Source organism: Pseudoalteromonas sp. TAE56 (assembly GCF_000497955.1).
In the GTDB taxonomy this organism is placed as follows: Bacteria; Pseudomonadota; Gammaproteobacteria; order Enterobacterales; family Alteromonadaceae; genus Pseudoalteromonas.
Map to the genome: position 1 here is coordinate 8,066 of NZ_AUTN01000119.1, position 57,671 is coordinate 65,736.

General features: G+C 38.6%; 50 protein-coding genes, 2 tRNA genes, 1 pseudogene and 1 riboswitch (2 of these 54 running past the window's edge). Of the genes and pseudogenes, 23 read left to right on the forward strand and 30 right to left on the reverse strand.

All coding sequences use genetic code 11. From position 1 onward, the window contains the following. Positions 1–156, reverse strand: a pseudogene (locus L656_RS01000000122310) (Lrp/AsnC family transcriptional regulator); it reaches 311 nt to the left of the window's first position. Between the two features lie 136 nt (positions 157–292). Here L656_RS01000000122310 and L656_RS0114080 point away from each other — a divergent pair. Both L656_RS0114080 and L656_RS0114085 read left to right on the forward strand, forming a co-directional pair. Further along, positions 293–1,462, forward strand: a complete 1,170-nt coding sequence (locus L656_RS0114080; RefSeq protein WP_024599680.1) for a PrnB family protein — start codon at positions 293–295, stop codon at positions 1,460–1,462. Position 1,463: 1 nt separating this feature from the next. Then, on the forward strand, positions 1,464–2,588 hold the full coding sequence (locus L656_RS0114085) for an aminotransferase class V-fold PLP-dependent enzyme (protein WP_024599681.1): 1,125 nt from the start codon (positions 1,464–1,466) through the stop codon (positions 2,586–2,588). Here the strand turns inward: L656_RS0114085 and L656_RS0114090 are convergent. The 4 genes from L656_RS0114090 to L656_RS1000000123295 all read right to left on the reverse strand — a co-directional run bounded on the left by L656_RS0114090 (position 2,572) and on the right by L656_RS1000000123295 (position 3,961). Then, positions 2,572–3,060 (reverse strand): RNA-binding protein, encoded by a 489-nt coding sequence (locus L656_RS0114090; protein WP_024599682.1) that lies wholly within the window; start codon positions 3,058–3,060, stop codon positions 2,572–2,574. The genes L656_RS0114085 and L656_RS0114090 overlap by 17 nt on opposite strands. A 306-nt stretch (positions 3,061–3,366) precedes the next feature. Further along, positions 3,367–3,459, reverse strand: a tRNA-Ser gene (locus L656_RS0114095). A 51-nt stretch (positions 3,460–3,510) separates the two neighbouring features. Beyond that, a tRNA-Ser gene (locus L656_RS0114100) sits at positions 3,511–3,601 on the reverse strand. A gap of 219 nt (positions 3,602–3,820) precedes the next feature. Next, positions 3,821–3,961 (reverse strand): hypothetical protein, encoded by a 141-nt coding sequence (locus tag L656_RS1000000123295; protein WP_004335040.1) that lies wholly within the window; start codon positions 3,959–3,961, stop codon positions 3,821–3,823. A gap of 327 nt (positions 3,962–4,288) precedes the next feature. Between L656_RS1000000123295 and L656_RS0114110 the strand changes: the two genes are divergently transcribed. Next, the gene (locus L656_RS0114110) at positions 4,289–5,158 is read left to right on the forward strand and encodes a diacylglycerol/lipid kinase family protein (RefSeq protein WP_024599683.1); all 870 of its coding nucleotides are present in this window, start codon (positions 4,289–4,291) and stop codon (positions 5,156–5,158) included. Positions 5,159–5,195: 37 nt separating this feature from the next. Here L656_RS0114110 and L656_RS0114115 read toward each other — a convergent pair whose 3' ends face one another. Further along, positions 5,196–6,125, reverse strand: coding sequence for a DMT family transporter (locus L656_RS0114115; protein WP_024599684.1), 930 nt, complete (start codon positions 6,123–6,125; stop codon positions 5,196–5,198). 102 nt (positions 6,126–6,227) lie between these two features. On the opposite strand from L656_RS0114115, the gene L656_RS0114120 reads away from it, so the two are divergent. Continuing rightward, entirely contained in the window at positions 6,228–7,670 is a 1,443-nt protein-coding gene (locus tag L656_RS0114120) for an aminotransferase-like domain-containing protein (RefSeq protein WP_024599685.1), read from the forward strand. Between the two features lie 238 nt (positions 7,671–7,908). Here the strand turns inward: L656_RS0114120 and L656_RS0114125 are convergent, their stop codons facing one another. Further along, on the reverse strand, positions 7,909–8,703 hold the full coding sequence (locus L656_RS0114125; protein ID WP_024599686.1) for a YggN family protein: 795 nt from the start codon (positions 8,701–8,703) through the stop codon (positions 7,909–7,911). Between the two features lie 388 nt (positions 8,704–9,091). Between L656_RS0114125 and L656_RS0114130 the strand changes: the two genes are divergently transcribed. Further along, positions 9,092–9,277, forward strand: a complete 186-nt coding sequence (locus tag L656_RS0114130) for a PA3496 family putative envelope integrity protein (RefSeq protein ID WP_007579801.1) — start codon at positions 9,092–9,094, stop codon at positions 9,275–9,277. Between the two features lie 118 nt (positions 9,278–9,395). On the opposite strand, the gene L656_RS0114135 is transcribed toward L656_RS0114130, so the two are convergent. The 3 genes from L656_RS0114135 to L656_RS0114145 all read right to left on the reverse strand — a co-directional run bounded on the left by L656_RS0114135 (position 9,396) and on the right by L656_RS0114145 (position 10,966). After that, a complete protein-coding gene (locus L656_RS0114135) occupies positions 9,396–9,893 on the reverse strand; it encodes a glutathione peroxidase (protein ID WP_024599687.1) in 498 nt (165 codons plus the stop codon). A gap of 72 nt (positions 9,894–9,965) precedes the next feature. Continuing rightward, entirely contained in the window at positions 9,966–10,265 is a 300-nt protein-coding gene (locus L656_RS0114140) for an AzlD domain-containing protein (protein WP_004335020.1), read from the reverse strand. After that, positions 10,262–10,966, reverse strand: a complete 705-nt coding sequence (locus L656_RS0114145; RefSeq protein ID WP_024599688.1) for an AzlC family ABC transporter permease — start codon at positions 10,964–10,966, stop codon at positions 10,262–10,264. Before L656_RS0114145 ends, L656_RS0114140 begins: the two co-directional genes overlap by 4 nt. A 107-nt stretch (positions 10,967–11,073) precedes the next feature. On the opposite strand from L656_RS0114145, the gene L656_RS0114150 reads away from it, so the two are divergent. The 4 genes from L656_RS0114150 (at position 11,074) to L656_RS0114165 (ending at position 15,244) form a co-directional block, all read left to right on the forward strand. After that, a complete protein-coding gene (locus L656_RS0114150) occupies positions 11,074–11,730 on the forward strand; it encodes a cytochrome b/b6 domain-containing protein (RefSeq protein ID WP_024599689.1) in 657 nt (218 codons plus the stop codon). An 88-nt stretch (positions 11,731–11,818) separates the two neighbouring features. Beyond that, positions 11,819–11,907, forward strand: a riboswitch (cyclic di-GMP riboswitch). Positions 11,908–12,003: 96 nt separating this feature from the next. Continuing rightward, positions 12,004–12,567: a hypothetical protein gene (locus L656_RS0114155; RefSeq protein ID WP_024599690.1), complete on the forward strand. Its 564-nt coding sequence runs from the start codon at positions 12,004–12,006 to the stop codon at positions 12,565–12,567. Positions 12,568–12,709: 142 nt separating this feature from the next. Continuing rightward, positions 12,710–14,785 (forward strand): S9 family peptidase, encoded by a 2,076-nt coding sequence (locus tag L656_RS0114160; protein WP_024599691.1) that lies wholly within the window; start codon positions 12,710–12,712, stop codon positions 14,783–14,785. Positions 14,786–14,845: 60 nt separating this feature from the next. Next, complete coding sequence (locus L656_RS0114165) at positions 14,846–15,244, forward strand: hypothetical protein (protein WP_024599692.1); 399 nt, start codon at positions 14,846–14,848, stop codon at positions 15,242–15,244. A gap of 22 nt (positions 15,245–15,266) precedes the next feature. Here the strand turns inward: L656_RS0114165 and L656_RS0114170 are convergent, their stop codons facing one another. Then, positions 15,267–16,019 carry a LytR/AlgR family response regulator transcription factor gene (locus tag L656_RS0114170; protein ID WP_007579810.1) on the reverse strand — a complete coding sequence of 251 codons (753 nt, stop codon included), beginning with the start codon at positions 16,017–16,019 and terminating at the stop codon, positions 15,267–15,269. A 238-nt stretch (positions 16,020–16,257) separates the two neighbouring features. Here L656_RS0114170 and L656_RS0114175 point away from each other — a divergent pair, with 238 nt between their 5' ends. After that, the gene (locus L656_RS0114175; protein WP_024599693.1) at positions 16,258–19,200 is read left to right on the forward strand and encodes a TonB-dependent receptor domain-containing protein; all 2,943 of its coding nucleotides are present in this window, start codon (positions 16,258–16,260) and stop codon (positions 19,198–19,200) included. Positions 19,201–19,483: 283 nt separating this feature from the next. Here L656_RS0114175 and L656_RS0114180 read toward each other — a convergent pair whose 3' ends face one another. Continuing rightward, entirely contained in the window at positions 19,484–19,957 is a 474-nt protein-coding gene (locus L656_RS0114180) for a Dps family protein (protein ID WP_004334993.1), read from the reverse strand. Between the two features lie 334 nt (positions 19,958–20,291). On the opposite strand from L656_RS0114180, the gene L656_RS0114185 reads away from it, so the two are divergent. Further along, the gene (locus L656_RS0114185) at positions 20,292–20,501 is read left to right on the forward strand and encodes a hypothetical protein (protein ID WP_024599694.1); all 210 of its coding nucleotides are present in this window, start codon (positions 20,292–20,294) and stop codon (positions 20,499–20,501) included. On the opposite strand, the gene L656_RS0114190 is transcribed toward L656_RS0114185, so the two are convergent. Both L656_RS0114190 and L656_RS0114195 read right to left on the reverse strand, forming a co-directional pair. Then, positions 20,498–21,103: an alpha/beta fold hydrolase gene (locus L656_RS0114190; RefSeq protein WP_024599695.1), complete on the reverse strand. Its 606-nt coding sequence runs from the start codon at positions 21,101–21,103 to the stop codon at positions 20,498–20,500. The genes L656_RS0114185 and L656_RS0114190 overlap by 4 nt on opposite strands. Before the next feature lie 183 nt (positions 21,104–21,286). Further along, the gene (locus tag L656_RS0114195; RefSeq protein WP_024593828.1) at positions 21,287–21,823 is read right to left on the reverse strand and encodes a YaeQ family protein; all 537 of its coding nucleotides are present in this window, start codon (positions 21,821–21,823) and stop codon (positions 21,287–21,289) included. A 91-nt stretch (positions 21,824–21,914) separates the two neighbouring features. On the opposite strand from L656_RS0114195, the gene ylqF reads away from it, so the two are divergent. Further along, positions 21,915–22,859, forward strand: a complete 945-nt coding sequence (ylqF, locus tag L656_RS0114200) for a ribosome biogenesis GTPase YlqF (protein ID WP_024599696.1) — start codon at positions 21,915–21,917, stop codon at positions 22,857–22,859. Between the two features lie 253 nt (positions 22,860–23,112). Beyond that, the gene (locus tag L656_RS1000000123720) at positions 23,113–23,214 is read left to right on the forward strand and encodes a hypothetical protein (protein ID WP_446727582.1); all 102 of its coding nucleotides are present in this window, start codon (positions 23,113–23,115) and stop codon (positions 23,212–23,214) included. 272 nt (positions 23,215–23,486) lie between these two features. Here L656_RS1000000123720 and L656_RS0114210 read toward each other — a convergent pair whose 3' ends face one another. Beyond that, positions 23,487–26,465: a DUF3857 domain-containing transglutaminase family protein gene (locus L656_RS0114210; protein WP_024599697.1), complete on the reverse strand. Its 2,979-nt coding sequence runs from the start codon at positions 26,463–26,465 to the stop codon at positions 23,487–23,489. A 499-nt stretch (positions 26,466–26,964) separates the two neighbouring features. Between L656_RS0114210 and L656_RS0114215 the strand changes: the two genes are divergently transcribed. The 8 genes from L656_RS0114215 to L656_RS01000000122315 all read left to right on the forward strand — a co-directional run bounded on the left by L656_RS0114215 (position 26,965) and on the right by L656_RS01000000122315 (position 36,655). Further along, positions 26,965–28,206: an OprO/OprP family phosphate-selective porin gene (locus L656_RS0114215; protein ID WP_024599698.1), complete on the forward strand. Its 1,242-nt coding sequence runs from the start codon at positions 26,965–26,967 to the stop codon at positions 28,204–28,206. An 11-nt stretch (positions 28,207–28,217) separates the two neighbouring features. After that, positions 28,218–29,198 carry a Bug family tripartite tricarboxylate transporter substrate binding protein gene (locus L656_RS0114220; RefSeq protein WP_024599699.1) on the forward strand — a complete coding sequence of 327 codons (981 nt, stop codon included), beginning with the start codon at positions 28,218–28,220 and terminating at the stop codon, positions 29,196–29,198. A gap of 12 nt (positions 29,199–29,210) precedes the next feature. After that, entirely contained in the window at positions 29,211–29,678 is a 468-nt protein-coding gene (locus L656_RS0114225) for a tripartite tricarboxylate transporter TctB family protein (protein WP_024599700.1), read from the forward strand. A 3-nt stretch (positions 29,679–29,681) separates the two neighbouring features. After that, entirely contained in the window at positions 29,682–31,202 is a 1,521-nt protein-coding gene (locus tag L656_RS0114230; protein WP_024599701.1) for a tripartite tricarboxylate transporter permease, read from the forward strand. 11 nt (positions 31,203–31,213) lie between these two features. After that, positions 31,214–32,836 (forward strand): ATP-binding protein, encoded by a 1,623-nt coding sequence (locus L656_RS0114235; protein WP_024599702.1) that lies wholly within the window; start codon positions 31,214–31,216, stop codon positions 32,834–32,836. A 14-nt stretch (positions 32,837–32,850) separates the two neighbouring features. Continuing rightward, positions 32,851–33,576, forward strand: a complete 726-nt coding sequence (locus L656_RS0114240) for a response regulator (protein ID WP_024599703.1) — start codon at positions 32,851–32,853, stop codon at positions 33,574–33,576. A 206-nt stretch (positions 33,577–33,782) separates the two neighbouring features. Continuing rightward, complete coding sequence (gene fusA, locus L656_RS0114245; RefSeq protein WP_024599704.1) at positions 33,783–35,867, forward strand: elongation factor G; 2,085 nt, start codon at positions 33,783–33,785, stop codon at positions 35,865–35,867. A 356-nt stretch (positions 35,868–36,223) separates the two neighbouring features. Beyond that, positions 36,224–36,655, forward strand: coding sequence for a hypothetical protein (locus L656_RS01000000122315; RefSeq protein WP_033036928.1), 432 nt, complete (start codon positions 36,224–36,226; stop codon positions 36,653–36,655). Positions 36,656–36,722: 67 nt separating this feature from the next. On the opposite strand, the gene mdoH is transcribed toward L656_RS01000000122315, so the two are convergent. The 14 genes from mdoH to L656_RS0114320 all read right to left on the reverse strand — a co-directional run bounded on the left by mdoH (position 36,723) and on the right by L656_RS0114320 (position 53,227). Beyond that, a complete protein-coding gene (gene mdoH, locus L656_RS0114255; RefSeq protein WP_024599705.1) occupies positions 36,723–38,684 on the reverse strand; it encodes a glucans biosynthesis glucosyltransferase MdoH in 1,962 nt (653 codons plus the stop codon). Further along, entirely contained in the window at positions 38,656–40,275 is a 1,620-nt protein-coding gene (locus tag L656_RS0114260) for a glucan biosynthesis protein G (RefSeq protein ID WP_024599706.1), read from the reverse strand. The genes mdoH and L656_RS0114260 overlap by 29 nt, the downstream gene beginning before the upstream one ends. A 329-nt stretch (positions 40,276–40,604) precedes the next feature. Further along, positions 40,605–43,331: an ExeM/NucH family extracellular endonuclease gene (locus L656_RS0114265; protein ID WP_024599707.1), complete on the reverse strand. Its 2,727-nt coding sequence runs from the start codon at positions 43,329–43,331 to the stop codon at positions 40,605–40,607. Between the two features lie 128 nt (positions 43,332–43,459). Then, positions 43,460–44,470, reverse strand: coding sequence for a porphobilinogen synthase (hemB, locus tag L656_RS0114270; RefSeq protein WP_024599708.1), 1,011 nt, complete (start codon positions 44,468–44,470; stop codon positions 43,460–43,462). A 12-nt stretch (positions 44,471–44,482) separates the two neighbouring features. Next, entirely contained in the window at positions 44,483–46,336 is a 1,854-nt protein-coding gene (locus L656_RS0114275; RefSeq protein WP_024599709.1) for a sensor domain-containing diguanylate cyclase, read from the reverse strand. Further along, positions 46,336–47,121 carry a TatD family hydrolase gene (locus tag L656_RS0114280; RefSeq protein WP_024599710.1) on the reverse strand — a complete coding sequence of 262 codons (786 nt, stop codon included), beginning with the start codon at positions 47,119–47,121 and terminating at the stop codon, positions 46,336–46,338. Before L656_RS0114280 ends, L656_RS0114275 begins: the two co-directional genes overlap by 1 nt. Continuing rightward, positions 47,121–47,636: a hypothetical protein gene (locus L656_RS0114285; RefSeq protein WP_024599711.1), complete on the reverse strand. Its 516-nt coding sequence runs from the start codon at positions 47,634–47,636 to the stop codon at positions 47,121–47,123. Before L656_RS0114285 ends, L656_RS0114280 begins: the two co-directional genes overlap by 1 nt. Position 47,637: 1 nt before the next feature. Further along, complete coding sequence (gene tatC, locus L656_RS0114290) at positions 47,638–48,378, reverse strand: twin-arginine translocase subunit TatC (protein ID WP_024599712.1); 741 nt, start codon at positions 48,376–48,378, stop codon at positions 47,638–47,640. 48 nt (positions 48,379–48,426) lie between these two features. Next, a complete protein-coding gene (tatB, locus tag L656_RS0114295; RefSeq protein WP_024599713.1) occupies positions 48,427–48,759 on the reverse strand; it encodes a Sec-independent protein translocase protein TatB in 333 nt (110 codons plus the stop codon). 5 nt (positions 48,760–48,764) lie between these two features. After that, the gene (gene tatA / locus L656_RS0114300) at positions 48,765–49,013 is read right to left on the reverse strand and encodes a Sec-independent protein translocase subunit TatA (protein WP_024599714.1); all 249 of its coding nucleotides are present in this window, start codon (positions 49,011–49,013) and stop codon (positions 48,765–48,767) included. 79 nt (positions 49,014–49,092) lie between these two features. Continuing rightward, positions 49,093–50,697, reverse strand: coding sequence for a ubiquinone biosynthesis regulatory protein kinase UbiB (gene ubiB / locus L656_RS0114305; protein ID WP_024599715.1), 1,605 nt, complete (start codon positions 50,695–50,697; stop codon positions 49,093–49,095). A gap of 9 nt (positions 50,698–50,706) precedes the next feature. Continuing rightward, positions 50,707–51,390, reverse strand: coding sequence for a ubiquinone biosynthesis accessory factor UbiJ (locus tag L656_RS0114310; protein ID WP_024599716.1), 684 nt, complete (start codon positions 51,388–51,390; stop codon positions 50,707–50,709). An 11-nt stretch (positions 51,391–51,401) separates the two neighbouring features. Continuing rightward, positions 51,402–52,157, reverse strand: coding sequence for a bifunctional demethylmenaquinone methyltransferase/2-methoxy-6-polyprenyl-1,4-benzoquinol methylase UbiE (gene ubiE, locus L656_RS0114315; protein WP_024589468.1), 756 nt, complete (start codon positions 52,155–52,157; stop codon positions 51,402–51,404). 83 nt (positions 52,158–52,240) lie between these two features. Beyond that, a complete protein-coding gene (locus L656_RS0114320; protein WP_024599717.1) occupies positions 52,241–53,227 on the reverse strand; it encodes a GGDEF domain-containing protein in 987 nt (328 codons plus the stop codon). Between the two features lie 358 nt (positions 53,228–53,585). Here L656_RS0114320 and L656_RS0114325 point away from each other — a divergent pair, with 358 nt between their 5' ends. Next, positions 53,586–55,367 carry a DUF885 domain-containing protein gene (locus L656_RS0114325; protein WP_024599718.1) on the forward strand — a complete coding sequence of 594 codons (1,782 nt, stop codon included), beginning with the start codon at positions 53,586–53,588 and terminating at the stop codon, positions 55,365–55,367. 176 nt (positions 55,368–55,543) lie between these two features. Beyond that, positions 55,544–57,025, forward strand: coding sequence for an FMN-binding glutamate synthase family protein (locus L656_RS0114330; protein WP_024599719.1), 1,482 nt, complete (start codon positions 55,544–55,546; stop codon positions 57,023–57,025). A 36-nt stretch (positions 57,026–57,061) separates the two neighbouring features. Here L656_RS0114330 and mtnK read toward each other — a convergent pair whose 3' ends face one another. Further along, positions 57,062–57,671, reverse strand: the 3' portion of a protein-coding gene (gene mtnK, locus L656_RS0114335; RefSeq protein WP_024599720.1) for an S-methyl-5-thioribose kinase. 608 nt of this gene lie beyond the right edge of the window; the window shows 610 of its 1,218 coding nt (coding positions 609–1,218); the start codon falls outside the window, past its right edge; it ends in the stop codon at positions 57,062–57,064.

Genomic DNA, 57,671 nt, shown 5'->3' on the forward strand with positions numbered 1-57,671 from the left:
GTGGTAGCCGGTAATAATGTTTTCTTGCTCTAACTTTTTTATACGTCTTAGGCAAGGTGTATCCGATAGGTTAATACTACTGGCCAAGTCTGAAACCGACATACGAGCTTGGCTTTGCAGTGCAACGAGTAATTGCTGATCTTTTTTATCTAACATAGTTGTCGGCTTTTATTAATTATTTTTATATTTGTAGTGATTATTGCTAAGTATTGCAGTTTTTACTAATTTTTTTGGCGTTTTACCCTCATTGAACTCTGTTAGCATTTAACTATAAAAATAATAGAGCACAACAATGAACACACATACCGCTATTTTCGATCACTGGATACGAACAGAGTTTGTCACTTTAAATAGTGAATTAGAGCAGCTTTATTGGCAGCAAACCGATAAAGCAAATGTAGAAGGGGTAGGCGAGGCCTTAAAGCAACAATTAGAAAAAAAAGGCAACGCATTAATTAGCAATTTATTAGCCGAGGGCAACACAGATCAAGGCTTTGATAGCGCTTTTGACTTACTCGGTAACGTAGGATTGTTTATGGCAGCGTGTAGGCGCCATGAAATTACTGAGCCAAGCAGAGAAACAACCTCTCCACTAATAGAAGCCTCAGCGCTTGCTATGCATATTGGTGCATCAATTGGCGTAACCCCTCGTTTTGCTACCGCCCATTTAACTACTCATAACAAAGCACTTAACGGTATTTATAAACGATTTACTAATTTACCCGATGAAAAGCTATTTATTGATTACAACACCCAAGGTATTTTGGCCTATAAACGAGCAAGTGATGCTTTATTAAAAATACTGCCGTTAGGCATTTCACACCCCTTGTGTGGTGAGTTATTAAAAGTAGCTAAACAAGCGCTTATAGATGTTATTGAATCAAATAATGCACTTTATTCTGAGCTCGATACAGATCGCTTTTTTAACTGCGTTCGCCCTTATTATAAACCGTATCGTGTAGGTAAAGAGGTTTACAGAGGTGCAAATGCTGGTGACTTTGCAGGTATTAACGTGATTGATATGTTACTAGGCCTTTGTAGCGCAAACGAGCCTAGTTACTCGCAAATGCTGGTGGATAAGTTTTTATATATGATGCCAGAGGATCAGCAAATACTACGAGAAGCCATGCGTATGCAAAGCTTTATGGATGACTTTTTACAAGCAAAGCAATATAAAAATACAGGTTGGTTTAAAAACCACGCAAATTTATTTATCCAAGTGTGTAAATTACATGGTGACACCGCGGTCGGTCATCATAATCAACTGGTTGAAAAGTTTATTGCTCAGCCTTCAAAAAATATGCAACAGCAGTATATGAGTAAGGTAACAGCAAGTGGTCCGCCGCTTCATGTATTGCTTGATTCGCTCGAAAAACTAAGAGATAGACGAGCCAGCGCAAAACGCGACGATATAAAAACACGTTTTGACGATCTAAATACACTTAAAGAATGGATTAAATAGCATGCTTAAAAACGATTTTTGTATGGCCGATGGCTGTTATTTATTAAACCACTCGGTAGGGCGTCCTCTTAAAAATACACAGCAATATTTAGCACAGCACTATTTTTTACCATGGGAGAGCTCAAGTAAAGAACCTTGGCAGCAATGGCTTCCCGCAGTTGAGCAATTTACTAGCGCACTTAGTAAGTTATTTAATGCGCCTAGTTCGCAGTTTTGTCCTCAAGTTAATTTATCAAGTGGCTTAACAAAGTTGCTTATGTCGCACCCTCGATTACAGCAAAAAAATTGTAAAGTGCTTATGGCGCAAAGTGATTTTCCGAGCATGGGTTTTGCAATGCAAAAAGCATTACCAGAGTGCGCACAAATTATGTTTATACCAGAGCACGAAAACCTAACTGATATTAATGTTTGGCAGCGCTATATAACTTGCGATATCGACTTGGTTTTTATAAGCCATGTGTATTCAAATACAGGTGTACAGGCGCCTGTATACGATATTGTAGCTATAAGTAAATTAACCAATAGTTTATCAATAGTTGATGTTGCTCAGTCAGCGGGTATTATACCGCTTGATTTAAGCGTACTTGATGCTGACTTTATGATTGGCTCGAGCGTTAAATGGCTATGTGGTGGTCCAGGTGCAGCTTATTTATGGGTTAACAAAAACCAAATAGAGTATTGTAAGCCTAAAGATGTGGGTTGGTTTTCGCATCAAAATCCATTTGAGTTCGATATTAACCACTTTGAATATAGCGCCAGTGCGCTCAAGTTTTGGGGTGGCACCCCTTCTGTAGCGCCTTATATTATCGCCGCAAATAGTATTGCCTACTTTGCAGAGCTAACAGCTCACAAGGTAAGAGATCATAATTTAGCTATGCTTACGCTTATTCATGAGCAACTAGGCAAATATGTTGCATCACCTATGAGTAGTGATAAATGCAGCGGGACTGTTATTTTGTTTTTTAACAAGCAGCAAGACCATGTACTTACAGCGCTTAATAAAGCGAAAGTCAGTGTAGATGCCCGTAAATTTGGGATACGAGTATCGCCACATATTTATAATACTCAAGAAGACGTTGAGCAGTTTATTTCGATAGTAAAACGAGCGCTTAAGGGTTTTGGCTAAGCTGCTGCTTTCTTTGTTTTAATGACTCTATTTTTTGCTGCGTTTGATTAATTGATGCGTCGTAAGCTTGTTTTAACGAATTTGTTTTAGTTGCGATAGCATCAGCAATAGACGAAGCGCCTAAACGATTGGCTTTATCTTGAGTCATGTAATCTATCTGCTGTTTTTTAGCTGCGTATTCTTTTTGGCTTTGTGCAATAGATAGCTCAAGGCGCTTTATTTCACGCTCTATTTGTTGAACTTCCAAGAAGTCATCCACAGAGGTGTCGGTAATACCTTTACCGGGCGTAGAGCTTTTGTATGCTTCAATTACGTTTATATCTTTAAGAGTAATAACTTGTGCATCTTTAGCGCAAGGCGTTTGGCTAAAGGTAGGAACGCCCTTAATTACACACTTATACACTGTTGTACTTTGTGCCAAGGTAAAAAATGGTGCTGCCGCGCAAACTGATAGCAATATGAACCGGATCATAGCTAAACCTAAAGTGGCTAAAGTTGTGTTAATAATGCCCTAAGTTATTACTAGGCACAATTTGTTTAGTTTTTATAATTTTTAGGTACAAAAAACCACAACTAAGTGGTTTACATTAAGTATAGTCCAAAGGGAGGGATAGACTTGCTTACATTCATGTAATCAATCGCTGCGCGACGCTTGCAGCGGCCCAAAATGTTCCAGACATTTTGTCGAACCCTGTCGAGGGTTCTCACCCTCCCAATTTAGTATAGGTGTTAAATTTTAGGCACAAAAAAACCACAATTAAGTGGTTTAAATTAAGTATGGTGGAGAGGGAGGGATTCGAACCCTCGATAGAGCTACAAACTCTATACTCCCTTAGCAGGGGAGCTCCTTCGGCCACTCGGACACCTCTCCAACGCATAACCGTTTGTATTGATGGAAGTAAAAAAGCCACCAATTAAAATATGGTGGAGAGATAGGGATTTGAACCCTAGATGGGCTATAAACCCATGCCGGTTTTCAAGACCGGTGCATTCGACCACTCTGCCATCTCTCCGTGACGCAGAATAATACTTAGGTGATACCGCTGTGTAAATAGCAAAATGACTGTTTGCCTAAAAAACGTACGTAAATGAGGTTTTTTTTGTAAATAAGGGGAAATTAAGGCAATTTTTAATAAAATAAATAGGTTGCAGCAAACAAGGGGGAGCTAAATAAGTGACTTCATTTAGTGGTTGAGTGTTCGCTGCACCGAAAAATAATCATGGTTGGGTGATTATTTATATTGAGCTGCGCCGCTAAGTGCTAGTCTTTTACCAATAGTGTTAAGTTTAGCTAACATTCTTGCTTTACGGTTAGTTGGTTTAACTGCTACTTGAGCTGCTGCTGTTTGATTTAATGTGTTAATTGGTTTCATTATTTTGCTCCGGGTTGTATATGTTGAAATCGCGTGCATTTTGCACGTTGTTTGATTAAAAAGACAACGATAAAAATTGAGCCTGACGGATTAGTTAAACTAATCCTTGTTTGTTTTATTAACGTGCGGTTCAGTGTTTTTTATTATCTTTTTTGCATAAATAGTTACAATGAAATCGGCTTTGGTCGCATTAATACTGGTGTTTGTGAGTGTTTATATTTATTTATATGCATTTTACACAACCTTTTTTGACTAGTTATTCAGATTAAAAAAATTCAATTAAAGTCTTTTTATTCGTTCTTAAATACATTGTTGGAAACAAAAAGCTTGTCGCTACTAATAATTATTAAACCAAGTACAAAAAAACAGAATGAAAAATCACTAATGTGGCTTAAAAGCATCTGTAAAAAACGCAGTTTTCCTTATTGTATGTTTACTACAACGGGAAGCTTTAACGATGACTGCGCTCAAATAAGGTTGCTACTGAGTAAATTTACCAAAGTAGTTGTACTTGGCGGAGACGGTACATTGAGCTTGGCGGTTAATGCGTTAATAGGGAGTAGCTGTACGTTAGCATTATTGCCTTGCGGTACAGGTAATGATTTCTCGAGAGGGTTTAATTGCAAAGAAGATGATTGGCGAAAGGCATTATTTAATACACCGACAGCAATTGATGTAGGAAAAATTAATAGCCGCTATTTTATTAATATTGCAGGGGTAGGGTTTGATGCTCATGTAGTTAAAGCGATTAATGCTAAAGCTAGTTTTTCATCTTTTGATTACAGTTGGACGAGCATTAAAGAGCTATTTTATTATCAAGCTCAGCAGTTACAAGGTACGTTTAATAACGATGCTCAGCAGTATCAAAATTTAATTACCGTATTTGCTAATCATAAGTACTTTGGTGGTGGTCTAGAAATAGCGCCAAAAGCAGATTTAACTGATGGACTGCTTGAGTGTTATCAAATGCGAACGGGTGGGCTTTTTTATAATGTAATAAGCTTTATGAAGTTATTTTTTAAGCGCCATCAGCATATAAAAAATCTTAACTACAGTTGCTTAAATACAGCTTCTATAAAAACTGAAGGGTTATTGATTGAAGCAGATGGTGAACTGGTAGGTAAAACTCCAGCCGTTATTAGTGTGCATGGGCAGGCTTTACTTTTTCATATGCCAATAAAAAAGCGCCTACAGTAGGGTAGGCGCTTTTGTGTTAGTTGCGTTAATAACGCGTCTAACTGGGGACGGAGCCACTTTTAGCTACTGCTCTATTAGCTAAAAAGGCGTTAATTCGTTTTGTTGGGGTAAGCACAATGGCGTTACCTAATAGCACTAGGCTAAATCCTGCAAAGGTATTTGCGTGCCATTCAAAGCCTTCAAAAAAGCTACTCAGTGTTACTGCCACTAATGGGAATAAAACAATAACGTAGCTGGCTTTTTCAGGGCCTATATTTCTTAGTAGAGCAAAGTAGCAACCAAAAGCGATTACAGTGCCAAATATTGATAGATAAAGTAGTGATAACCAGTAACTTGGTGGAGCATTCAAACTAAATTGCACATCGTTCATTAATACATATAAAGCTAAACCTATAGCGCTGTATAGCATGCCCCATGCATTGCCTTGCAATACACCAATTTGTTTACGAGAATTACGAACGCTTACCATGTTTCCTAATGAAGCCACAAAGGTGCCACCAAGGGCAAGTAGTAACCCGACCAACGCACCATTACTCAAGTCGAACTGCTGTAACTGTGGCCAAAACAGACACGTAATACCTAATACAGCGAGAACAGCACCTGTATAAATTCGTTTTGAGATTGGCTTACCAAAAAATAACCGAGTATTGACTATGTTCATAACCAGCAGCATTGAAAAGGCAATAGAGGTCATGGCTGAGGTAAGGTGATTTTGTGCCCAGTAAAGCATTAAATAATTTAATCCAAAATTACAAATAGCTAATAAAACAAAAAAGCCATGATCCAGTAACTTAAATCGCATGTCGGGTTTTTTGTACGCTACATATAACCACATTAAAAGCGCTGCAATAGCAAAGCGATAAAATAACGATAACTCTACCGCAATATCACCTAACTGAAACTCTATGGCTAACCAAGTTGAGCCCCAAATTAAAACGGTTGTAATGTATAGCGCTGCACTTTTCATGGTTAGTCCCCAAAGCCCGATTGAATGGCTATTTTAAGACCTATCTGTATACTTACCATATACAGAAAAGTAAAAATGTAACCTATACAGATTTGGTGTGTGATGATAAGACAAAAAAATAGCCAAGGGCATGAGTTTTTATATCAGCAAGTTATTCAGTTGATTAGAGATATGAGCGCTCAACAAGTTTTACTCCCCGGCGAAAAACTTCCATCACTGCGAAAAATGGCAGATAACTTAAATATAAGTATCCCCACTGTAAAACAGGCTTACCAGTCACTTGAAGATCAAGGGTTGGTAGAGGCGCGTGAAAAATCAGGATATTTTTTAAAAGTCGTTAGCATGGCTCATAATTTACCTAAGCGAGTTAAATTAAGTCGTGAACCTGTTGTGGTAAATAAACAAGCCTTAATAGAGCAGGTGTATAGCGCGATTCATCAAGCTAACGTAGTCCCCTTTGGTATCGCCAACCCAATTGCAGCAGCACCTACCGATAAAGCACTCGCCAGAAACATGCGCCGTGTAATGACAATTGCGGGCAGTAAAGCCATAAATTATGGCCCAACTGATGGGTTCGTACCACTGAAAAAACAATTAGTGCATCGCTATTTAGATTTTGGCATTGGTATTGATATGGACGAGCTTGTGATCACCAATGGTGCGCAAGAGGCTATGGCTATTGCGCTTAAGTGCGTGACAAAGCCAGGCGATGTAGTGGCTATTGAGACTCCTTGTTATCACGGAATTATAGAGCTAATAGAAAGCTTGGGACTTAAAGCGCTCGAAATACCACTGTGTCCAGATAATGGCATTTGGTTAAGCGATTTGGAGCGAGCTTTAAATGAGCATGACATAAAAGCGTGTTTATTCTCGACAGCAATTAGCAACCCTGTAGGCAGCTTTATGCCAGATACAAACAGGCAGCAGCTGGTGGAGTTACTCGAAAGCCACGACGTAGTGCTTATTGAAGATGACGTATACGGCGATTTATATTTTACGGCGAAACGAGGCACACCTGCTTTAGCGTATTCTAAAAAAGGATTAGTGATCAGTTGCTCATCTTTTTCTAAAACGGCTGCGCCGAGCTATCGTGTAGGTTGGTTAGTTGCCGGTAAATTTGCAACGCAAGCGCGGCGATATAAACGAGCACTAAGTTGCTCCGCTTCGTTAATAAACCAATGGGCGTTATCAGAATTTATTGCCAGCGGCGAGTACGACCGTAACTTAAAGGTACTCAGGCAGCGCCTGCGCGATAACAAAGAGCGTATGCGATGGTGTTTACAACACGCTATGCCAAAAAATACACGTATAAGCGATCCAAAAGGAGGCTGTGTAATGTGGCTAGATTTAGGAAGCGAGTACGATAGTCAAAAATTATTTTTACTTGCTCTTGAGGTTGGTATTAGTATTACCCCTGGGCTTATTTTTTCAGCCTCTAATAAGTATAAAAGCTGCGTAAGGTTAAGTTATGGTGTGCCGTGGAGCGAGCAGATAGAGCAAGCAATAGTTACATTGGGTAAGCTCACTTTATTAGCTAAAAAGTAATACCAATCTGCTTATATATGGGGTCTATTTAACGTTAAGAAAATTACGCTAGAACTAGGCAAAAGTTTTTGTATCTAGTTGTTCTAAATAAAAAATTTTTAACGACGTTATAGTGCAATTTAATTCGTTAAATTGATCAAAGATTTATGCAGGTTGGTATAAGTTTGGGAAACACAAAAAAGCAGCATTTAAGTAAACTTAAGTGCTGCCAAAGGGATGTTAAATAACGTTTGCTGTACTAATTTTGTTTAAAGCTAAATAACTGGTAACCTTTAAGCTCTGGCACTTGCATTACTAATTGCTCTTCTTGTTTTGCAATATCAGCAAAGTTTTCACATAAAGAGTTAGCTCTCTCTTCAAGTGCGCTTGCATGTAGCTCTACTTTTTCTTCTATTTGTGCACCCATATTTTCCATGCGTTGTTCAAAGGCATCCATATCGCCGCCTGAACCAAGTAACTCAGAACCTAAAGCCACTAAAATACTGCCCATTGATTGCATTACTGCTGATTCAACCGCTGTTTCTATCTGCTGCTCAAATTGTTGTTCAAAGTTTTCGCCAAATTGATTAAAACTTTGTTGGCCCATTACAAATGTACCTTGCTGGTAAAATGTGTTTTCTACCTCAATTTTAATGTCGTCCATAAGCTCAGACATATTATCAAGGCCGTCAATATTAAATGCATTGCCTACTTCTTCTAATGCCACACCGGCAATTTTAACCCCCTCTAACGCTATATTAGCTACTTCAGGTAATTGAGTGCGTAAGCTATCAGAGTACTTATTCAGTGCTTCGCGTTGTGAGCTATTAAGCGCTACAAGCTCGCCATTAACGGTTAAGTCACCATGGGAATTAAATTGCATAGTTTTATTATTGGCAGTAAAAATTTCTAATTCGTTTGGTTTAATACGTACATCGTTTTTAAATTCGACGTTACATTCATCGTTACTAAATGAAATTGCAGAATCGTTGTCGTTATGAGCCATAGCGGCTGGCGTACAAATTAATGCGCTAACTAATAGTAATTTTTTCATATTTGTTCTCTACTTTTTGTTGATGACGATTAATTAATAACAAGTTTGATGCCAGTTTTATTTTTTCATAAAAAACAATTGATTAAGTGATTCTCTTTATTTTTTAGCAAGTCAAAATAATTAATAAATAACTATTTTTTAGTCAAATTGGCTAACTAATAAAAATTAATAAATTTTATTTATCGATACGATAAAAAACTCTCACTTTCCTCAATTCAAATTTAGCGCTATTTATTCACATTACTGACATGAAGACTATTTACAGTAGTCACGTGGCTTTATTTTGATGTTAATTTGCAGAGCACTTTGGCATTAAACATTTTTAATTTTACCGGCTATTGCGATAATAATATCCTTGGTTGGTCTCAAACACTTTATGGAGTGGGTTGTGGGTAAGACATTTAGTTACGATGCGCTAGATGACGATTTTGTTGAAGACGAGTACGAAATGCTCGGACGTAATCAACACGATAAGAACAAGCAAAAGGTTAAGAAGAAGTTGGAAGACTACCTTGAGCAAAAACGCTTGCGTAAAAATCTAGGCGAAGACGATTTAAGCGATTACACCGATTAAATTTCACTAGTATAAATAAAATACCAATTAATATTGAGAGTTTAAATGTGTAGTAATGTGTATGTTTAAGTTTCAATAGTATTGGCAATAAAGAGGCCTTGCGCCTCTTTATTACTTTTTAAAGGGTACTTTTAGCCTGTGCTAATGCTTTTTGAATTGTAAGCTCTAGCTTTTCGGGCTTAGTAAAAGGTGCATAGCGTTTAATTGGTGTACCATCTGCGGCAATTAAAAATTTAGTAAAATTCCATTTTATTTTACGTGTTAAAAAACCAGGTAAGGCTGATTTTAAGTGGCGAAATACCGGGTGTGCATGCTTACCATTTACATCTACTTTGGCCGCCATTAAAAAACTAACCCCGTAGTTAATTAAACATCCTTGCTCAATTTGTGTTGCGTTGCCGGGTTCTTGTTTACCAAATTGATTGCACGGAAATCCCAGAATAACTAAACCTTGGCTGGCATACTTATTGTGCAAAGCTTGCAGAGACTCGTATTGATAGGTAAATCCACATTTACTTGCGGTATTAACAATAAGCACAATCCTACCTTCAAAATCATTAAAGTTGATAGGTTGACCCTGCAAGCTTGTTGCGCTTAATTGATGGAATTTGTGCATATTGGTGTCTTTTTATTGTTGTTAGCCGCATTTTAACCTGAGTGCAGTATTTCATAAAGTATAAAGATCGCACTAATTTAAAATTAGAAATAGCCCCATACCTGCAAGCGTTGTGTAATAAATATTATGTGTCTTGTAGGCAACAATAATGGCAACTATCGCGGCGCTCAAGTAAGGATTTTGCCAGTTTAAGTTAATGCCATCTTCATTCAAAAACACGATAGGCACCCAAATTGCTGTAAGCACTGCCGGTGCACTAAAGCTTAAAAATTGCTGCATTTTAGGGCCTACTTTAAACGGTAAAGCACGGTGCAAAAATAAATAACGTGTAAAAAATGTAATGCACGCCATGAGTAAAATAGTCGTCATCATGGCGTTACTTCCTTTTTAGTGGTTAGTCTTGCTGTGCTGTAACCTGCTGCCATTGCCAGCAGCGCTGAGCAAACAAGCCATAACTCAAATCCTGTGCTTTTTAAAAGCGTTGCACTAATGCCTGCTACAATTACCGTAACGAGTGAGGCCAAATTTTTAATGCCCGGAATAACCAACGCTATAAACGTGGCAGCAATGGCAAAGTCGAGCCCTAAATTAGTTAAGTCGGGCAGCATTGTGCCTGCTACAATGCCAATTAACGTCCAAATATTCCATGCAATATAAAAGCTAAAACCAGCGCTCAATGCGTATATTAAACGTGTTTTTGTTCTATACGCTTTTCGATGATGAGAAAATGCAAATAGCTCGTCGGTTAATACAAAACTTACTGGTAAGCGCCAACGCATAGGCTGTTCAATGACCTTATGACGCACGGCTAAACCGTATAAAAAATGTCGAGAGCTAATAATAAATGTTGTGAATAAAATTGTAAGCAATGGTGTGTTGCCCGCTATAAGTTCAATTGCAACAAGCTGTGCAGAGCCTGCAAATACTAATAACGACATTGCTTGGGTTTCTAATGCACTAAAGCCATTTTGAATCGCTAAAGAGCCACATAAAATACCCCAAGGAATAACCGCTAAACACAGTGGTAGCATATCTAAAAAGCCTTTTAAAATAGCTTTTTTAACTGGTTGCATGATATTTACTCTCACGGCTTGTAGAATGGCTCATAAGGATACCTTAATATTATGATGTTAAAGTAGTTAACGAATTAGATAATACTGTTTTTTTAAGGATAGGCGCAATGACGACGTTAAAAGTGTGGGATGGGTTTATTAGATGCTTTCATTGGTTTTTGGTTGTAAGTATTGCGGTGCTTTATTTTAGTATTGAAGAGGGCATGATTGAGCTTCATTTTGTTGCTGGGTTCTTTACTTTAGCACTCATTGTAACGCGTTTAATATGGGGCATTATCGGAAGTAAAACCGCGAGATTAAGTGGGTTGCTGCACTCTCCTCGTGCTATTTTAAAGGCACTAAAGACACCAAGTGACTCGCTAGGCCATTCAGCACCTGGCAGCTGTATGGTAATGGTATTTTTTATAATTATAATTACGCAGCTTATTACCGGGTTAATGAGTAGTGATGGCATTTTAACTGACGGCCCGCTTGCTCAATATGTGTCTAGCGATACGATTGATTTTGCAAATTGGCTACATGAGCTGAATTTTGACATTTTACTTTATGCTATTGGTTTACATGTATTAGCTATTATTGTTTATAGAATAAAAGGTAAGCCGCTAGTTAAGGCGATGATCACAGGCTCAAAAGAGTTAAAAGCAGATGACTCTGAGGCTAAAGTAACAAAAGCGTCTTGGCCTGCATGGCTAATATTTATATCTTTATTGGTATTGCTGATATTTACGTGGGCGAAAGAACCTTTAGCTTATTTATTTAGTTAAAAACACATTAAACCAACCTTAAAGGATTGGTTTTTATTTTTGGTTACATTCTTTTGTTTGATTGTTATGCGGGGCCGAATTATAATCGCCGCATTGCTGGCAAACTAATCGAAAGATTAGGGCGCAAAGTTTCCGGTCTAAGGCTTTTTATAAAGCTATGGTAGCGGGACTACTGCATAACGTGTTGTTATGTATCACTTGCCCTCAGTGTATTTTTTGTGTATCCATAGTGTATGGATAAGATTTTGTAACTCTTAAGGTGTTGCCGTGTTTATGCATACGTCGTTGGCCTGTGGAAAGTGGTCAACAATAGGTTGCTTAAATCATCATACCCAATTGTTTATTGGCGATGTGGTGAGTGTAACCTTTTACGACATGCAAGGAGAGCTAGTTAGTTTATCATTTGATTACAAAATCACCTCGCTTGAGCAAGGTGAACCTCACGCATGGCCACGCTTAGTTGCCGAGCATATTAACGTGCATGTTCCTCTGGTTAGCGCAGGTAAAATGACCGAGCAAGGCTTAATTGTAGCCTATAGAAATAATGAAATTTTTGCATTGCAAAGCAGTGGTATATGTAAAGCGCATGTCGATTTTCATTGTATTGCAAAATGCGACGAGCGTGTTGTTAATAACCTTGATTCTTATGATTACGTGTACCCTGAAAATTGTGAAAACTATAATGCGGGTACAAAGGTATTGCAGCCAAAAACAGGGCATGTTTATCAATGTAGGCCTTGGCCATTTAATGAGTTTTGCCGCGCGAGTGACGATAAAAAGTTTATGTTCGAGCCCGGTGTTGGACAAAGTTGGGCTATGGCTTGGCAGCAAATATAAGGTTGTTAGTGAATTATCTTCCCAAAGGTATAGCGGTTTTAATAATGAAGCGTTTACCGTTTTAGCCCATCCAACTATTGGATGGGCTTTTTTATTTTTATGATAAACTGCAAATCACATTATTTTTTTAATTGGTTTTGTTGTGTCTCGTCCTGACTACTCTTTAAGTTTATTACCTAATTTCCCGATTGCTAAACAGCAAGCCCATACATTAAGTACTCATAATAAAATACGCACTGATAATTACTATTGGATGCGTGATGACGATCGTCAGGATGAGCAAGTACTTGCACATTTACATGCTGAAAATGCATATTGCGATGAACAGTTAGCTGCAATGAAGCCACTCCAAAATACACTTTTTGAAGAGTTAAAAGCACGCATTGTAAAAGACGATAACTCGGTACCCGTTAAAGACGGAAAATACTGGTATCACTCAGAAGTTCGTGGTGATGATGAGTACTCACGCCACTATAGAAGCACGAGTATAAAGGCTAATAATAAAGAGCTTTTACTCGATGTAAATATATTAGCTGAGGGATTTGAGTTTTTTGAGCTAGGAGAAGTCGCACTAAGCCCATGTGAGCAGCTTATGGCTTACTCCGAAGATACTGAAGGGCGTCGTATTTATAATGTTCGCTTTAAAAGCTTAGCGACCGGTGAAATGCTACCTGATGTACTTGAAAATACAGAAGGGCAAGTTGTTTGGGCTAACGACAATAAAACCGTTTTTTATGTAAAAAAAGATTTAAAAACGCTACTAGGATACCAAGTATTTAGGCATGAGCTTGGCAGCGAGCAAAGCCAAGACGTAATGGTTTATGAAGAGCAAGACAGCAGCTTTTTTATGGGACTTGGTAAAAGCCGCGACGAAGGCTTAATTATTATTGATTTAGCATCGACAGAGACCAACGATACATGGGTGCTGGATGCTAATAAGCCCACTGGCGAATTTAAAGCATTAATGCCGCGTGAAGATGGCCATGAGTTTGACGTAGATAAGCTGGGTGACACATTTTATATTGTGACTAACTGGCAAGCTAAAAACTTTAGACTAATGACGGCAACAAACGAAACGATTGCTGATAAAACACAATGGCTTGAGCATACAGTTCACAGAGAAAATGTACTGCTTGAAGGTGTAGAGTTATTTAATGACTTTTTAGTATTAAGTGAACGCGAGCAAGGGCAAGCTCGATTTGTAGTTGTTAATAAGCAAGGGGATCGTAAGGCACTTGAGTTTGCCGATCCTTGTTATTATGCAGCAATAGCAATGAACCCAGAGCCAGACACTCGCACTGCGCGTATTTATTACTCGAGCTTAACAACACCGGGCTCTTTATATGATGTTGATTTAGCAACGGGCGAAAAAACATTACTTAAACAGCAAAAAGTACTCGGTAGTTTTAATGCTGATGACTATCAGTCGGAGCGGTTAATGATAACTGCACGCGACGGAGTTGAAGTACCTGTATCTGTTGTTTATCGAAAAGACAGCTTTAAAAAAGAGGGTACAAATCCGTTATTTCAATACGGCTATGGCGCCTATGGTTATACGATTGATCCTAGTTTTTCAAGCTCATCACTGAGCTTGCTCGATCGTGGTTTTGTTTATGTAATAGCGCATGTCAGAGGCTCTGAAATGCTAGGCCGCGAATGGTATGAGCAAGGTAAAAAAGAGCATAAACAAAATAGCTTTAGTGACTTTATTGATGTGACAAAAGCGCTTGTTGATCGAGGTTATTGTGATAGCAATAAGGTGTTTGCCTCAGGCGGCAGTGCTGGTGGCTTATTAATGGGGGCGGTTGTAAACCAGGCACCAGAGTTATATTGCGGTGTTGGCTGTCATGTACCATTTTTAGACGTATTAACCACAATGCTTGATGAGAGTATTCCACTCACAACAAATGAATACGATGAATGGGGTAATCCAAATGAGCCTCAATTTTATGATGTGATAGAAGCTTACTCGCCTTATGACAATATTAGCGCACAAAACTATCCGAACATACTCGTTACTACCGGTCTTCATGACTCACAAGTACAGTATTGGGAGCCTATGAAGTGGGTTGCAAAAATGCGTGAACTTAAAACAGACAGTAACATTTTAGTCTTTAAAACGGATATGGATGCAGGTCATGGCGGTGCATCAGGTCGTTTTAAAAGCTTAGAAGAAAAAGCCCTCGAAATGGCCTTTTTTATTGCGCTGTTAAATTAACTGCAAAATCGGAAAATTGTATTACTCTATATATAGAAGTTGATATATAGAAGGTAATTTATGTTTGGAGCACATGGCGAATTTCAGATTTGTTCACAGCCCCCTCATATGTATTTGAAGTTGAAGGGGAGCTTTAACAATGAAGGTATAACATCTTTAACTAATGGTGTTATTCAAGAATTGAGCTTTCATCCTAAAAATACAATTAAGTTTGTGGTTGTTAACTTAAAAGAGTTTGAACTGTTAACTTTAGATAGTCTTGATTCGTTAGAGGCCTATTTTGCGGGTGTAAAAGAGCGTGGCTATCAACGTGTTGACTATATAAACATTAATATCATAGCTAAAGATATGTTTGAAAAGGTATGGAAAAATAGCGATGTAGAAGTTAATTTTTATAAAGATACCGAAAGCTATTTATTAGTGCATCCAAGTGATAGTTATATAAAACAGAACTGGTAATTAATATGAGTATTATAAACCGCTACTGAAGAGGGCTTATAATACTCTCTAAACACCCTTTATAGCGCCTTGAAAGGTTTAAGCACATGTCGTTTTTAAGTCTTACTTTATAATCGCCACTGTCGGTAGGCATCAGTTCGCAGATAGCTTGTTTTCTTACCAGCGTCGAGCGATGAATACGAATAAACCCTTCTGGCTCTAGCTGCTGTTCAATATTTTTCATGGTTTCGCGGTGTAATACCGGTGTACTACCTTGGGTAAAATGCAGCTCTACATAATTGCCCGCACCATTAATCCAAATAATATCTTTTATATCAATTAGCCTTACCTTACCTACATCTTTAACTACAATATGTGATGATGGTTTTTCGGTTTGTGTGCTCTGTTGATATTGGCGCTCAGCCGCGCTTGCAATCGGGCAAAGGTGAATTAGTTTATCAAAGCATTTATCAATACGCGGTGCTGTAGAATCTACTATTAAAAAATCAACAGCGCCAACTTCAAAAGCAAAACTCGCAAAATGACCCGACTGGGCAATAATGACTAGCTTAAGCTTTTTAGCGAGCTCTGTTAAATGCACTATTTGCATAGGATCAGCCAGATTGGTTAGTTCGTAAAAAAGTACGTTGTATTGATCTGTATCTATTTGATCTAATCTGTTTGCCTGAATAAAAGATTGAGATTCAAAGTGTCGGTGCTCTTGCACGCGCTTTGTTAAAAATGTTGCAAACTTAGTGTTACTAACAAAAGTTAATGCATGAAAAGAAGCGACCATTATTTTATATCTCTTGCTGTATATAGTAACAAAGACCGTGCTTAGCGGAAAAACTGTTATGAAAAGTACAATATATTTATAAAATAATTGTGACGTACTAATTAATCCCATCAAACTAGCTATTCATACCAAAGATTACGCCTCATAAATAATGCACGTAGAGTGTTTAAATAAATCCCCTTACTGTAATCCGCGAAGTAACTATTTAGTTACAAAAATAACAATTCAGGGGAATTATATGACATTAACTAACAAAGGTAGCGCGCGATTATTTAAAAAATCGTCGTTAACAGTTGCGCTAAGCAGCGCCATACTTGCAAGCATTTCATTTCAAGGTGTGGCTGCAGAAGATGACGAAATTACTAAAATAGAACGTGTACAAGTTACAGGTTCTCGTATTCGTTCAGCTGAGGCGATGTCATCAGCGCCTATCCAAGTTGTAGATAGTGCCGCTATTGATGCATCGGGATCATTAAATATTCAAGATTTACTGCTAGAGAACCCAGCATTTGGTTCGCCAGCTATTAGCCGTACTAATTCAAACTTTAATACAGCCAGTGCGGGGGTTGCTACAGTTGATTTACGTAATTTAGGCTCTAACCGTACATTGGTTTTAGTTAATGGTCGCCGTTATGTTTCTGGTGTACCTGGCAGCTCTGCTGTCGATTTAAATACTATTCCGAGCCAATTTATCGAACGTGTTGAAATTATGACCGGTGGTGCTTCATCAGTTTATGGCTCTGACGCTGTTGCTGGTGTAGTTAACTTTGTACTAAAAGATGACTTTGAAGGCGTTGAGTTTGAAGGTCAGTACGGTGAATCGAGTGAAGGTGATGATGAGTCACGCCAATTTAACTTTACCTCAGGCTTATCAAGCTCAGATGGTAAAGGGCACGCCATGTTTCACCTTGGTTACTCTGATCAAGGTGCTGTTTTCTCACGTGACCGTGATCGCTCAGCGGTAGACCAATTTTCAGGTGTTTTCTTCGAAGATGATCCAGTAGCAAACCCAGGCTCTGTATTTGATGCGGTAAGCCCGTTTTTATCTTCATTCCCACCACAAGGTCGTTTTAGCGCAGGGGATGAAACATTTACGTTTAATGATGCAAACAACCTACAAAACTCATTTAGTACTAATGGTGGCGATGGCGTAGATGCAAATGGTTTTAACCGAAGCGGCGTACGTACAATAGCAATACCTACAGAGCGCTACTTATTCGCATCAAATGGTAGCTATGAGTTAAGTGACAAGCATAGCTTTTTTTATGAAGGCACTTACGCTGCAACAACAACTGTTTCTGAATTAGAGCCGTTCCCTTTTGCTTCTGATGATATTTATGCAAATGGCCAAGTACCGATTGAATTTAATGTAAACGGTGAAATATTACGTAATGCATTTGTACCAGACGATATATATAACGCAGCAACCGACACCGATGGTGATGGTATGCGTGATATCTTTTTTGCAAAACGTTTGAGTGACATTGGTAACCGTGGAGCACGAGCAGAGCGTGATACATTCCGTTTAGCGCTTGGTTTTCAAGGTGAAATAGCAGATGGTTGGTTTTACGATACTTACTACGTATATGGTAAAACAAAAGAGCAGCAAGTTTCTGGTGGTTTAGTCAACGTGCAAAGCTTCCGTCAAGGTTTAGAAGCTGTTATTGATAGCCAAGATTTAGATGGTGATGGTATTACTGACGAGGCTATCTGTATCGATGCGACAGCTCGCGGCTTTAACTGTGCGCCTGTAGACATTTATGGTTTTAATTCGTTATCACAAGGAGCTATTGATTTTGTAAGTGCACCTAGCTCTCTTTCAACGTCAGTTGAGCAAGAGATCATTGGTGGTAATATCTCAGGTGATTTATTTGATTTACCAGCAGGTACGGTGGGTATTGCTGCTGGTTTTGAATACCGCGAAGAATTTTCACGCAGTGAATTTGATGCACTACAGCAAGCCGGTCTTAATGCAGGTAATGCAATCCCAGCAACAGAAGGCTCGTTTGACGTAACAGAGTACTATGTAGAAGCAAACATCCCAGTACTTGATACTGTAACGATGAATGCAGCAGTTCGTTTATCTGATTATTCAACAGTCGGTAACACCGAAAGTTGGAATGTGGGTGTTGATTGGGAAGTAATGGATAGCTTACGTTTACGTGCTACTCGTGCTCGTTCAACGCGTGCTCCAAATATCGATGAACTATTTTCTCCGCCTTCACAAACGTTCCCAAGTGGTTTAAACGATCCATGTTTAGGTGTTACTAATAGTGGCGGTGGTGCTGCTGGTGATGCTTGTCGTACAGATGGTGGTGTTACAACTAATATCGCTTCAAATGGTGAGTTCACGCTTAACCAGTCTGACTTACAAGGTATTAGTGGCTTTAACCGTGGCAACCAAGATTTAAAAGAAGAAGTTGGTGACTCTGTAACAGTAGGTTTAGTATTTACACCAGAAAACCTAATTTCAGGACTAGACATTACGCTTGATTACTTTGATATCGAAATTACAGATGCAATAGTATCAACCCCTCGTCAGTTTATTCTTGACCAATGTTATGGCGGCGGCGATACAAGCTTTTGTGACTTTGTAACTCGTCGTAGTGCGCCATCAGGTAATAATAGTGCTGGTTCACTAGAATTTATCGACAGTGGTGTATCTAACAGTGGTGGTTTAGGTACAGAAGGTGTTGATTTAACACTAACGTACTCTACTGATATTGGTCCAGGTGCGTTTAGAACTCGCCTTGCTTATACTTACCTAATCGATGGTTATAGCATTCCACTTCCAGGCGCTGATAAAGATGAGTTTGCTGGAGAAATTGGTGCATCAGAGCATAAAGCTAACTGGAACTTTGGTTATAAACTTAACGACTTTGATTTTAACTGGAGCTTAACTTACATTGGCGCTGCAGACTTTGATGATCAATTCTTAAGTGGTTTTGGTATTGCTCCAGGTGGAGTAGGGATTGGTTCAGTAACGTATCATGATGTTCAAGCAAGTTACCATATCAGCGATTCAACAGAGCTTTACGCTGGTGCAAGTAACTTATTTGATAAAGAGCCACCGCGCATTTTATCGGGTGTAAGTGGTTCAAGTACTGGTACTGAAACTGATGCAGGTACGTACGACCCAATTGGTCAATCATTCTACATCGGTTTTAGAAGTAAGTTCTAACCAGCAATAACGACACTAATATAGTTACTTAATTAGTTACGTTCACAAAGCCCCAGTATCGCTGGGGCTTTTTTATGGGAAAAAATAATGAGAGCAGTAATGCTCATATATTGTTTATCCCAATATATGAGCATTGTACCCACTTAAACCAAAAACAACGCCACTGGTAACAGGGGCGTTGTTTAGTATTGGGAGCAGGCTAATATAGTAACCGAATCGCTTGATTATTTAACGATTTATCCCTATTTGTGGCCCTCTTCATTGAGGGCTTTTTTTTGCTAGTTTAGTCTAAGTAAGCCTTTAGCATCCAAACCAGTTTTTCTTGCTCTGAGATGTAATCGCTCATTAGTGAGGCAGTACCTTCATCATCTGCATCACCAGCTTGGCTTAAAATATCACGCTGCATGTGAATTAATGTGCTGTAACCAGCAAGTAGGTTTTCTACGGCTGTAACGCCATCACTAATACCTTTAGCTTCTTTAATTTTACTTACTTCAAGGTAATCAGAAAATGCATGTAGAGGCGCACCATCTAACGTTAAAATACGTTCTGCAACTTCGTCTACTTTTAGAAGTAGTAAGTTATAAATTTCTTCAAATTTAACGTGTAGTTCAAAAAAGTTACGGCCTTTAATATTCCAGTGAAAGCCACGCGCGTTCATGTATTGAATCTGGTAGCTACTCAATAATGTATTGAGTGACTTTATGATGTCTTCGCTTTTTGCACTGTTTAGACCAATTGCGTTTACATGTGACATAACTTGCTCCTGAATAACCGTTTGTTTGTGAACTTGTGATAAGTATCGCGGATTTTTATTGTTTAGTAAAATCGTTTAAATATATCTAGTTAATAGCTTTAACCTATTAACTGCTTTTGATATCAATACGCACCTCTAACTATTAATAGAAATGGGTCTGATTAATAAAAATACCACCCCTTAAAAGTAAATAAACTCTAAATAAGTATAAATTATGATCTAAAACAAACTTTATTCAAGGCGATAATTTAGCTATTTTTTTATTGATGCAGGTCAAAAATCATCCACCCTAACGGCGCATAATAAGTGTGTCGAAATAATTAGGAGAGATAACATGCATGCAAAAACAGCAAAACAAAATAAAGCAGAGTTAATAGTGGTAGGTCTTGCAGTCATCGCATTTGTATTAGGGTTAGTAGCCCACTTAGCAGGTGCGAGTTTTGCGAATTCGGATGTTTTTGGCTACATTGCGGCGCCGATTCCGCTTATATTGGCAGTAGTATTTTTAATTAGTTATAAAATAGCAGCCAATGCTGAGGATTAATCGCTTTCGTTTAAGCACTTTAAAATGTAATCGAGTACTTGGCGCGAGTAAATCATACTGGTATGGCTTAAATGAAACACTTTATGTTCGGCCATACCTTTAAGTTTGGTTTCATCTAGTAATACAGTGCCATCTGACTGGCTACCTTTAACTATTAAGGGCATAAGCCCAATAGGTAAATCGCCTGCAATACTGTAAAGCTTAGCTTTAAAAGGCCAATTACCATTTTTAGTGAGTAAAAATTCAACACTATTTTTTAAAAATGATTCAAACCCTTTTTGTTTCATCTTTTGCGCAATATGGCTGCCTTTGTGTGGAGTACCAAGCGTAATTACCTTCGTAACATTCTGGCTAGCAGGGGAGTTTGCCTCTAGGTAAGCACGTGCAATCAGCCCTCCCATAGAGTGGCATACAAGCGCTGCAGGCTCGTTAGAAATACACTCATCAATTTGTGCAAATATGGTATCGCGGTGAGGGTCGAGCGTATTATAGGTAATGTTTAATACTGTCATCCCCGATTCTTCAAGCCGTGAACAAAGTGGGCGCATAACAAAGCCAGACATATACAAGCCATGTAAAACAATAACGTGTTTAACTTTCATATGCTCCCTAATACCAATTTTATTAAAAACATGATCATTCTAGCGTATTAAATAATCCGCTACCTGCGTTAAAAATTATTTATATAGAACAACTATATGTCATAATTTTCGCCTTGTTATCGACTTATTTATTTGTCGCTATAATAGATAACTAATTTAATGCAATTGGTATAACTACCGTAATTACATTAACTGTAGCGGTTTTATTTCAATATTGGTTGTATCGGTATTTACCCATACTTCACCATCTTGAATGGTAATGGCGAGCTTAATTCCACGATCAACTAAAGCAGCAAGTGCTTGTGTTGCTGCATAATCAAGGCTAAAAATACTTAGATTTTTAAATTCATACAATTTAGGTTGATGTTTTTGCCACCAAATTGCTTGATTGTTTTCACCATAAGTATATAGCACTACTTTTTTAGATTTATTACAGGCTTTTTTAAGGCGTTTTTCATCTGGTAAGCCAAGCTCAACCCACAGCTCTATCTCTTCACTATAGCTAACATGCCAAAGTTCAGGCTCATCATCAGCGCTTAATCCTTTAGTAAATTCTAAACCATCACAGCTATTTAGAGCAAAAGCGAGTAAGCGAATCATCAAACGTTGATCGGTCTCTGATGGGTGTTGAGCCAAGGTTAAATTAAAATCTTGATAAACGTGGCGGTCCATATCGCTAAGCGATAACTGCACTTTCATAATGGTGGATTTAAGAGCCATAACAACTAATCTGAAAAAATTTGCGTCAGTATAGCGCAATTAAATGAATTGCCAGTTAAAATAGCGGTTAATTATACGTTAGGAGTTAAAAATGGCTATCCAGTGGTTCCCTGGGCATATGAATAAAGCCCGCAATGAAATTAAAGAAATAATGCCACAAATGGATGTGATCATTGAAGTGCTTGATGCGCGCATTCCCTACAGTAGTGAAAACCCGATGGTGGCAACCTTGCGTGAAGGCAAGCCAGTCATCAAAATTTTAAATAAGGCTGATTTAGCTGATCCTAAAATGACTCAAATTTGGAAAGATTATTTTGAGCAAGAAAACGGTGTTAAAGCGATTTCTTTTGGACATGATAAAGCAGCTGAAGTACACCGTATTAATGAGCTTTGTAAAAAGCTAGTGCCGCATAAAGTGGGTGCCGATAAGCAAATTAAAGCCATGATCATGGGGATTCCTAACGTGGGTAAATCTACGTTAATTAATGTATTGGCTGGACGTATAGTTGCAAAAACAGGTAATGAGCCTGCTGTTACTAAAGCGCAACAACGCATTAAGCTTGAAGACGGTATTATGCTTTACGATACGCCAGGTATGTTGTGGCCAAAAGTAGAAAACGAAAACTCAGGTTATCGCTTAGGCGCTACCGGTGCTATTCGTGATACTGCGCTTGAGTATGAAGAAGTAGCAAGTTACACCGCTGAGTACTTATTGCGTGCTTACCCTGAGCTTTTAAAAGCGCGTTATAAAATTGCCGAACTGCCTGAAAGTGATTGGGAATTTGTTGAAATGGCGGGTAAAAAACGCGGCTGTATCCGTGGTGGTAATCAAATAGACACATACAAAATGTCTGAAATACTAATCAACGAATTGCGCGATGGTATTATTGGCCGTATTACGATGGAAACTCCGCAAATGCGTGAGGAAGAAGAAGTAATGGTTGCTGGTTTACGCGCCGCTGCAGAAGCTAAAAAAGCAGCTAAAGAAGAAGAAAAGCTTCAACGCCGGGCACGAGCACGTAAAAATCGTCGTTAATTAGTTTAATTTAACCAACTAAATTACAGACATAAAAAAAGCCCGTAAGGGCTTTTTTAGTTTCATATCTACCGTCACCGATATGAGCAATGTAGCAAGTAAAATAGTAGGGCGGTTACTCATCATCAACATCAAGGGGCGTTGCGTTCATAACAAGTAACCATAGCTGTTTACGTGCGCCACACGTTGTTTCAGGGTCGAGAAACAAATCAATTCATTCCTTAACAAGTGGTATGCAATCCGTCTTGTTGATATTGATTATCAGTTAGATCTAACTGTCTGTCAACACCTAAATGCAAATAATTCTTATTATTGTGGCGCTTGTTTTTTATTCATATATAAATCGGCTAGTTAGCACTGCCATTTCATAAAAATGCTTATCTTGGTTAAACAATTAAGAATAGGTTTTTAATACTTATTAAATAATTTGATATGGATTTTTAGTATAAAAGCATTGATCTTTCAAAGTTAAAATAAATTCAAGCTAGGAATGATTTTATCGCCTTCCAAGACAGCGACTGCTTTGATATAAAATCAAATAGTCTCTTGTAAAATCTTAGCCCTCAAAGATTAACAGCCTTTAATTAGTGGCTAAAAATATTCGTACTAATTGGATATTTTAAGCCACTAACGCACTTTATTTGCTGTTATACGTAAATTAATCTGCTCCACTAGTACTTTATCCTGCTTGTTTAGACGCCCTACAATGAGTAAGAAGTCACTACCGTCAGTTTTTATTACTTTTATACTTGTGTTATCAAGCTTGGTTTTACCGTACGAGGCTTCTATTTTTTCTATATCTTTAAAGTGACTAAGATCCGATTCAAGCTTACCGTCATCGTTTTTGTAGTAACTAAAAATATAGTTTTCGGTTATTCCGTTACCGTCTTCTCGGTAATCAAATACTGCATCGCTATAAAAATAAAGTATTTCTTCGTTTTCAGGTGTTAGGCGATTACGTTTTAAAAAGTGTACTTGGTAAGGCCATAAACTATCGCCTTTGATAATTGCAGCATTGGGTAAAATATTTACTTCTTGAAGTACGCCCAAAAATAATAGAGGTGCAAACGCAAGCGAGATTAAATACTGTCTAATTCGCCAGTACGAGTTGTAATGTAAGGCTTCTTTACTTGTATCGGTTTGCTCAATGTAACTAACTAGAGGCAACCATAAAAATGGCATTATACAAATCACTATGGTTGCGTATTCGTCCATACGATAAGCAAAGGCGCTGGCAAGTACCATTAGCCAGAGTGTTAAGGCAGTCCAGTTAGGCATTACTTTATTTTTGTTTAGCTGTTGTTGGCTGTGCTCTGCAAGTGCGAGATACAAAGGGTAATACCATAAAAATGCAAATATACCTCGAGCAATAGGCATAATACTTGAGTTATCGCGTTCTTTAATGGCTTTAAAGTTACGATAACTCCAGTAGTTAACAAATATGCCTAAACTCAAAATACTGTAAATAATAAACTTACTTACAGATACGGCATAAAATGGACTATCTTCAAATTTCACTTTTTTTGCTGACTCTAATCGCCAATCGGCGAAAAAGAATATGAGTACTAAAATATAACCAGCCAACACATATTTAAGCCAGCTATAACCGAAGCTATCTAACACATCAGCTGTTGTTTGAGGCGTTTCGCTCGCCTTTGCATATTTTAGAATAGGGTAATGAGTTGCTGATATTAACTTTTTACGCTGTGCTAAATAATCATCTATTTGAGTGGCTTTTATATGATCTTGTTTTGCGTAATAGCTATAGGTCAGTGTTAAAACGTTATTATTAAATTCAGTGGCTGTTTTTAAATTAAAGTAGTCGTTATCAATTTCTTCTTTTTCGCTATCAAATCCCCAATCTTTTTCTGTAAAATGTAGTTTTATTGTGGTGTTAATTATATTGGGATAGCTGAAGTAAAGCGGGTCAGTTCTGTTTACTTGTTTTGGTTCGTAAACACTGTTTTGTATTTCACTTGCATAAAAACTAGCTTCGTAGCCTTCATCTGTTTTTTCCCAAAATTCATCAATTAAATACGATTCTTTGGTTATTAGTTTACCCGTTTGCTCTTGCTCACTAATTGCCATTGTTTCATTTATTGATAAACCATTTAAAAATCCTTGGTAATACTCAAAGTAAGACTTAGCAACGCTATTTAGACCACTGCTGGCTATATTACTTCTTCGGTTAATTGCTTCAAATCCGGCATAAGTGTATTGGGTTTCAAAACGTGATGGCTCAGATACTTTTTCTGCAATAAAAAAGTTATCTTCTACAGATACATTTGTATGTACAGGCTTTTGTGCCATAGAGGTTAAAGCAGTTTCACCTTTATCAATAATTAGGGCATAGCCATAATCAGGTTGTGCTAAATATTCAAGTGTACCTCGTTGGTAGTTCACCGTAGGATCGAGCCAGTAGCGCTTTCCGTCTTGCTTAAGCGTAACAATTACGTGATTAAACACACTTGCAGTAGCCGGTAGTTCTATTAAACGTTTGGTTTCTTCAGTATCGACCAGCGCAGGGAAAGCCTCTATACCCATCGCTTTTAATAACGAAATAAGCAGTACCGTTTTATCTTTACAATCGCCGTATCGTAGCGAAAGCGTTTCTGAAGCTGACGTTGGTTGATGCGAGTTAGTGCCCATTTCAAGCCCTAAATATCGAACTTCGTCTTGGCTAAAGCGCAGTGCTGCGGCAATTTTATCTGATGTTTTTGTGTGTGTTGCTTTTATGTTTTCAGCTACATCCAAAATGCTATTTGGGGTTTCTATGGCTGATTGATAAAGCGGATATGCCCAATTAACTACCTGACCCCAATCGTCAAACTCAGAAAAGTAAACTTGTGTATATGGGTCATACCACGTTGGGGTTTGAGAATTCTGCTCCAGTAAAGGTTCTTCAAAAAGAGTTATAGAATAATCTTTGCCATATTTATTAAGCGTTTCTTGAATATCGGCTGCGCCGTTTATTGTATTTATATGTAGAGGTGTTTGTTTACCCCAAAGTACACGCATATTTTGTTGCACTACGGGTACCGACCAGTTTAGCGTGCGTCTTGTACTAAATTTATTAGCATATATAGGGTTGCTACCTGCCACTGTGTAGCTGTAATCAAGTATGTCGCCACTGCGCATATCATCAATAATAATATTGAGTGATAAGCTACCATTATAAATACGATCAGCTAATTCAGATTCACCTTGTATAACCGTCATTCTCGCGCTACCAAGCTTATCAATGCGCTCATTATTTCTAATAATCGTTAAGCTATTTAGTGTTAGCGACTCGTAACTTGGATCAAAATCAAGATTAAGCTGGCTTATATAATCAACACCACTTTGATTTAAAGCTTTCATAACTAGGCGGGTATAGCGTTGTTGCTTTTGTTTATTTGGAATATAAGTTTGGTTATCGAGTAACAAATACAGTGTACCGTCACGCACTTTGGTTATGTCGGAATGCTTGGGTTGCTCAATAATATGTGTATTAACCCAATTAGCTGGTTTATCTATTTTATATTGCTGCGCAAAAATATTATGAGAGAAAATTAATAAGGTAAGTGCAAGTAGCCAAAAGCTGAGTCGAAGAAAGTTCCATTTCATTGTAGGGTCTTATAGTTGTTTTTATAAATACTATCGAGGAAAGAATGTACCAAATTTAGACTTTTTTGACAATGAGATGTTAACAGGCCCGTACGTGAGTAGTTAATTAATAGTATATAAATAAACTGCTATGTAATTGCGAAACGCTTAGCTTCCCCTAAAATGTTCTTGAAATAATTTTTTAGTGGTATTTCCAAACCATAATTAGTTAAACCTACTTTATTACTGGTTTCGTTAGATCTGCAAAAATCCTATCTGTTTATTCGTACGGTAATCATTAAAACCCTTAAAAGTATTTATAAATCAAAATATAACAGCAACTGTTTTTGCTCTTTTTGTTCATGAACTTTATGAGCAAAAAGCACATAACGATCATCAATGCACCTTACCTTCTAAATATTTCGTTAATTTCCCGTTAACAATAAGCTGCGCGTTAGATAGCAGTTTGTCGTCGCTTATCTACCTGACAATAAATATACACACAAGCGTGGAGAAAATAATGAAAGCAAGTAACACACAACTCGCTTTGGCAGTTGCTGCTGCATTAGCAAGTACATCCGTTTTAGCCAATAACGATCCGCAAAAACTACAAGAGCAATTAGATGCGCTACAAAAAGAAGTAAGTGCATTAAAAACTACCAGCGGTTTTAATTTAGAGTTTGGTGGACGGGTTCAGCTCGACTACAACTATTTTGACGGTGCTTACAACGCCGATAACGAGGGCTCTGGCGGCAGCGATTTTTTTCCTCGTCGTATTCGTACTTACGTTGAAAGTGAGCACGGAAATTGGGATCACAAGTTATTACTCGAATTTGCTGAAGGCACTGCTGAAATAGTGATGGCGCGTGTTCGTTATGCTTTTGATAGCGGACTTAAAGTTAAAGCAGGTAAAATTCGCGAAGATATATCGCTAAATGCATTAACCAGTTCAAAGCACATTAATACGATTGAGCGTAGTTCGCTAGCCAATACTTTCTCTCCATTTTTTCGTTGGGGCGCTTCTGCTTATCAATATTTTAAAGACTCTGGCTTTCGTTACGCGATAGGCGTTTATAAAAATGATGCATTTGGTGCAACAGGTAGTGATGAAAACGACAAGCTTACTCTTGCTATTACTGGGCGTGCTACATGGTCGAGTGCATCACCTGGCGATGTAATTCATTTAGGCGTGTGGCATTCATATCGCGACATGGGAGGCAATGAATTAGGAGCACGTTTTGCGCGTGGTGAAGTGCGCGAAGCCAATACCCGCCTTGTTGATTATGCCGCCGGTGGTGTAACAAGCTCACTTGATAGCTTATCTCAAACCGGTTTTGAGTTTGCTTATCAGGCGGATTCTTTAACACTTGAGGCTGAATATGCAAGCCGCTCACTTGATGCCGCTAATAGTGCTGATTTTTTAGATGGCGAGCGCTTTGATGGTTTTCATGTATCGGCAAGTTACTTTTTAGGGGGCGAGCAGCGCCAATACAAAGCGAGCTCTGCATTATTTGTACAACCTAAAAATATTAAAGATGCATGGGAGTTGGTGGCACGTGTTTCAGAAGTAGACGCTACAAGTAGCTTACAAGGCACAAAAGCAACAACTTATACATTAGGTACATCTTATTACGTAAGTAGTGATATTAAATTTATGGGCAATCTAATTTACAGCGATGTAGAAGGTGCCGGCACTCCAGCACTTGTTGGCGATGAAGACTCTGGCATGGGCTTTAGTGCACGTATGCAGTATTTATTTTAAGGATACACACAATGAAATTATTTAAGTCATTTAAATCAGTAAAAACGACCATAATTGCAGCATCGTTAGTGCTTAGCAGTCCATTGGCAATAGCCGACACTCACTTTTTAATTCCAGGCGGTCCTGGTGGTGGTTGGGATACAACAGCCCGAGGTATAGGTGAAGGTTTAGTTAAGTCGGGTATTGAAGGTAACGCATCTTTTCAAAATATGTCTGGCGGTGGTGGCGGTCGCGCTATTGCATACTTAATCGAGTCGGGTACAAAAAAGGGCGATATTTTAATGGTTAACTCAACGCCTATTGTATTGCGTGCTTTAAGCGGGCGAATTCCTTATAGCTACCGTGATTTAACCCCTGTAGCCAGCATGGTTGCAGATTACGGCGCATTTGTTGTACGTAACGATTCTCCATTTAAAACTTGGGAGGATGTTATTAAATCAATAAAAGAAGATCCAAGTTCGATAAAAGTGGCGGGCGGTTCTGCTCGCGGCAGTATGGATCACTTAGTGGCGGCTCAAGCTGTTAAAGCGGCGGGTATAGATGGTCGACGCTTGCGTTATATTCCTTACGATGCAGGTGGAAAAGCGAAAGCTGGGTTGCTTTCAGGCGAAGTGAATTTACTTTCAACAGGCTTAAGTGAAGCGCTTGAAGTAGCTAACGGTGGTCAAGCACGCATTTTAGCGGTTACATCTGGTAAACCTTTACCTGATTACCCAGAAATCCCTACGCTTAAGTCGCTTGGTTACGATATGGAATTTGTAAATTGGCGTGGTCTTTTTGCTGCGCCTAATTTACCCGCTGAAAAGTTAGCACAGTACACAAAAAAGCTTCGTGAGTTGCAAAGTACTCCTGAGTGGGAGGCTGTGAGAGCTCGTAATGGTTGGCTAAATCTGTTTCAAGAAAAAGATGAATTTATTAAGTCACTAGAAGCGCAGGAAGCACAACTTAAAGTGGTTATGGAAGAGCTTGGTTTTATCCGTGCAGCACGTTAATCGAGGTTTAAAATGATGAATCGCGAATTACTAGGGCCAAGTTTATTCTTGGCACTATTTACTTTATATGCCGTGGTTGCATGGCAAATTCCACTATTACCGTTTGAAGAATACGAAACAGTTACCTCAGCGACTCTTCCTAAAGTATATGCTGGTTTTGGTATTGTGGTGTGCTTACTGTCTATTGGTTCAACATTGCTTAAACCAAGAGAAAAAACGAATGCAGGTGATGTTCTTGAAAAATCACACATGCTGCGCACTTTTGGTTTATTAATATTAATGGTGATTTATAGCGCTGCACTTGAGCCAATTGGTTTTTTAATTTCGACTAGTGCATTTTTGCTTGCCGGTTTTTTTGTTATGGGCGAAAGACGTAAGGGAATTTTGCTATTTGCATCGATTCCGGTTGCAGTGGTGTTTTGGTTTTTGATGACTCAAGTATTAGGTATTTACTTGGTTCCGGGCGATTTGTGGAGTTAAGTTATGTTTGATGGAATTATGCTTGGTTTGTCGACCGTGCTCGACTTTAATAATTTAATGTATGTTATTGCGGGTTGCCTTGTTGGCACCTTTATAGGTATGTTACCAGGATTGGGGCCAATTACCGCAATTGCCTTAATGATCCCTATTACTTATAGCATTGGCGCCGACTCGGGCATGATTTTAATGGCGGGTGTTTATTATGGTGCAATTTTTGGTGGCTCTACGTCGTCTATTTTAATTAATGCACCAGGGGTTGCTGGCACTGTGGCTTCTTCCTTTGATGGCTATCCGCTGGCAAAACAAGGTCATGCAGGTAAAGCATTGGCAATTGCTGCTTATTCCTCCTTTATAGGCGGAACAATTGGCGCCATATTATTAATGGTTGCTGCACCTTTATTAGCAAAGGTGTCATTGAGTTTTCAATCCCCTGACTATGTAGTACTGATGTTTTTAGGCTTAACAGCTATTGCAGCATTTTCAAATAAAGGGCAATTTTTAAAAGCAATGATGATGACCGTGTTTGGCTTAATGCTAGCAACGGTTGGAATCGATCCGTCATCAGGTACTGACCGATTTACCTTTGGACAACCTGATTTACTCGACGGAATAAGCTTTTTATTAGTTGCTATGGCAACGTTTGCATTAGCCGAGGCACTTGTAAATGTTGTAAAGCCAGAGAAAAAAGATGCTAAAAATATTAATGATTCCGACACTCCGCAAATAGGTTCAACCAAGTTAAGTAAAGCCGAGGTTAAAGAAATAGCACCAGTAATTGGTCGCTCGTCTATTTTAGGTTTTATAGTGGGAGTGCTACCGGGTGCAGGTGCAACTATTGCGAGCTTTATGGCTTATGCAACAGAGCGAAATTTAGCGCCAAAAGGTTTAAAAGAAAAATTTGGTAAAGGCTCATTACGTGGCTTAGCTGCCCCAGAATCAGCAAATAATGCCGCGTGTACAGGATCGTTTGTACCGCTGTTAACGCTTGGTATTCCGGGCTCAGGAACAACTGCAATTATGCTAGGCGCTTTAATTGCTTACGGTATTCAGCCAGGTCCAATGCTTATGCAAGAAAACCCAAGTGTATTTTGGGCGGTTATTGTAAGTATGTACTTTGGTAACATTGTGCTGCTTATTTTAAATCTTCCGCTTATCCCTTACTTTGCAAAAGTGTTAGCAATGCCTAAGTCAGTACTTACTGTGATGATTTTGTTCTTTAGCTTAATTGGTGTTTACTTAGTGTCCTTCAATACCTTCGACTTATTTATGATGGTGGGGTTTGCAGTGGTTGCGCTAATATTGCGATTACTGTCGTTTCCTATGGCACCATTATTATTAGGTTTTATATTAGGAGATATGATTGAGCGAAACTTCCGTCGTTCAATGATGATTTCCGATGGTTCATTAAGCTTTTTATGGGATCGCCCGCTAACATTGAGCATATTTATAATTTCAATTTTAGTGCTGTTATTTCCTTTAAAAGATTATTTAATGCAACGCCGTGAAGACAAAGCAAATGCATAATTGAGAATGAAATGAAAAACACCAACAAGCTAAATCCATTGCAAAACATGGTCACAAAACCTAAACGTTTAGAAACACGATTAATTATTTGGGTAACAGGATTATGTGTATTGCAGGCTTTATTATTTGGCGCGTTGGTGTATCAACTTACAGCGCAAAGTTTACATAGCCATATTGGCGATAAGGCATTAGCTGTGGCTAGTAGTGTAGCTACACGTGCTGATGTAATTAATGCATTGCAAACCCCTAGTGACTTAAACGCTATTAACGTGCAAATTGAAGATTTACGACAACTTGTAGGTGCTGACTTTATTGTTATTGGCGATGAGAATGCATTTCGTATTGTGCATCCAGATGAAGATAAAATTGGCAAGAAAATGGTTGGGGGCGATAGCCAAGCTGCGCTAAAAGGTAAACGCTATATTTCGGTAGCTCATGGTAGTTTAGGTGAATCAATTCGTGGCAAAGTGCCGGTGTACGCAGGTAATAATGAAATAGTAGGCGTTGTGTCGGTTGGTTTTTTAGTACAATCAATCGATCCGCTTATTCTCTCTCGCAGTAGTGAAATTTTAATATGGGGCTTAATACTTGTAGGTTTAAGTATACTGGCGGCTATTTATATTGGACAGCGTGTCAGAAATGCTATTTTTGGCCTGCAGCCAGATGAAATTGCACGTTTGTTTTCAGAGCAAGATGCAATTTTAAATACGGTACGCAGCGGTATTATTGCACTCGACCCGGACGGAAAAGTACGAAAACTCAATCAACGCGCCTGTGAAATATTAGATAAACCAACTTCAATTATTAATCAAAACCTCACCTTAAACGATTTACTGCCAGAGCACGCAGAGTTTCTATTACGAAATCAGCGGCGTAAAATAGTGGGTTTTGAATTGTTTGCCGCCGATAAACGACTCATTTTATCGAGGTTTTCTTTACAGGTGCAAGGGCAGGCAGATGGTATTTTACTAAGTATGCGCCCCTCTGATGAACTTGAATATTTAAGCCAGCAACTTACTAAAGTTCAGGCTTTTGCAGAGCTTTTGAGGGTACAAACTCATGACTACTCCAATAAGCTCAACTTAATTGGCGCGTTAGTGCAAATGGGGAAAAATGAGCAAGCTATAGAAATTATAGGACAAGAAAGCCAAGGCTCCCAAGCACAAATTCATAACTTGTTAGAGTGCATACAAGACCCAGTGCTTGCTGGTTTGTTAGTGGGTAAATATCATAAAGCGCGAGAGTTAAATGTTGTGCTTGAGCTTAATCCTGACAGTCTACTTGGCGTTATTGCACGCAAAGATATGCTAGAGCGAGTAGTGTCTATTTTAGGAAACTTAATAGACAATGCCATTGAAGCTGCAATTAGAGCATCAGATTCTCGCTCTGCAAAAGTACGTGTAACCGTTGATGAAACCAGTCAAACACTTTTATTTGATGTAGAAGATACTGGCTTTGGGTTAGGCTCTGACCATGATGTTATTTTTACTCCTCAATACAGCTCTAAATCGGGAGCGGGGCATGGTATTGGGTTATATTTAGTAAAAACAAATTTGGACTCATGTGGTGGCACGTTAGAAATTGGTGAGTCAGACTTGCTTGGTGCAAGGCTAAGTATTTATATTCCAAAATAATAAGAGCATTAAATATGACGTATTCAGTAGTAATAATTGAAGACGAAGTAGAGGTAGCACAGCTATTAGCGCAGTACTTGTTATTACCAAATGGTGTGGCCGGTAGCCAAACGCCAAAGCAGAGCTTAAGACAAGCTCAGTATCAGGTAGTAGGCATTGCCGGTAATTTAAGTACGGCAACAGCTTTGTTGCATGCTATTGAACCCGACTTAATTCTACTCGATATACATTTGCCAGATGGCAATGGCTTAGATTTGTTAAGCGATTTACGACGACGGGCGATTAAAAGTGAAGTTATGTTGTTAACAGCAGCTAAAGAGGTCGAAACCCTTGAAAAAGCAATGCAGTTAGGCGCGTGCGACTTTTTAGTAAAGCCGTTAATGCTAAGCCGTCTTGATCAAGCACTTGCACGTTTTGAATCACGTCAGCAATGTTTTTCTGATGCGAGTGAAGTAACACAGTCGATGGTTGATACATTATTTGGCTCAAAGCAACAAACCAACACGTCTATTCGTTTACCAAAAGGGGTCGATCAACTTACCCTACAAAAAATACATAATGCTTTTGTAGAGCACGCAACCACTGCATTTACCGCTCAACAAATGGGCGATTTAGTTGGCGTAAGCCGCTCTACAGCGCGCCGTTACTTGGAGTATTTACTGGAGTCAGGCAAGTTAACTGCGGATCAAAGCTACGGTAGTATTGGCCGCCCTGAACGCTGCTATAAAATAACGAAGTAACTTCGTGCATTTGAAGTAAATGCATTAAATTCCATTTATTTCAATGTCTTGCATGTTTTTTGTTATGTTTGATATTTAATAGATTCTGGCATATAAAAAAATATGTTGAATTGATTGCATTTTAAGCGGCTTGTATGGTGATGTTCGCTTTAAGTGATGTTATACTCCTGCCGAATAATTTATCGACTTTATTAAGAGTAAAATTAATGGCAGATTTATCGAAGTACAGAAACATTGGTATTTTCGCGCACGTTGATGCGGGTAAAACCACGACTACTGAGCGTATCCTAAAGCTTACTGGTCAAATCCATAAAACAGGTGAGGTTCATGATGGTGAATCTACTACTGACTTCATGGAACAAGAAGCTGAGCGCGGTATTACTATTCAGTCTGCGGCTGTAAGCTGTTTCTGGAAAGATCACCGTTTTAACGTTATCGATACTCCTGGACACGTTGACTTCACAGTTGAAGTTTACCGTTCACTTAAAGTGTTAGATGGCGGTGTTGGTGTGTTCTGTGGTTCTGGTGGTGTTGAACCACAATCAGAAACTAACTGGCGTTATGCTAATGACTCAGAAGTTGCACGTATTATCTTCGTAAACAAATTAGACCGTATGGGTGCTGATTTTTACCGTGTAACTGAGCAAGTACGTAAAGTACTTGGTGCTGTACCACTAATCATGACTTTACCAATTGGTATTGAAGATGAGTTTGTTGGTGTTGTTGATGTTTTAACTAAAAAAGCATACGTTTGGGATGACACTGGTCTTCCTGAAAACTACGAAATCACAGATGTTCCTGCAGACATGGTAGAAAAAACTGACGAGTATTATGAAATGCTTGTTGAAACTGCCCTTGAGCAAGACGATGAACTACTTGAAGCTTACATGGAAGGTGAAGCACCTTCTGTAGAAGACATCAAACGTTGTATCCGTAAAGGTACTCGTGACCTTGCTTTCTTCCCTACATACTGTGGTTCTGCGTTTAAGAACAAAGGTATGCAGCTTATTCTTGACGCTGTTGTTGATTACTTACCAGCTCCTACAGAAGTTGACCCTCAACCTCTTATGGATGAAGAAGGTAACGAAAATGGTGAATTTGCAATCGTATCTGCAGATGAACCTTTCAAAGCATTAGCATTCAAGATAATGGATGACCGTTTTGGTGCATTAACATTCGTACGTATTTACTCAGGTAAACTAAACAAGGGTGATACTATCCTTAACTCGTTTACTGGTAAAACTGAGCGTGTTGGCCGTATGGTTGAGATGCAAGCAGATGACCGTAACGAATTAACTAGCGCACAAGCTGGTGACATCATTGCTATCGTAGGCATGAAAAACGTGCAAACTGGTCACACATTATGTGATCCTAAGCACCCAGTAACACTTGAGCCAATGGTATTCCCAACTCCAGTAATCTCGATTGCTGTACAGCCTAAAGATAAAGGCGGTAATGAGAAAATGGGTGTTGCTATCGGTAAAATGGTTGCAGAAGATCCATCTTTCCAAGTTGAGACTGATGAAGATTCAGGCGAGACTATCCTTAAAGGTATGGGTGAGCTTCACTTAGATATCAAAGTAGATATTCTTAAGCGTACTTATGGCGTAGACCTTATTGTTGGTCAACCACAAGTTGCTTACCGTGAAACTATCACTAAAGAAATTGAAGATAGCTACACGCATAAGAAACAATCTGGTGGTTCTGGTCAGTTCGGTAAAATTGATTACCGTATCAAGCCAGGCGAAGTTGCTTCAGGCTTTACGTTTAAATCATCTGTTGTTGGTGGTAACGTACCTAAAGAATTCTGGCCTGCAGTTGAGAAAGGCTTCAAGTCAATGATGGGTACTGGTTTTCTAGCTGGCTTCCCTGTACTTGACGTTGAAATTGAACTTTTCGACGGTGGTTTCCATGCCGTGGATTCATCTGCAATCGCGTTCGAAATCGCTGCTAAAGGCGCTTTCCGTCAATCGATCCCTAAAGCGGGCGCACAACTTCTTGAGCCAATCATGAATGTTGACGTGTTCACTCCAGAAGATCACGTTGGTGACGTAATCGGTGACCTTAACCGTCGTCGTGGTATGATGAAAGACCAAGAAGCTGGTTTAACAGGCAGCCGTATTAAAGCTGACGTACCGTTATCAGAAATGTTCGGTTACATCGGTACACTACGTACAATGACATCAGGTCGTGGTCAGTTCTCTATGGAGTTCTCACACTACGCTGCATGTCCGCAAAACGTTGCTGATACAGTAATCGCTGCAGAAAAAGAGAAAAAAGCTGCTAAATAATTAGCTCTTTAACTCTTTAAAAAAAACCCGCACATGTTGCGGGTTTTTTATTGCCTATAATTTAGTTTTTTTTTGTAGTTGTTTATAGCTACATTTTATTATTAAGTAGTCCTATATTATCAGTTAGTAAAAAGGTATTAGAGAGCATTTTATTTACTTCATTTACTTAATCAGTTGGTTTGTAAGGAATTAATTGTAAATGCTATGTAACCTACTGAATTTTAAGAACTTCTGTTGATGCTTCTATGTGCGTAATGTAGAATACCAGCACTTTCAGACTAGAGCTCTAAAGTCAGATAGGGAAGTCTCCGCAGCAGAGACGTTTACATATTAATTCTATATAAGACGTAACGATCATGAAATCTATTAAATTAGCACCAAACTGGTGGCTACAATTCACAAAATGTATTTTAGCATTCAGCATAATATTTTTAATTCATATTATGTTTACTGTGAACCTAAAGATTGTTTTTCTCACTGTAATGCCAGCTCTACTAATTATCATTGCTTTTAATATTCTTCATCTTCGTTTTTTACATTGTTATAAAGCAGGTATTTGTTATACACGTTTGTGCACAGAGCGCTATATCAATAGTGAGGAAATTAGTTGCGTATCATTTAGTTCGTTTTTTCTTTTCACCATTTTTAAGGTGAAGCTAGATAATGGCAAAAATTTCCATTTCTATAACTGGCAACTTGATGATGAAGCGCAGTCAGCTATTTCTGAAATGTACTGTAATAAGTTAGCTGACAAAGTGGAAAATATTAGCGATAAATGCAACGCTTGATTTTTAATTAAGATAGCAAAAAGGAGCGATTAATCGCTCCTTTTTAGTTTTTGTATTTTATAACGCGCTAATTAAACTTTTTTATAGCCTTAGCTTTTAGCGCTTTCATCTTTAGCCTGCTTGGCTTTTTAAAGGACTGGATAGGCATTGTTACCAATTGCTCTTGTGGTAGTGTCGGTATAGTTTGTGGATAAGCACCTTCCTCAGGTATCGAAATTTCTTTTAGGTGCGTTTTAAGCGCTTCTAGCGTTGAATCGTTATCAACTTCGCTAGGGCAAATAAATATACCTAACTTTCTAAGCTGTACACCGAGCTTAATGCTACTGGTATAACGGATAATTGGAGCGCCTAACACTAAGCCTAATAATATAGGCGATAACCACCAAAAGAACACTGGTGTGAAGTAATAAGCTGTACTACCCCATGCAATAGCCACAATAGTTGAGAATAACGTATAACCAAACGCTTCCTTCCAAGGGACCATGCGACCTTCACGAGGTTGTGCATCCCACTTCACTTTTTTGCCTAAAAACACACAAAGTACAAAGTAAGCATGAAATACCATCATTAATGGGGCAACAATAATAGCAAATACAGTTTCAATGATTGAACCTAGTATTAGCTTAATTGAACCACCAAAGCGTTTGTTTCTATGTATTAGGGTTACTATTATGCCCATTAATTTAGGCATTAATAAAATAATAATAGTTAGATACAAGAGTGAATCAATAAGATCGGTTTTAGCTATTTGCCATGTGGGGAATAATTGGTAAACACGGTTAAAGTACACATCACTATTTAATGCGCGAGTTACTGCATCAATAGTACTTAGCGCCAACATTGAGAGCCAAATTAGCGATGAAATATAGGCTGTGGCACCGAGTAGAAAATGCAACTTACTCATTAATTTTAATTTGGATGACGATAGTAAACCTAAGTGCTGAATATTACCTTGCACCCAACGTCTATCGCGTACAGCGTAGTCTAGAATGTTACTTGGTACTTCTTCATAGCTACCTTCAATATCTGATAGCAACAATACATCCCAACCAGCACTATGAAGTAGTGAAGCTTCTACAAAGTCATGACTTAAAATTTCGCCGCCAAAAGGTGCATTACCTTTTAGTGTTGGCAAACCACAGCACGTTATAAATGCCTCAACTCTAATGATTGCATTATGACCCCAATAGTTTGCTTTATCAGTTTGCCAAAAAGCTGAGCCAGTCGCGAGCATTGGGCTATAAAGTACTGACGCAAACTGTAAGAAACGGCCAAAAAAGGTATCTTGACGAACAGGGATCGGAATAGTTTGGATCAGACCTGCTTGTGGGTTGTTGAGCATACTTGTAGTAAGCTCTAACATACATTTTCCGGTCATTACGCTATCTGCATCAAGCACAATCATATGGTCGTACTGGCTGCCCCAGCGCTCACAAAAGTCGGTTAGGTTACCTACTTTACGATGTTTGTTATCTTCGCGACGGCGATAGAATACGTGCTTTGCCGTATCACCTAAACGCTCACACAATGCATGCCACGCACTTAGCTCATTTTTAGCTATTTGTGGGTCTTGGGTGTCGCTTAATAAGTAAAAATCAAAGTTTGCAAGTTGACCTGTTTCTTTTAACGATTGCAGGCTGACTTCAAAACCCGCGATAACACGGTGGGTATCTTCGTTATAAATAGGCATTACAACGGCGGTTTTTTGGGCGTTAATTGCCTCCTCGTCAAACTCAATTGGTTTAATACGTTTCAATGTAAGTGGATCAATTCGTAATAGCTGTAATACAAAGCCAATTGTTCCACTACAAAAGGCCGTTACAATCCAGGCAAAAGTGATTGAGAATAATACTAAAAGAGCGTATTCAAGTAATGTCATACCGTTTGAGCTTAAAATCTCAAACATAATAGATATGCCGTAGCCAGATGTGCCAAGTGCCGCAATAGCAAATAGCCATACTCTTAGTGTTTTGAATGGCATAGGAGTGCCCTTCCCTTTATTACTTGATGTCATTTGGGTACCAAACATAGCTCCATACCTCGCTAATTTCTTTGTCTCGTAGTTTTAACGATAAACGCATATCAACGGGTTGATCGTCCTGTGGTGCAATTTTGAAAGCTACACGCCATCCTCGTGAATCAGGCAGTTTTTGGATATTTATGTCGGTTACTTCGCCTGTTGTAAGTTGAATGTCGGCATCTAATTTTAATTGTTCTGAAAGTTGATTTATTTCCGACCCAGTAAAATCAACAGTAAATTGGCGATGACTTTTTGGTGGTGGGTTGTCTTCACCAGGTAAAGCGGCGCTACCAATCCTTGTACGTAATACTCGCGCTTTTTCGTGCTGAGTTAAAGCTGCATTAAAGGTCGTCATTTTGTAGCTCAGCTTTAATGAATCTCCGGCTTTCATTGGCTTTTCTGGTACCCAGTAACTCACGATATTGTCGTTAGTTTCAGTATCAGTAGGTATTTCTACAAGTTCTACACGACCATTTCCCCATTCACCTTGTGGTTCGATCCATAGGCTGGGGCGGTTGTGGTAATGTGCTTCTGTGTCTAAATAGTTATTAAAGTTTCGATCGCGTTGAGCTAACCCAAAACCTTTTGGGTTATTGTACGAAAATGAAGTAACACTTAACTGCGAAGGATTGTTAAGAGGGCGCCATACCCATTTGTCATCAGTAGATTGAGTTAATAGACCATCCGAGTCATGAACTTCAGGGCGGTAGTCATCAAAAAATTTGGTGCTGTTTTCGCCGTGATAAAACATACTCGTTAATGGTGCTACACCCAGTTTTTTAATATCTTTACGCGCAAATATCTGCATATCAACATCAACTAGCATATTAGTGGTAGGGTCAACACTGAACTTGTATGCACCCGATATAGATGGGCTATCTAATAATGCAAAAATGGTAATTTGTGTTTGGTCGGCCTTTGGTTTAACTAACCAGAACTCTTTAAAAACTGGAAATTCTTCCCCCGAATTTTCTGCAGTATCAATGGCAAGGCCTCTAGCTGATAAGCCATAAACCTGTTGAGGGCCAACGACTCTAAAATACGATGCACCCTGAAATACCATTACTTCATCTTTATACTCGTTAGTATTCAATGGGTAATGTATGCGAAACCCAGCATGACCTAGTTGAGTACCCGCAACACTTTTAGCTATTTCTTCTTGTAGTGGTGCCGCTGTGCCATCATATTGGTAAAAGTCAGTACTGAAAGGTAAGCGACTGCGTTTAGAGTCGCTATCAACGGTATTTATTGTCACAGGTGTTTTATATAAAAAACCAGGGTGGAATAATTGTAGCTCGTACAGGCCTTCATCTTTCCATACTGCTTTGTCTTTTTTAAATCGAATTGAACGGTAATCCTGATAATCAATATTGTTAAGTGCTTCAAGCTCAATGTTTTTAGGTGCCACGTATTCTTCGCTTGCTAACTTTTTGGCGCGAGCGCTAATTACATCAAATAAGCTACTTTGTGGGATTGCTACATCAACGGTTGCAGCAATCGCTTGGTTGCTATTGCCCCAAGTCGAAAAAATAATAAGTAGACCCAGTAGTGGTGCTGACTTTTTTTGCCATTTAGGCAGATTTTGGGTTAATTGTTTCATTCTCATTCCTTTATAAAAACACGACTTATTTTTACGTTTAGGGTAAATATTGATTTTGTTTAGTAAGTATCTTCTTAATTATTTAAAGCAAAATGTGAACCCATATAAAAGTTCATACTTTTCAATAGGTAAAACCGATATACATAATAAAAAGAGTTTCATTGTGTAAAATTCACTCAAATGTATGTAGTTGTTACTGGTTAATTACTAGAAGATTCACAGATCGTCTGAACATATTACGGGGGGTTTAATGAAGCTTGTCTGAATTACATTTGTATAAAATAAAAAAGCCGCAAGAGCGGCTTTTTAAATGTTTGGATTTAACTTAGTTATTTCTTTTTAAATCGACGCACTATTGATAGTGGTGCTAAAAGAAGTGATAACCATAATAATGAACCTGCATCATTATCGTCATCTGAGCGTAAGTTATTTACTTTCACAGCTACTTTTTCAACGTTAGATAAGTTACCCACGCTATCTTGAGCTTGCACTGTTAAAGTAATACGATTTTCGAATTCGTAATCAATCTCTCCAGCAACAATTAACTGCCCCTGATTGTTAATTGAAACGCTATCATTATCAGATGTAATAAATTTAACAACAGGTGATTCATCGGCATTTGGATCACTAAAATCGAGCGTGCCGATAACTGTACCAATTGCGCTGTTTTCATCGACTGCAAAAACTTGATCAGCTGTAATAACAGGCGTTTGCTCTTCAGGTGTTAAAGTAATTTCAGATTTAATATCAATAATTACAGGGTCGTGATCTGATGCGCGGTATGCACTTTCAGAGTACAAACTAGATTGTTGACCTTCGCTTTTAAACTCTACATTGTAATCAAGAGAAATAGGTTCATCTGCGTTGATGTGCCAATCTGTTGCTGCAACAATTTTACTAAGTAGTGATTGGGTAGCTACTGCGTGATCTAAACTACCAGCGCGACCAGAAAAGCTGTAAGAGTAACCAAGTGTATCCCCATCAATTTCTGCAACTACATTTTTGTAGCCTTTATCAGCAAATGCACGTATTGGGTCTTCCATTGCGTAAGCATTCATATCGCCGACTAAAATAGTATCTTCGTCGTCAATACCGGTTGGTTTGCTATCAAGCCAATCAGCGAATGCATTAGCACCCTCTGTGCGTATTTCATTCCAACAGCCTTGACCATCGCCCGAATCTGCATTATTACCCGAAGCACTACCACAGCTTTTAGATTTAAGGTGTGACACAGCAACTGTAAATACTTCATCAGTTTCTAATGATTTAAAGCTTTGTGCAATTGGAGCACGATTACTAAAATCAAATGGTGCTTCAGTTGTAATGGCAGCAGTACCTACTTCTTCTACTTTGTTAGCACGATAAATTAATGCGGTAGTAATTGCATCTGTACCAATTTGATCTACGTTAAAGTCAACAAATGCGTATTGGTTAGCTGAATCAGCTTCGTTTAATGCATTTACTAAGCTCGCAATAGCGCTAAATTCGCCAAAGCCATCATTTTCTATTTCCATTAAACCAACAACGTCGGCCTGGATAGCGCTAATTGCACTTACAATTTTAGCTTCTTGACGAATAAGTTCAGCTTCTGAATCTGCACCTCGAGCGGTAGGGAATCCTTCGCCTTGGCCATCACCATTAAAGTAATTAAGTACGTTGAAGCTAGCTACGCGTAAATCTGCTTCAGCATTAAGTTCAGGCGCATCTTCACGTGCATTTGTTGCAATAAACTGAGGTGCTAAAGTTGGGTGTATTCTGTAAAGGCTAAAGCTATAAGCAAGTGCACCTGTAACTGTGTTTACAGTGTCACCAGTACGTAATGTATTTTCTGCTGACAAGCCTGGAGTTGGGTACGCTGTTGGGTCTAAGTTTTGTACAGTAGAGCCATCATCTAGTAGGATCTTTTTAAGCAGGTTTTCTGTTTCAACTGCATTAGCCGTATCTCCAGGTAGTGCAACCTGTGTACCTTGATACAAGCGCTCTGTTGCTAACTCAACTTCACCATATCGACCAAGGCCAAAGTTATTAGTTACTACTAATGGTTGCTCCAAAGTAACTAGCATACCTTCAAAAGCTTCTAAATCCGTTGTATCAGCTAAAGGTAAAGTAATTTTTGTAGCTGCTACAGGTAAACCTGTATCACAAATTGCTACTTGGCTTACGCTGCCAATTTGTGTTGCATCAAAATACTCTTCAACAGTACCTTGTACGCGCACATGGTCACCAACATTTACATCAGTATCTGCAAAATAAACAAACACACCTTCAGAAGTTAGTGGGTTGGCATCTATGTCTGTAGCAAGTGAGCTAACAAAAAAGCCTTTTAATTCTTCATCACCTTGAAAATCGGCGGTTACAACACCTTCAAGTTCTACTAATGTACCTACAAGTGGGCTAGCAGAGCCGTCACCTTGAATAGCATTTATTAGTGTTTTTTCTGCACCACAAACTAGTGGTTCAAGTGGTTCTGGTTCTGGAATTGGTTCAGGTGTTGTTCCACCATTACCTGCATGTGAACCTAAGCCGTCGAATGCATCAATTTTAAAGCTATCCCACTCTACACTTGGATCAAAAGTTGCGGTTGCATCTGTACGACCACTGGTAATAGTATCTTTACGGCGAAGAGTTTGGTCTTTTGCGGAAACACCGCCTCCTTCCCATGTTTCTCGTACTTCGTATTGACCAAAGCTATCTACAATATTACCGTTTTTAGTCAGTATTAGAGTATCGTCACCATTAAACCCAATAACGCTGTTTTCCAAATCGGCTTTGGCTTTTAAATCATCAGATGAGCTTGGATTGACAATTACAATAGTAGAATTTGCAGCAAGTGTTCCTGTAAGGTCTACAGAATTGCCAACTTCACTTTTACCATTTGAATACAAGCTAAGTGTATACCCCTCAAGAGAAAGCTCCGTATCAGCATTATTATAAAGCTCTATTGCTTTATTATTACTGCTTCCTTCTATATATTCTGAAATAATTAGATCAGCGGATGCTGGTGCACTGAGACTGGCTATAACAAGTGCGAGTGGTGTTATTTTTGTTTTAAACATTTTTTTATTATTCCCGTGTATTAATCCCAAAATGGGACACCAGTTTAGAGAATAAATATGACGAAAATAATACAAAAATGTAAACGAATGTAAATAAAAGGCGGTTTAACCGCCTTTTTATAAAACCCTTACTTTTTAGCTAGGTATTGTGCGGCTTGCTTAGCAAAGTAGGTCAATATTCCATCAGCGCCTGCACGCTTAAATGCAAGTAAAGACTCCATTATAGTAGCTTCCTCACTTAACCAACCGTTATCAATAGCTGCTTTGTGCATTGCATACTCGCCACTTACCTGATATGCGAAAGTAGGTACACCAAACTCGTCTTTAACACGACGTACAATATCTAAATAAGGCATGCCAGGCTTAACCATGACCATATCAGCGCCTTCTTGTAAGTCTAATGCGACTTCACGTATTGCTTCATCAGAGTTTGCAGGGTCCATTTGGTAGGTTTTTTTATCGGCACCTTTTAAGTTACCAGCAGAACCTATTGCATCTCTAAATGGGCCATAGTAGCTAGATGCGTATTTAGCTGAGTAGGCCATAATACGGGTATGCACAAACCCATCAGCTTCAAGCGCTTCACGAATTGCAGCAATACGGCCATCCATCATGTCTGAAGGGGCAATTACATCAGCGCCTGCTTCTGCATGTGAGAGTGCTTGTTTAACTAAAATCTCGGTGGTTACGTCGTTTATCACATAGCCAGTGTCATCAATAATGCCGTCTTGACCGTGCGTTGTGAATGGATCAAGTGCACCATCAGTAATTACACCCAACTCAGGAAATGCTTCTTTTAAAGCACGAACAGTGCGTTGGACTAAGCCATCATCATTATATGCTTCTTCGGCAAATAATGATTTTTTATCCGCAGGTGTTACCGGAAAAATAGCTAAGGCAGGTACACCAAGTTCAACAAGTTCTTTTGCTTCAAGCAACAGCAAATCTATTGATAAACGCTCGATACCCGGCATTGATTCAATTGCTTCGCGGCGATTTTTACCTTCAAGTACAAATACAGGGTAAATTAAATCGTTTACGCTAAGTTGATTTTCAGCCATTAAGCGGCGAGAAAAGTCGCTGCGGCGCATTCTGCGCATGCGAGTATACGGGAAAAGGTCTAATCCTGATTGGGCCATATTAATATGCTCCTACTGTGGTAATGGAAAAGTAATTACTTGATTACGGCCATGTTGCTTTGCGTAATAAAGTGCTTTGTCGGCGCACTCAGTAAAAATTTGAGGATTGCTAACATCATCAGCAATGCTGGTGTATACACCAGCGCTAATTGTAAATTGAATATCATTATTGGCAACCGTTACTGTACTGGCTGAGATAGCTGCTCGTATTTTTTCAGCTATGTCTTGTGCGCCTTCATTGGGGGTATTAGGTAATAGCACCACAAATTCCTCACCGCCGTAGCGGGCAACTTCATCTAGTGGGCGCTTTAAATGATCTTTTATTAAGTCAGATACAGCTTTAATAACTTGATCGCCAATTATGTGTCCGTACGTATCGTTAATGCTTTTGAACCGGTCTATATCAAGCATAACAATGCTAAGTGGTGTTTGCTCTCGGCGAGACCGACGAAGTTCCATGACGAGTTTCTTATCAAAAAAACGTCTGTTTTTTATTCCGGTTAAAGCGTCTTCGGTATTGAGTAACTCAAGTGAACGATTTTTTTCTTCAAGTTCTCTAAGTGTAACTTGTAATTCAAAGGTGCGTTCGTCGACTTGTGATTCGAGTTCTTGGCGCGTTTTTTCTTGTAACTTTAAGCGCTCTTTAAGCAGTGTATCTTGGGCTGCATTTTCAGCAATCAAGGTTTGCTGAGCTATTACTTCTTCATCGCGTTGTAAAATAAATAACTTCATTACACTGTAACATAGACAGAAAGTGCAGCTAAAAAAGCATGCAAATACAAATGCTAATGTACTTCTGCTAAAGGCGTATAGCCCCATTACTGCCACAATAAAATAAAGCATTACCACCAAGAAAAAAACTAATACGAGCAATAGCGCTTTATTAGGTTTAGAAGGCGCTAAACGCATGCACGTAAATGTAGTTGCAATATAAAAGCCTAAAGCGATTGGGGTAGCCGTTAAGCAAAATAGTGTCACTATATGGTTTGGAAATAACCAAATAAATAATAACGAGACACCTAATACGTTAACCACTACCTTTTGAACCGTTAGTAAAAAAGAGGGCTTTGGATGGCAAATTTGCTTTTGCAAAGGCAAAAACATTAAAGTAATAAGCATAAGTAGTATAGGGATCATAACTTGCTGTAACGCCGGCAAATTAGGGTGAATATATTTTAAGCCAAAGCCACAAAGGTAGGCTAAGACCCCCCCCAATGTGAGTGTGATTAAACCAGCACAAATAAAATAACGTTTACGCGAAAAACCATATAAAACTAAGCAGCTCACACCTAAAGAAAATATAAAACCAATCAATAAGCCATAGAGTAAATTAAGTTTACCTTTATGCGCTAAATAAGCTTCTGGTTGCCACAAAGTTAAAGGGACTCGCAAGCCTGAGCTATTCATCACCTTCAGTATAATAATCGTTTCGCTATTTGCAGGGCTAATTAGTTTAACTAATAAAGATTCACTTCTGATCGCACGCTTATCAAGGGGGTATGCATCGCCAATTTGGGTGTAAGAAAGTAATTGCGAGTTATGTAACTGATATACTTGAACGTCGTTTAGCAGAGGGTTGTTTAGCGACAACAGTTGTTCGGTATTATAACTAAGCGTGTTTTTTATTTTAAATTTCACCCATACAGAACGTTGCTCAAGACCTAGGTTAAGAGGTTTGCCTAAGGTTTTTTGCCAGTCTACCTTGCTACTTTGTTGTGCATGTAATAGCGACGTTGGTTCAAAAGAGTAATACAGGTTATTGATGTTTTGAGAGTTGAAATCGTGTTTTATTATTACCGGGTTTGCAAATGAATAAAAAGTGCAAAGAAGCATTAATAGACTTAGTAATGCCTTTGCGCACGCCATTAGCAGCTCTTTAAACCAAAAACATTGTAAAAGTTTTCTGTTGTTTTTCGGGCTATTAATTCTTCATCTGTTTGATAAAGTTGCGCAACTGTTTGGCAAATATAAGGGAGCAGAGCGGGTTCATTTTTACGCGATTTAGGTTTTGGCTTAACTGTTCGTGGAATTAAAAATGGTGCATCAGTTTCTATTAATAATCGATCTAGAGGAATACTAGGTACTAGCTGTTGTAATTCTTTGCCACGCCTTTCATCACATACCCAACCTGTTATACCAATATACAGACCTAAATCTAAATATTGCTTAAGAGCTACAGAGTTACCCGTAAAACAATGAAGTACACCGCGAATATTAAACTCTTTTAGAATACTCAACATATCGTCACTTGCATCACGTTCATGTAAGTAAACCGGTAAATCTAATTTTTCGGCAAGCGTTAGGTGGCGTCTAAAAACGCTACGCTGTACATCGCGAGGTGAAAAGTCACGGTTATAATCAAGGCCGCACTCACCAATCGCTATAACTTGCTTATTGTTTGCAAGTGCAGTTAATTGTGCTTCTAATTCATTGGTCGCCGACTTAGCATCATGTGGGTGTATACCCGCTGTAGAATATTGAAGATGTTTTATTGCAAGTTCAAGTGATTGCTGACTGCTTGCAATATCACAACCTATAATAAGCATATTTGTAACACCGGCTTCGCTTGCGCGGGTAACTACATCACGATGCTGGTCATTAAATTGATGATTGGCTAAGTTAACCCCAGCATCAATTAGGGTATATGACATTACTTGGTACGTTTAACGCGAATAGAGCGGTTTTTACCGTCTTGTTTCAGTAAAAAAGAGTTGAATGCACCACGGCTAATTACAATTGTATCGTTTTCTTTTAAACGCATGCTGTCAGAGCCAATTTGACGCCATTGTTGGCCGTTATCTAGAGAGATAATTAACTCGCCATAAGCGGCTTCTTTAACTGAAGTAACCATAGCTTTAATTTCAGTCTCTTTTTCTACCTGTGATTCTTTGTACTCTAAGCCAAAATCGTCAGCTTTTGCCTTTGCTTGAATTGGTGCAGCAGCTACGACTTGAGGTACATTGTTAGCCGTTGGTGGAGTAAGCGTTTTTGTTACTGTTGGCTTTGTTAGTGATTTACCAGCAACTGTATTGTCATAGCAAAGTAATCGGTTAAAGTCATTTTCAATAAAGCTACATGCTTGTAACGCTTGAGTATTAAATTGTGTTTGCGCAGCAAAAGTAGGCGCACTTAATAAAACCAATAGTGAGAGTAGTTGTTTTTTCATTTTATTCCTCAGATTCTTTTTGTGGTTTAGCGGTATAGAATTTTGCTAAAATTAGGCCTAGCTCAAACAAAAGAAGCATCGGAAATGCTAGTAAAGTTTGTGATAACACATCGGGCGGTGTTAAAAACATCGCCACTACAAAAACGCCTACGACAATATATGGGCGCTTTTCTTTTAAGCTTTTTGTTGTTGTTGCACCACTCCAACATAGCAGCATAATTGCCACAGGAATTTCGAAAGCGACACCAAATGCAAAAAACAGTTTTAATACAAACCCTAAATAGCTACTTATGTCGGGCGCAAGAGTCATCATCTCTGGACCAGTACTTGTAAAAAAGCCTAAAATAATTGGCAGAACTACAAAATAACAAAAGGCTATACCGCCATAAAATAATACTATACTTGAAGCGAGAATAGGCATGAGCATTTTCTTTTCATGCTGATATAAACCCGGCGCTATAAACCCCCAAATTTGATGCAATATCCACGGAATTGACGCAAATAAAGCGACAAATAAAGTTAGTTTGAAAGGTGCAAAAAAGGGGGCAGTAACGTCGGTTGCAATCATAGTTGCAGTACTTGGCAAATGCGAAACTAACGGCTGTGCAACAAAGGCATAAATGTCATTCGCAAAATATACTATGGCAATAAAAATAATGAAAATGCTCAATAGTGCTTTTATTAGCCGATCACGCAACTCAATTAAATGAGCTACAAATCCCGATTTTACTTCCTCAGCCATTATTTTTTATACCATGTAATAAGTTGACCACAAAGTGAGAGATAAATTTCACTTTTTTTCATCAAGTTGTTGGTTATTTGATGTATCCGGTTGTTTTTTCTTGTAGCTGTGAGTAACTGACTCAGCCGCTTTTTGTAACTCTGTTAATGAACTTTGTAACTCAGGGCTTAAATCTTTTAGTTCTTGTTGTTCTGCTTTTTTAAGGTTTTCGTGAAGTTCGTGAATACGCAGTTCCTCACTTACTTCGGCTTTTACCGAGTTGGCAAGTGACTTAGCTGTTTTAACCCATTTACTTACTGTTCTAATAGCAACAGGTAAGCGTTCTGGGCCAAGCACTACTAAGCCAACAATAAAAATAACAACAAGTTCCCACATCCCCATACTAATTAAACCTTATTGCTATCTTTGTTTTTTTCAGTATTGGTTGAGCCGTCAACGGTGCTTTTTTCTGATTGTTGAATTTGCTCTGACTTTTCTTGTTCACTCGCTGTGTCGTCTGACATTGCTTTTTTAAAGCCTTTAACAGCGCCTCCAATATCACCACCCATACCGCGTAGTTTTTTTGTACCGAAAAGTAAAACTATGATCGCTAAAACAATTAATAATTGCCAAATACTAATACCACCAAAACCCATGGTTTTCTCCAATATATAAACGGTTAAATGTATATTTTAAATACTAATTATACGCCCAATAGCGCAAATAGCACTCAGTTTATGCGTTGCGCCATGCTGTTATAAAACTAATAGCCGATAAGCTTATAGTAATACCTGCAGCTATTAAATCGTGCTGTAAATAACAAAGTGTTGCCATAATCATTGTAGCACTACCAAATAAACTCAATATTAAAGGTTTATGAGATACCTTTTGTTCTTGAGGTTTATGAGCGTGTGGTGCACGCTTTAAATTCTGGTAAATTAGATCAGGTAGTTCAGGCATTTTTTCAGCCCAAAATGGCAAGTTAGCATACATTTGCTTCAGTACTGATAGCGGTCCAACTTGCTGCTTAACCCAATCTTCTAAAAAGGGTTTAGCTGTTTTCCATAAGTCGAGTTGTGGATATAGCTGACGCCCTAATCCTTCAACGTATAATAAGGTCTTTTGCAGTAATACTAATTGCGGTTGAACCTGCATGTTAAAACGACGTGCGGTATTAAATAGATTTACGAGCACGTGACCAAATGAAATTTCAGCAAGCGGTTTATTGAATATAGGCTCGCACACTGTGCGAATCGCAAATTCAAATTCTTCAATGCTGGTATCGTGTGGTACCCAGCCAGAATCAACGTGTAGCTGTGCAACTTGGCGATAATCACGATTAAAAAAGGCAATAAAGTTTTCAGCTAAATAACGTTTGTCTTCTTTGCTCAAAGTACCAACAATACCGCAGTCAATACCGATATACATTGGATTTTCAGGATGCTCGCGAGAGACGAATATATTACCCGGATGCATGTCGGCATGAAAAAAGCTGTCTCTAAACACTTGCGTAAAAAACACTTCTACGCCGCGCTCAGCAAGTAATTTCATATTCGTGTTTTGCGCCAGAAGTGAATCGGTATCAGAGACGGGTATACCGTAAATACGCTCCATTACTAGGACATTACTACGGCTATAATCACTGTAAACTGCAGGAATATACAATGATTCAGAGCCTTCAAAGTTGCGCTTAAGTTGAATGCCATTGGCACCTTCGCGCATTAAGTCGAGCTCGTCTAGGAGTGTTTTTTTATATTCTTTAACTACTTCAACGGGGCGTAGACGTTTTGATTCGTTATGGACTTTTGCAAGTACCTTAGCGAGCTTTTCCATTAACGCTAAATCGGCATTAATTTGCTCGTAAATATTTGGTCTAATAACCTTAATTACTACATCTTGCTCAATGCTTTGCTCATCAATAAGCTTTGCTGTATGCACTTGCGCTATAGATGCAGAGGCTAGAGGTGTTTGTGAAAACTCACTAAACAATTCACTTATATCGTTAATTTCTAGCGCTTTTTCTATGATTTTTTGTGCAAGCTCGCCTTCAAATGGCTGAACTTGATCTTGTAAAAAGGCAAGCTCTAAAGCGATATCATGAGGGAGTAAGTCACGACGAGTAGAGAGCATTTGGCCAAACTTAATCCAAACGGGACCAAGCTCTTGTAGTGCCAAACGTAAACGTAGTCCTGCAGGTTTTTCTTTGTGCTGATTACGCAGCCAAAACAAACTGCCACGAGCTACTTTACCAAACCAAGGGAGCTTATGTTTAGGAATTAGCTCGTCTAGCCCATAGCGAAGTAAAGTTTTGGTGATGTTATACAAACGTGCAGTCGACACAAAAAATCCTTAGCGGGTGTTTGAAGGTAAAAAAGAGTTTAACAGGGTATTTATACGCTGCTCAACAGCAGCTACTTGGCCTTTGAGTTCTCTATTTTTTTGTTTAAATTGCTCAAGTTCTAATGGGTGAATAGTAATTGCGAGCTCGTCTTGGCATAAACTTGTAAGCATTGTACCTATTTTAGCATTAGTTTTGCTGCTCTTTTGTTTTAGTTTTTTTAGGTGTAGATATAACTGCTGAGCGGGGGTATCGCCAATGTATTTAGAAAGCTGTTCAGGCCAATCAATATCAATGCTTGAAAACGCATTACTATAAGTTTGCGCAATATTTAAATCGCCTTGTAAGTCGAGCTTATCTTGGCGAATTAACTGGGTAAGCATAGCTGGGTTTTTAAGTGCTAAAAGCGTGTCTATATCTGCGCTGATCATACAATCTGCGTTTTCGTTACTTTGAGCACTGTATAAGTGCAATTGCTCAGCGCTATAAACAAGTTGGATACTTTGTTGCCAATCTCTTACTTCAACCACTAAGCGCTGATGTTTAACTGCACTTAGTTTTTGAGACAATTGTGGGTCAAGGCTGAGAGCTTGATTTAGTACACGCTCAATAAGCGAAAGCACAAAATTAGGTAACATAAAAAATTCAGATGCCATTGCATCATTATTATTTTTTGTTATTTTCTCAAGTGCCATAACTGCTAGCCTTAATATTTAAAACCACGATGCAGCGCAACAATTCCGCCTGTGAGGTTTTGGTATGTTGTTTGCTCAAAGCCTGCATCTTCCATCATCGCTTTTAGCGTGTCTTGATCTGGATGCATGCGAATAGATTCAGCTAAATACTTATACGATTCACTGTCGTTAGCAACTAGCTTACCCATTGTAGGCAATAAATTAAATGAGTAAAAATCGTAAGCTTTACTAAGTACGTCATGCTCTGGTTTTGAAAACTCTAAAACAAGTAAACGACCACCTGGCTTTAAAATACGGTACATAGAGCGCAATGCTTTGTCTTTATCGGTAACGTTACGTAAGCCAAAGGCAATAGTGATCACATCAAAGCTATTATCTGGGAACGGCAGCATTTCTGCATTCATTTGTACGTAGTCGATATTGCCCACTAACCCAAGATTATGTAGTTTTTCACGGCCAACTTTAAGCATAGATGAGTTTATATCACCTAAAACAACTTGACCCGTTTCTCCAACTAATTGGCTAAATTTTGCAGTTAAATCGCCAGTGCCGCCGGCTAAATCGAGTACATGATGGCCTTTACGAACACCTGAGCTTGCAATAGTTTGACGTTTCCATAAACGATGCACACCAAAAGACATTAAATCATTCATTACATCGTATTTTGCAGCTACTGAGTGAAATACATCAGCAACCATAGAAGCTTTATCGTTCTCGGCTACTGTTTTATAACCAAAATGCGTGGTCTTTTGTTCGGTTTCGTTCATGACTAATCTCTATCGTGACAATAGAGGTTAGTGTACTTTATTGTACACAGTAGGTGCAATTTGAATATGATTTATCAGGTAATTTATTGCCCTGCAGTGTAACTACTTTGCCCTAATGAACGTGCTTTATAAGCCGCATGAGATGCTTTTTTAGCTAGCTGATTAAAATCATCTTCTTGTTGATGCTGAGCAATTCCTAGTGATAAGCCAATACTAGGTAGTTTAATCCCTGTTTTTGAACTAACAAAGCGCAGCTTTTCGACACCATTTCGTACTTTCTCGGCTATTACATTGGCCGTATCTGGGTCGATGTCGGCGAGCAAAACAGTAAATTGATCTTTAGCTGTGCGACCAGGTAAGCCACTTTGAAAAACATATTTTTGAACTTGCTTAGCTACTTTATTCAAAATGACTTCACCAATAATATCACCATAATTTTCAGTAAAATGATCAAGGTTGTCTATTTGAATCGCTATTGCGCAAATAGACTTTTGTTGATTAGTCCACACTTGCGTTTGTTGCGTTAAATAATGGCGCTTATAAAGCCCTGTTTGACTATCAATAATATGTTGTTTACGAAGCTGAGTAAGTTGCTTTTGTGTTTTTTCGTGTAGTTGTTTAGCTTTACTGAGTTCTTGCTTAAATTGCTTATGTTGGTTGAGTAATTCGGCGGTTTGATTATGGAGTACTTCAAGCGCTTGACGGCTTTGTTCTATGTTGTTCTCATTAAGCGAATGTACGCACTCGCTTACTTGACCCGCAAAACGAACTATTTGCTTCTCAGTAGCATGAGAGTTTTGAGAAAGTGAATTTATAACACCATCAACGTTTTGAATCATGTTGACTTGCGCTAAGTGGCCGGTATTTAAAAACTCAGAATGTAGCTGTTCAATTAAAACGCTATCTATATTATCTTCAACAGCAATAGCACGATCTAAAGCTTTATTTAGCTTGAGATTAGTTTGACTGGTATAAGTATAAATAACTTGATAATTCAGCGGCGTAGGTGGGAGCGCATAACGCTCTAAAAAAACACACACTTTGGTCATTTTTTCTTGTGCAATAGCCATGGAATCATGGAACATCATTTTTTAAATACCAACTAAGTACGCATAAGTGCAAATTCGAATATCTCATTCCATGAGGCGGTTATGCGTCCGAGCTTTTTATTATTTTTTACTACAGTAATCGTTATGTGCGCCATTTAAAAGTAAAAACAGAAGTTAGGGAACTTAAATTTTACTTTAGCGGCTTGATAGCTGTTTTTCTCATCAATTAAGCTTGCTATTGGCAATGTTAGAGTCGTTTCTTAGTTTAATACACTTGTTTTTAGTAAGGTTTATTTATTAAAGTTGGTCTCATTTACTTGCTATTTATTTAGCCTGCGATAGTTTTATGAAATTAATAACACTGCTAAGTTACATTATAATGAATCACTTTTTAGTTAAGCCACTTCGCCAATCTTTATTTGGCATCACAATTTTATGTTCATTGAGTGCATGCCAAATAACAACACCAAATGCCAATAAACAATTTACACAAGTAGCAAAAAGCATTGTCGATTATAGGCAAAGTACTAATCCTTATAGCAATTTAGAGGGAGTTGAAGGTTATTTATTACCAAATTTATCGCCCAAATTTTTAGCACAAGAATATAAAAATAAAGCGAGTCTACTTGCTGAGCTAGACGCAGTTAATATTGCAAAGTTAAGTGATGAAAATCAAATAAACTTCAATATTATTCGAGCTCAAGTACAAAACAGTGTTGATGAATATGTATTTAATGCGCACTATATGCCGCTTACCTCAGAATATGGTTTTCATTCTGGTTTATCGTACATAGTAAACAGCTCTCAATATAAAAATCAGCAAGACTACCAAGTATATTTGACTCGATTAACACAAGTCCCACGCTTTTTTGAACAAAACATCTATTGGATGAAAAAAGGGATCGAAACAGGCCTTACCCAACCTAAAGCAGTGTTAGAGGGTTATGAAGACTCAATTAATGCTTACATTGTTGACGATGTAACTACATCTGAGTTTTATAAACCTTTTTTAACTAATACAGCAGGTTTGAGTGACGATAAATTTAAAGCGTTACAACAAAAAGCTAAAAACATTATAAAAGACGATGTTATACAGTCTTATAAGAATTACTTAGCGTTTTTTACGCAGCAGTATCGGCCTAGTGCACGCACAAGTATTGGCATATCAGAGACGCCTAATGGCGAGGCATTTTATAAAAACAGAGCTAAGTATTACACCACTACCGATATGACACCTAAAGAGATTCATGAACTTGGATTGAAAGAGGTTGCTCGAATCCGCAGTGAAATGAAAGACGTAATAACAGAAGTAGGTTTTAAAGGCACGTTTGCCGAATTTATTCACTTTTTACGCACTGATCCACAATTTTACGCCACAACACCTGAGCAGCTTTTAAAAGAAGCCTCTTATATTGCTAAAAAAATGGATGCACAACTGCCTAAGTTATTTCATACCTTACCGCGTAAACCTTATGGCGTAGCACCCGTGCCAGCCAGCATTGCCCCTAAATACACAACAGGTCGATATTCTGGTTCTAATCGAGATGATGAAGCAGGGTATTACTGGGTAAATACTTACGCTTTAGATAAGCGCCCTTTGTATGTTTTAGAGGCATTAACGTTGCACGAAGCCGTGCCAGGTCATCATTTGCAAATCTCACTCAATGCTGAGCTTGAAAATTTGCCGAGTTATCGTCGTGATGCTTACCTTTCGGCATTTGGCGAAGGTTGGGGACTTTACTCTGAGTATTTAGGTTTAGAAGCAGGCTTTTACCAAGACCCATATAGCCGTTTTGGTCGCTTGACCTATGAAATGTGGCGAGCAGCCCGTTTAGTTGTTGATACGGGTATGCATATGTATGGCTGGAGCAGAGAGCGTGCCATGAATTTTATGAGTGAAAATACAGCGCTTTCGCTGCATAACGTTAAAACAGAAACTGATCGTTATATAACATGGCCTGCACAGGCGCTTTCGTACAAAATAGGTGAATTAACTATTAAACGTTTACGCTCTGAAGCAGAGCAAGCACTTGGGCACGATTTTGATATTCGTGAGTTTCATCATCAAATATTACGTCATGGTTCAGTGCCTTTATCGGTACTTGAAACGCAAGTACGCATTTATATTAAAAAGGAATCAGTTAAGCTGGAAAGTAAATAAGTATAATTTTTTAAAGTGGGTACTGAGTTGTTTTTTAGCTATTTAAGTTACAGGTTTGCTGGTAAGTACTTGTATTTATTTTAAGCTAGCAGATTAATAATTATGATGTGCCATTTACTTCATTAAAACGGTCAGTACTTATTAGCTATTATTTTAAAAATCACCAAGGGTCATAAATGAGCAATTTTATAATGTTTAGTATCGATATATTTGCAAGTATGTTTATAGTTGTGCTCGGGTTCGTTGTGCTTACTGTTATTATTTTTTATATTCGAGATGTAACGCAAACAAAGCATGCTATTAGGCGTAATTACCCTGTAATTGGTCGTTTCCGGTATTTTTTTGAACGCCAAGGTGAGTTTTTTAGACAATACTTTTTTGCTCAAGATAGAGAGGAAATGCCATTTAACCGCGCAGAGCGAAGCTGGGTTTATCGCGCTGCTAAAGATGTTGACCGTACTGCTGCATTCGGTTCAACACAAAGCTTAGAAGTAACAGGTACAGTTATGTTCATGAACTGTGCGTTTCCGACTTTAGATGAAGAAGCACTCGACCCGAGTAATGTCACTTTAGGTCCATACTGTAAAACACCTTACACCACTAATTCGTTATTTAATGTATCGGGTATGAGCTTTGGTGCGCTCTCAAAGCCTGCGGTTCGTGCTTTATCAAAAGGAGCTAAATTAGCAGGTTGCTGGATGAACACCGGTGAAGGTGGGCTAAGCCCATACCATTTGGAGGGGGGCGCCGATATTGTTTTTCAAATTGGTACCGCTAAATATGGTGCACGAGACGAGCATGGAAATTTAAGCACCGAAAAACTTAAAGAAATAGCGGCTCACGAGCAAGTCAAAATGTTCGAACTAAAAATGAGCCAAGGCGCTAAACCAGGTAAGGGTGGAATGCTTCCAGGGCGTAAAGTTAATGCCGAAATAGCTAAAATTAGGGGTATTCCAGAGGGGCAAGACTCTATTAGTCCCAATGGCCATCCTGAAATTAAAAACCCAGCCGATATTCTAGATATGATTGCCACGGTACGTAACGCGACAGGTAAGCCTACAGGCTTTAAAGCGGTAATTGGTGCCTACGGGTGGTTAGAAACGTTGTTCGCTGAAATAAATCATCGTGGTATAGAGTCAGCACCTGATTTTATTACCATAGATAGTGCTGATGGTGGTACGGGGGCGGCACCACAACCGCTTATGGACTCAGTCGGTTTACCACTACGTGAAAGTTTACCGCTGGTAGTTAACATGCTTGAAAAGCATGGGCTGCGAGATCGTATTAAAATAATCGCATCAGGTAAATTAATTGTTCCTTCCAAGGTTGCTTGGGCATTGGCACTGGGTGCTGATTTTGTTGTGTCGGCTCGAGGGCATATGTTTGCACTGGGCTGTATTCAGGCAATGCAATGTAATAAAGATACCTGTCCAACGGGGATCACTACACATAACGAGCGTTTGCAACGCGGTTTAAATGTAGCTGATAAAGCGCAGCGAGTAGCTAACTATAATAAATACATTCATTACGGAGCGGGGCTTATAGCTCATTCTTGTGGTGTTACTAGCGCACGCGAATTAAGGCGTGAGCACGTACGTATAGTGCAAGAAAGTGGTTTATCGGAGCCGCTTGATAAAATTTATGAAAATTATAAGTAAATTTTAATAATGGAAAAGGCGCTGATAGCGCCTTTTTTAATTTAATTGGCTTATTAATAAACTAAAAAATGCTTCTTTGTTGTCGCATGTTTGGGCATTCAAAATAAGCTGCTCGCCTAGCGCTAATGTTTGTTTTTGCACTGTAAGACGCGCAGCCTCATCACTAATGCTATCTATATCGGTTACATGTGCGAGCCCTATGGTGCGCCTAATTAATTCAGCACCACAATAACCAATAGTGTCTTGTAGTACGCTTTTCATAAAGTACTCACTATAACCTGTAGCCTTTAGCGCAGCTTCAGTAGTGTGCTCATTGATAAGCGTAAGCCAATGTTGTTCAAATAAGGTATAGCATTCAACAAGAGTGCTTAATAAATGAGTTTGGTAATTACGACGAGCCAAAAAATCTTCAATACGCCCGTATTGCGCACAATAATTTAAAAGTAAATTACCAATAAAAGAGCCAATATCGAACCCAATAGGACCAAAAAAACCAAACTCAGGATCGATCATCTTTGTATTATTACAATCAACAAAAATACTGCCGCTATGCATATCACCATGAAGTAATGTTTGCGGGTTAGATAAAAAATTAGCTTTTAGTTTTGCGACTTCTAACTTTAAGGCGCTATTTTTTTGTATTGCA

Coding starts and splice junctions, on each gene's coding strand:
- L656_RS0114260 (WP_024599706.1), bottom strand. CDS start 40,275: ATGAAACAATTAACCCAAAATCTGCCTAAATGGCAAAAAAAGTCAGCA.
- L656_RS0114265 (WP_024599707.1), bottom strand. CDS start 43,331: ATGTTTAAAACAAAAATAACACCACTCGCACTTGTTATAGCCAGTCTC.
- L656_RS0114155 (WP_024599690.1), top strand. CDS start 12,004: ATGCATACGTCGTTGGCCTGTGGAAAGTGGTCAACAATAGGTTGCTTA.
- L656_RS0114285 (WP_024599711.1), bottom strand. CDS start 47,636: ATGAAAAAACAACTACTCTCACTATTGGTTTTATTAAGTGCGCCTACT.
- L656_RS0114210 (WP_024599697.1), bottom strand. CDS start 26,465: ATGAAATGGAACTTTCTTCGACTCAGCTTTTGGCTACTTGCACTTACC.
- L656_RS0114275 (WP_024599709.1), bottom strand. CDS start 46,336: ATGGCGTGCGCAAAGGCATTACTAAGTCTATTAATGCTTCTTTGCACT.
- L656_RS0114225 (WP_024599700.1), top strand. CDS start 29,211: ATGATGAATCGCGAATTACTAGGGCCAAGTTTATTCTTGGCACTATTT.
- L656_RS0114125 (WP_024599686.1), bottom strand. CDS start 8,703: ATGAAAAAATTACTATTAGTTAGCGCATTAATTTGTACGCCAGCCGCT.
- L656_RS0114135 (WP_024599687.1), bottom strand. CDS start 9,893: ATGCACAAATTCCATCAATTAAGCGCAACAAGCTTGCAGGGTCAACCT.
- L656_RS0114325 (WP_024599718.1), top strand. CDS start 53,586: ATGAATCACTTTTTAGTTAAGCCACTTCGCCAATCTTTATTTGGCATC.
- L656_RS0114140 (WP_004335020.1), bottom strand. CDS start 10,265: ATGATGACGACTATTTTACTCATGGCGTGCATTACATTTTTTACACGT.
- ubiE (WP_024589468.1), bottom strand. CDS start 52,157: ATGAACGAAACCGAACAAAAGACCACGCATTTTGGTTATAAAACAGTA.
- L656_RS0114230 (WP_024599701.1), top strand. CDS start 29,682: ATGTTTGATGGAATTATGCTTGGTTTGTCGACCGTGCTCGACTTTAAT.
- mdoH (WP_024599705.1), bottom strand. CDS start 38,684: ATGTTTGGTACCCAAATGACATCAAGTAATAAAGGGAAGGGCACTCCT.
- L656_RS0114185 (WP_024599694.1), top strand. CDS start 20,292: ATGCATGCAAAAACAGCAAAACAAAATAAAGCAGAGTTAATAGTGGTA.
- fusA (WP_024599704.1), top strand. CDS start 33,783: ATGGCAGATTTATCGAAGTACAGAAACATTGGTATTTTCGCGCACGTT.
- L656_RS0114165 (WP_024599692.1), top strand. CDS start 14,846: ATGTTTGGAGCACATGGCGAATTTCAGATTTGTTCACAGCCCCCTCAT.
- L656_RS0114330 (WP_024599719.1), top strand. CDS start 55,544: ATGAGCAATTTTATAATGTTTAGTATCGATATATTTGCAAGTATGTTT.
- L656_RS0114280 (WP_024599710.1), bottom strand. CDS start 47,121: ATGTCATATACCCTAATTGATGCTGGGGTTAACTTAGCCAATCATCAA.
- L656_RS0114170 (WP_007579810.1), bottom strand. CDS start 16,019: ATGGTCGCTTCTTTTCATGCATTAACTTTTGTTAGTAACACTAAGTTT.
- L656_RS0114115 (WP_024599684.1), bottom strand. CDS start 6,125: ATGAAAAGTGCAGCGCTATACATTACAACCGTTTTAATTTGGGGCTCA.
- L656_RS0114085 (WP_024599681.1), top strand. CDS start 1,464: ATGCTTAAAAACGATTTTTGTATGGCCGATGGCTGTTATTTATTAAAC.
- L656_RS0114150 (WP_024599689.1), top strand. CDS start 11,074: ATGACGACGTTAAAAGTGTGGGATGGGTTTATTAGATGCTTTCATTGG.
- L656_RS0114145 (WP_024599688.1), bottom strand. CDS start 10,966: ATGCAACCAGTTAAAAAAGCTATTTTAAAAGGCTTTTTAGATATGCTA.
- L656_RS0114310 (WP_024599716.1), bottom strand. CDS start 51,390: ATGGCACTTGAGAAAATAACAAAAAATAATAATGATGCAATGGCATCT.
- tatB (WP_024599713.1), bottom strand. CDS start 48,759: ATGGGGATGTGGGAACTTGTTGTTATTTTTATTGTTGGCTTAGTAGTG.
- L656_RS0114190 (WP_024599695.1), bottom strand. CDS start 21,103: ATGAAAGTTAAACACGTTATTGTTTTACATGGCTTGTATATGTCTGGC.
- hemB (WP_024599708.1), bottom strand. CDS start 44,470: ATGGCCCAATCAGGATTAGACCTTTTCCCGTATACTCGCATGCGCAGA.
- L656_RS0114180 (WP_004334993.1), bottom strand. CDS start 19,957: ATGTCACATGTAAACGCAATTGGTCTAAACAGTGCAAAAAGCGAAGAC.
- L656_RS0114175 (WP_024599693.1), top strand. CDS start 16,258: ATGACATTAACTAACAAAGGTAGCGCGCGATTATTTAAAAAATCGTCG.
- L656_RS0114215 (WP_024599698.1), top strand. CDS start 26,965: ATGAAAGCAAGTAACACACAACTCGCTTTGGCAGTTGCTGCTGCATTA.
- L656_RS0114195 (WP_024593828.1), bottom strand. CDS start 21,823: ATGGCTCTTAAATCCACCATTATGAAAGTGCAGTTATCGCTTAGCGAT.
- L656_RS0114240 (WP_024599703.1), top strand. CDS start 32,851: ATGACGTATTCAGTAGTAATAATTGAAGACGAAGTAGAGGTAGCACAG.
- L656_RS0114320 (WP_024599717.1), bottom strand. CDS start 53,227: ATGGCTATTGCACAAGAAAAAATGACCAAAGTGTGTGTTTTTTTAGAG.
- L656_RS0114235 (WP_024599702.1), top strand. CDS start 31,214: ATGAAAAACACCAACAAGCTAAATCCATTGCAAAACATGGTCACAAAA.
- L656_RS1000000123295 (WP_004335040.1), bottom strand. CDS start 3,961: ATGAAACCAATTAACACATTAAATCAAACAGCAGCAGCTCAAGTAGCA.
- tatA (WP_024599714.1), bottom strand. CDS start 49,013: ATGGGTTTTGGTGGTATTAGTATTTGGCAATTATTAATTGTTTTAGCG.
- ylqF (WP_024599696.1), top strand. CDS start 21,915: ATGGCTATCCAGTGGTTCCCTGGGCATATGAATAAAGCCCGCAATGAA.
- L656_RS0114090 (WP_024599682.1), bottom strand. CDS start 3,060: ATGATCCGGTTCATATTGCTATCAGTTTGCGCGGCAGCACCATTTTTT.
- L656_RS0114080 (WP_024599680.1), top strand. CDS start 293: ATGAACACACATACCGCTATTTTCGATCACTGGATACGAACAGAGTTT.
- L656_RS01000000122315 (WP_033036928.1), top strand. CDS start 36,224: ATGAAATCTATTAAATTAGCACCAAACTGGTGGCTACAATTCACAAAA.
- tatC (WP_024599712.1), bottom strand. CDS start 48,378: ATGGCTGAGGAAGTAAAATCGGGATTTGTAGCTCATTTAATTGAGTTG.
- L656_RS0114220 (WP_024599699.1), top strand. CDS start 28,218: ATGAAATTATTTAAGTCATTTAAATCAGTAAAAACGACCATAATTGCA.
- L656_RS0114120 (WP_024599685.1), top strand. CDS start 6,228: ATGATAAGACAAAAAAATAGCCAAGGGCATGAGTTTTTATATCAGCAA.